The organism is Pseudomonas sp. BN607, assembly GCF_029871175.1.
Lineage (GTDB): Bacteria > Pseudomonadota > Gammaproteobacteria > Pseudomonadales > Pseudomonadaceae > Aquipseudomonas.
The window spans coordinates 1-56,850 of sequence record NZ_SSOE01000055.1 but is presented as its reverse complement, the minus strand read 5'-3'; the positions used below and the strand labels follow the sequence as shown (position 1 = coordinate 56,850).

Below are 56,850 nucleotides of genomic sequence, written 5' to 3'. Positions count from 1 at the left end.
CCGCAACCGGGCAACCCAAAACCGCGGCTGTTCCGCCTGCCGGAAGCCACGGCCATCATCAACCGCATGGGCTTCAACAACCTGGGCGTCGATCACCTGCTTGGCCGTGTACGCGCTTCGCGCTACAACGGGGTACTGGGTATCAACATCGGCAAGAATTTCGACACCCCGGTCGAGCGCGCCGTCGATGACTACCTGATCTGCCTGGACAAGGTATACACCGCGGCCAGCTACATCACCGTCAACGTCAGCTCGCCCAACACCCCTGGCCTGCGCAGCCTGCAGTTCGGCGACTCGCTCAAGCAACTGCTGGATGCCCTGGCCGAGCGCCGCGAGCAACTGGCCGCCACGCACGGCAAGCGCGTGCCGCTGGCAATCAAGATTGCACCGGACATGAGCGACGAAGAAACAGCCCTGGTGGCAGCCGCGCTGATGGCGTCGGGCATGGATGCAGTGATCGCCACCAACACCACGCTGGGCCGTGAGGGTGTCGAGGCATTGCCGCATGGTGGCGAGGCGGGCGGCCTGTCGGGCGCGCCGGTGCTGGAAAAGAGCACCCATATCGTCAAGGTGCTGGCCGGCGAACTGGGCGGCAAGTTGCCGATCATTGCCGCAGGTGGCATCACCGAAGGCAGCCATGCTGCGCAGAAGATCGCGGCGGGTGCGAGCCTGGTACAGATTTATTCGGGCTTCATTTATAAAGGGCCGGCGCTGATCCGCGAGGCGGTGGACGCCATCGCTGCGATGCCGCGGTGACCTGACACGGCCCTTTCGCGGGCAGCGCTGAGAAGGTTTGCCAAGGCATAAAAAAGGGCCCCTTGAAGGGGCCCCTGGGCCTTCGCCCGCCGCCCGGATAGGGCGTGCATGGTAAATCGAATTCAGTGTCCTCGATCAGCCAACGGCGTGATTTTCGTTGAGTCTATGGATGCCAGCGGTGCCAGTCATTCCGTCCCAGTTATCACCGCGACCTTCGCGCCAGCCGTTGATCCAGGCTTGGCGTACAGAAGGAAGATTGAAGGGGCAAAGTTCGCGGGATTTGCCGGTGACCCCGTATTGGTAGCCACGTGAATATGCTCTTTCCAACGGATCACGCTTAAGTCTTCTCATAGGGTGTTGCCCTCACTTGTTGACTGTAATGTCCCGTCGGCCTCTCCGAGGCCGGGCAGAGTCTTTCTGCCGGTTTGCGCTCGCTGCCGGCGTCGCGAGCTGAAGGTGCCGCCTCGTTGCGAAGCGGCCTGAGACCAGTTCTAACGAATGCGAGTCACGGTGTGAATGATCGATTTGTCATAAGGGCGTAACGTTTGTGAGGGTGACGGGATAAGTAAATAAATGCGACTCAACCTTGTTTGGCGTTGAGCCCGCTATGATCGGGGTTTGCCGATCTTTGACGTCATTTCGCCAGCGTGGCGTGTGGCTGACAGAATCAATTTGAAATGCGACGAAGGGTCACAGACACCCGGCTATCGCGAGAATTTTTAGTACTGCCCGATGATCTAAGCTGTCTTTGCTGCTTGGATCGATCAGGCGGCCCGGCCCTTGGCCGCACACATGTGCCGTGAAGGGCCACCCGCATGCCTGTTGGAAAGGGGTGCGGGCAAACATCGCGGGGCGATGCGTCGCCCCGTCAGTCAAATAGCCCAAGGCTCTGGAATATTCATGTCGGACCGTTTCGAACTTTATCTCACCTGTCCCAAAGGCCTTGAAGGCCTGCTTGCCGAAGAGGCCAAGGGCCTTGGCCTTGACGAAGTGCGTGAGCACACCTCGGCCATTCGCGGCGCCGCCGACATGGAAACCGCCTACCGCTTGTGCGTCTGGTCACGTTTGGCCAACCGCGTGCTGCTGGTGCTCAAGCGCTTCTCGATGAAGAACGCCGACGACCTGTACGATGGCGTGCACGCGGTCGACTGGGCCGACCACCTGGCAGCCGATGGCACCCTGGCCGTGGAATTCAGCGGCCATGGCTCGGGCATCGATAACACCCATTTCGGTGCATTGAAGGTCAAGGACGCGATCGTCGACAAGCTGCGCAATCGCGAAGGCCTGCGCCCATCGGTTGAAAAAATCGACCCTGACGTGCGTGTGCACCTGCGCCTGGACCGTGGCGAGGCCATCCTTTCCCTTGACCTGTCCGGTCACAGCCTGCACCAGCGAGGCTACCGCCTGCAGCAAGGCGCCGCGCCGCTGAAGGAAAACCTCGCGGCAGCCGTGCTGATCCGCGCTGGTTGGCCGCGCATTGCCGCCGAAGGTGGCGCGCTGGCTGACCCGATGTGCGGTGTCGGTACCTTCCTGGTCGAAGCAGCCATGATCGCTGCTGATATCGCGCCCAACCTCAAGCGTGAACGCTGGGGCTTCAGTGCCTGGCTCGGCCATGTGCCGGCGCTGTGGCGCAAGGTGCACGACGAGGCACAGGCCCGCGCGCAGGCCGGCCTGGCCAAGCCACCGCTGTGGATCCGTGGCTACGAGGCTGACCCGCGGCTGATCCAGCCCGGCCGCAACAACGTCGAGCGTGCCGGCCTGGGTGACTGGGTCAAGATCTACCAGGGTGAAGTCAGCACCTTTGAGCCGCGCCCGGACCAGAACCAGAAAGGCCTGGTCATCAGCAACCCGCCCTACGGCGAGCGACTGGGTGACGAAGCCAGCCTGCTGTACCTCTACCAGAACCTCGGCGAGCGCCTGCGCCAGGCCTGTATGGGCTGGGAGGCAGCGGTATTCACCGGCGCGCCGCAACTGGGCAAGCGCATGGGCATTCGCAGCCACAAGCAATATGCGTTCTGGAACGGTGCCTTGCCGTGCAAGCTGCTGCTGTTCAAGGTGCAACCTGACCAGTTCGTGACCGGTGAGCGTCGCGAAGCGCAGGCTGAAAACGCTGAAAACCGCCAGCAGACGCCAGTGGCCAGCGAGCCGGCGCGCCTGTCGGAAGGGGCACAGATGTTTGCCAACCGGCTGCAGAAGAACCTCAAGCAACTGGGCAAGTGGGCCCGGCGCGAGCAGGTTGATTGCTACCGCTTGTACGACGCCGATATGCCCGAATATGCCCTGGCGGTCGACCTGTATCAGGATTGGGTACATGTGCAGGAATACGCAGCTCCTCGTTCGATCGACCCGGACAAGGCCCAGGCGCGTCTGCTCGACGCCCTGGCGGCCATTCCACAGGCCCTGGGTATTTCCCCTCAGCGGGTCGTGCTCAAGCGTCGCGAGCGCCAGAGCGGCACCCGTCAGTACGAACGCCAGGCTACTGAAGGGCGCTTCCAGGAGGTGAACGAAGGCGGTGTCAAGCTGCTGGTCAATCTCACCGACTACCTTGATACCGGGCTGTTCCTGGATCATCGCCCGATGCGCATGCGCATCCAGCGCGAGGCTGCTGGCAAGCGCTTCCTCAACCTGTTCTGCTACACCGCCACGGCAACGGTGCATGCAGCCAAGGGCGGTGCCCGCAGCACCACCAGCGTCGACCTGTCGAAAACCTACCTGGACTGGGCGCGACGCAACCTGGCACTGAATGGCTTCTCCGAGCGTAACCGGTTGGAGCAGGGCGATGTGATGGCCTGGCTGGAAGCCTGTCGCGAAAGCTACGAGATGATCTTCATCGACCCGCCGACCTTCTCCAACTCCAAGCGCATGGAAGGCGTGTTCGATGTACAGCGTGACCACGTGCAACTGCTGGACCTGGCCATGGCTCGACTGGCACCGGGGGGCGTGTTGTATTTCTCCAACAACTTCCGCAAGTTCCAGCTGGACGAGCACCTGACGGCGCGTTACGCCGTGGAGGAAATCACTGCCCAGACCCTGGATCCGGACTTCGCCCGCAACAGTCGCATCCATCGCGCCTGGCGTTTGCAGCTGCGCTGAGGCGACGAGGTACATTGCGCGGCTGATGGCCAATAGCTATAACTGAACGCAGGGCAAGATAATCCGCAGGACGCTGACGTGACGAGATGGGTGTATGTCGAAGTGTGGCGTGCGTGCGCGGTTACTTGGCCTGTGCACAGAGGCGGTGTCCGCCTGGGCGGTGGCGCTGGTCGCAGTGGTCGCGGGCGGTATGCTCACAGCCGTCCTGGCGCTTGCTGCGCAGACCTTCTACAAGCAGCAGTTGCGCCAACGCTTCGAGCTGATGGCCAACGAGCGTTTCAGCCGTATTGCCGAACGCTTTGATGAGCAGCAGCAGCGCCTGGATGGGCTGCGGCAGTTCTTCAGCTTCTCCAATGACATCACCCTGCGTGAGTTCGACGGCTATGCCCGACCCTTGCTGCAGCGTACCCTGGCCTATGCCTGGGCGCCGCGCGTCGAGGCGGGGCAGCGTGCCGAGTTCGAACGCCAGGCCAGCGCCCCTTCCGGCCCAGGCTATGTGATCCGCGATCAGGACGAGCAAGGCCAGTGGCGACGCGCGCCGCTACGCGACCATTACTTTCCGGTGCTGTACAGCCAATCGGGCGAGCTGCCTGGGTTGCCGCATGGTATGGACCTGGCCGGCCAGGCCGTAGCTCAGGCGGCCCTTGCGCGGGCGCTGGGGCCGGGCAGCATGGCGTTATCCGAGCCGCTGGCCATGTTCGATACCCAGTCGGACGCGAGGGGCCTGCTGATGGTGGCACCGGTGTTTACCGATGCCAACCCGCAGGGCGCCCTGGCGGGGTATGTGATGGCGTTGCTGAGCATGCGTGAGCTGGTCAGCGATGGCAAACCGCTGTCGGCTGAAGACCAGCTGGTGGTGCGCATTGTTGACCCGTCCGGGCTGCATGGGCCGCAAGTCATGTTCGATTCGCAGAACCAGGTTGCCCCGTTGCCATTGTCCAGTCATCAGTTGTTGCACCTGGCCGACCGCCATTTTCAGCTGATTATCCGGCCAAGCAGGGCCTTCATGCAGGCCAACCCTTCCTCGGCGGTACTTGCGGTCGCGTTGCTGGGCGGGTTGTTGAGCCTGCTGCTCAGCGCGTTGCTCTACAGCCTGTTCAGCCAGCGTCAGCGTGCCCTGGCCCTGGTCGAACAGCGGACGGCCGAGCTGCGGGTCAGCGAGCAGTCGCTGCGTGGCACCCATAATCAGTTGCGCAGCGTGCTGGATGCCGCGACGCAGGTGGCGATCATCGCCACCAACCTCAAGGGTGAAGTCAGCACCTTCAACGCGGGTGCCGAACGCATGCTCGGTTACCCGGCCGGGGAGGCGATCGGCCGGTTGCGGCTTGAGCATCTGGTGCTACCTGAGGAACTGGATGCGCGCGCCCATGCGTTGAGCCTGCACTATGGTCGGCCGATTGCCGGTGGCCAGGCCATGTTCGCCGAAACGGTCCAGGAGCAAGGTGCCGAGCCGGGGGAGTGGACCTTGGTACGTGCCGACGGCAGCCAGCTGGTGGCGAATATGCTGGTCACTGCCATGCTCGACGAGCAAGGGTTGTGGGTTGGCTACCTGGCCATCTGCATCGACGTGACCGAGCGGCGGCGGGTGCATGAGGCGCTCGCGGCACGAGACCGCTTGCTGGAAAAACTCAGCGCCGAAGTACCGGGTGGCATCTATCAGTACCGTCTGGATGCCAATGGCCATTCGTGTTTCCCCTACGCCAGCATGGGCCTGTACGACATCTACGAAGTCGACCTGCAGCAGTTGCGCGAGGATGCCACGGTGGTGTTCGAGCGCATACACCCAGATGACCTGGACCGTGTACGCCGTTCGGTACGCTACTCGGCCGAGCACCTGTCGCCCTGGCGTGAGGAGTATCGGGTCTGTCTGCCACGGGCGGGTTTGCGCTGGGTACGCGGTGAGGCGACCCCGGAAGTGGGCGAGCAGGGCTGTACCCTGTGGCACGGCTACTTGACCGACATCTCCGACCTCAAGGGTGTGGAGGAAGATTTACGTACGCTGTCGGTAACCGACTCGCTGACCGGTATTCACAACCGCCGCTATTTCCAGGAGCGGCTGAAGATCGAGTTGGAGCGGGCACAGCGCGATGGCCTGGCGCTGGCGGTGATCATGCTCGACATCGATCACTTCAAGCGGATCAATGACCGCTTCGGCCATGCTGTCGGCGATCGGGTGCTGCGCAGCCTGTGTCAGCGTATTGGTCAGCGTCTACGGCGTACCGATGTGTTCTGCCGGTTGGGCGGGGAGGAGTTCATGGTGCTGTGCCCAGGCAGCGATGCCGAGCAGGCGCGGCTGTTGGCGGTGGAGTTGTGGCAAGGGGTGCGCAATGTGCCGGTAGAAGGCGTCGGCAAGGTCACGGCGAGTTTCGGTGTGGCTGGCTGGCGACCGGGTGAGGGCGCTGATGCCTTGCTGGTACGCGCCGATGCGGGGGTGTATGCAGCCAAGCAGGCCGGGCGAGACCGGGTGGAGGGCGAGTCGGCCTGAGAGCGGTCGGTTGCCAGTACCGGCCTTTTCACGGCTAGAGCCGCCCCCACAGGGCTTGCACGGTTTTGCAAGCGCTGCAATGCCTGTGGGGGCGGTTTTACCCGCGCACTGCAATCAATTGGCTGCAGTACTGCCAGCCAGTTTCGGCTGGCGATACAGGTCCAGCAGCACCTGGTCCAGCACCTGCGAGGCACCCCACGGTTTCGGGTCGTTGAGGATCGCCGCCACCGCCCAGGTATGGCCGTTGCTGTCCCGGCTGAAGCCGGCAATCGCCCGCACGGTGTTCAGTGTGCCGGTCTTGATGTGCCCTTCACCGGCCATGGCGGTGCGCTTGAGGCGCTTGCGCATGGTACCGTCCATGCCCACCAGTGGCATCGAGCTCATGAACTCGGCCGCGTAAGGGCTCTTCCAGGCAGCCCGCAGCATCTCGGCCATTTCCCGGGTGCTGACCCGCTCGGCGCGCGACAGGCCAGAACCGTTTTCCATCACCAGGTGCGGCGCGGTAATGCCTTTCTTCGCCAGCCACTGGCGCACCACGCGCTGGGCAGCGCGGGCGTCGTCGCCATCGGCATCGGTGCGGAACTGTGCGCCAAGGCTCAGGAACAGCTGCTGGGCCATGGTGTTGTTGCTGTACTTGTTGATGTCGCGGATCACTTCGACCAGGTCCGGCGAGAACGCGCGGGCCAACAGGCGGGCACTCTTCGGCACATTCTCGATGCGGTCAGCACCCTGGATGGTGCCGCCCAGTTCGTTCCAGATCGCTCGCACGGCACCGGCGGCGTAGGTCGGGTGGTCGAGCAGTGACAGGTAGGTCTGCGAATTGCAGCCGTCACCCAGTTGGCCGCTGACCGTTACGCTGATGCCATCGGCCTGGGGCACCGGGTTGTAGCGCACATCACCGCTGCACTGTTTCGACGCCACGGCTTTGACCTGGTTGTCGATGCGGATGCTGGCAATTGGCGGCTCGACCGCGACAGTGACTTTGCCGCCGTCGTTGCGGGCCACGAAGCGCAAGGCCTTGAGGTTGACCAGCAGCGAGTCGGGCTTGACCAGGAACGGCTTGTTGACGTCGCCGCCATCATCGTTGAACTGCGGCAGGTTGGGTTGCACGAAGTGGCTACGGTCCAGCACCAGGTCACCGGTAACCGTGCGCACCCCATTGGCGCGCAGGTCACGCATGAGCAGCCAGAGCTTTTCCATGTTCAGTTTCGGGTCACCGCCACCTTTCAGGTACAGGTTGCCGTTGAGCACGCCGTTGCTCAGGGTACCGTCGGTGTAGAACTCGGTTTTCCACTGGAAGGTTGGGCCAAGCAGCTCAAGGGCGGCATAGGTGGTGACCAGTTTCATGGTCGAGGCCGGGTTCACCGACACATCGGCATTGAACACGGTCGGGGTGCCAGGCCCGTCCAGCGGCAGCATCACCAGCGATAGCGCGGTGTCCTGCAACTTGTTGGCCTTGAGCGCCTGTTGAACCTTGGCAGGCAGGGTAGTGTTGACAGCGGCGGCATGGCTGGGCAAGGCGATTGGCAACAGCAGGCCGGCAAGAACGAAGGGACGAAGCGTTTTGATCATAATGGATAAATACCCTGCAGCGAGGGAAAAGGGCTTTGGGGCTGTAAGGAGATGATGGCCCCACGACGTAAAGAGTACGCATTATGCCCCAAGCGTGGCGACGATGCGCCACGTTCGACGGAAAAGCATCGCCAATAAAAAAGGCCACCTCAGTGAGGTGGCCTTTTGATCGATCAAGCCGGGCTGAGTATCACTCGGCCTTGTTGATCGGTTTTTCCGGGTACCAGGCGTCCAGCAGTGGGCTGACTTCGATTTTGGTCAGTTCGCTGCGGCCTTTGAGCCAGGCTTCAACGGCAGCGCGCTGTTCTTCGGTAACCGAGCCACGCTTGACCGAGCACACCAGGCCATAATCGTCACCGCCTACATAGTCCAGGCCGTTGGCATCCATGGCGTCTGCCAGGAACGCATCGAGGAAAGCATCGATTGCCTGGTCATCCAGATCTTCCTTGAATTCCAGGTTCAGCTCGAAGCCCAATTCCTGAAACTCGTCGACACACAGCTTTTTGCGCAGACGACGGGAGCGGTTTGTGGCCATGAAACAATCCTCTTAGGTAATAACGCCGCGCAGTCTACCAGTTAACACGTCTGGCTGCCTGCCTGAGTGCATGTGCTTGCATTCAGGTCCCTGGCCAGTGCCCGTTCGACCCGGCACATGTGCCGGGCCAGTGCCTGGCGCAGTTGGCGTTGCTGTGCGGTGGTCAAATCGCTGGCCTGCAGCGCTTCGCAGGCCGCCATCAGGTAGGGCGCGTCCAGCATGCGTGCGGCACTCAGCACCTTGTGCGCCTGCTCGGCAATGGCGCTGTCGCCTTGCTGCGGATGCAGTGCCATCAGGCTTTCCAGGTCGGCCCGCAGGCTTTGCTGCAAGGCTTGCAGGAAGCGCTGGCGGTCGCCAGGGTCTGGCCCGACCACTGCAGCCAAGCCGTCCAGCTGGTACAGCTTGCGCCGGAGGGGGTGCTGGTGGCGCGGGCGCACGCCAGCCAGACGCTGGCTCAGGGTGCTCAGGCTGATGGGCTTGAGCAGGCAGTCGTCCATGCCGGCGCTCAGGCACTTGCGGCGAACTTCTGGCTGGGCGTTGGCGGTGTAGCCAAGGATGGTGCAGCGCGGGCGCTTGCCATGGCGTTCTTCGGTACGGATGGCGGTCGCCAGCTGGTAACCGTTCATGTGCGGCATATTGCAGTCGAGCACCAGCACGTCGAAGTTGCCCGCCCGCCAGGTGGCCAAGCCCTCGCGGCCATCACGGGCGCTGGCGTGTTGCAGGCCCAGGTAGCCAAGCTGTTGCGCCATCAATTGCAGGTTGGCCGGGTGGTCATCGATCACCAGCACGTTCAGCCGTGGGTCGGGCACGTCGAGGTTTTCTAGCTGCGGGGCCGGCAGTGCCTCGGCGTCAACCCGTTGCAGAGGCATTTTCAGGCGCACTTGGGTGCCGACATCCTCCAGGCTCTTGATGCTCAGGCTGCCACCCATCATTTCGCACAGGTTGCGGCAGATCGCCAGGCCCAGCCCGGTGCCTGCGCGGGCGCCCTGGCTATGGGGGTTGGCCTGGATGAACGGGTTGAACAGACGCTGCAGGTCGTCGGCGTGGATGCCGATGCCACTGTCACGCACCTCCAGCTCCAGGATTGCCGGTGTGCTGGTGCCGTCATCCAGCAGCCTGGCATGGATACGCACCTGGCCGTGTTCGGTGAATTTGATGGCATTGCTCACCAGGTTCGACAGCACCTGCTTGAAGCGCAGGGGATCGAGCAGCGCGTGGCAGCGTGCGGCGGGCGCGATCATCACTTCCAGTGCCAGGCCTTTCTGCCGCGCCTGGCCGTCGAAGATACGCCCCACCGATTCGATCAGGGCAGCCAGGTCGACCGCCTCAGGAGCCAGCGACAAGTGCCCGGACTCGATGCGCACGATATCGAGAATGTCGCCGATCAGGCCCAGCAGGTCCTTGGCCGAATGGTGCGCCAGCTCCAGCGCATTGCGGTCAACCCGACCCTGGTCAGCCCGCTTGACCGCCAGTTCGAGCATGCCGATGACCGCGTTCATCGGCGTGCGTATTTCGTGGCTGATGGTGGCCAGGAAGGTGCTTTTGGCACGGTTGGCATCGTCGGCCTGCTGCTTGGCCTGACGCAGCTCCGTGACCAGCTGGCGACGGTCGCTGATATCGATCCAGCCACCGATGATGCCCTGCACCTCACCCAGCGAGTCGCGATACGGCAAAATCCAGTGGTAGATGGTCATGTCCCGGCCCCTGATGCGTAATGGCCGGTCCATGATCAGTGGCGAACCCTCAGCCATGACTTTCAGGTAGTCGGCCTGGATCTGCCGGCTTTGCGCGGGGGCGGCGAACAGGCTGGCGTCCAGCCGCTTGCCGATAACCTGATCGGAGCGGGCTTGCACGGCTTCCAAATAGCTGTAGTTGCAACTTTGCAGGCGGCACTCGCGGTCCCGAACGTAAATCGGGTGAGGGGTGCCGTTGAGCAGGGCGCGCATGAACGCCAACTGGTCGTTCAGCGCCCGTTCCGCTTGCTGGCGCTGGCGAATTTGCAGGCGCAGGCGCGCGTTCCAGAGCAAGGCCAGCAGCAACAGTACCGCCGTGCCCAGCACTACTTGCAGCGCAAGCCGCCGGTAACCCTGGCTTTTACTGTCCTCATGCAGGCTGAACCCGCGCCAGCGGTTGTTGATTACCCCCAGTTCTTCCGGCGAGATGCTCTGCAGAGCCTTGTCGAGGATCGATACCAGCGCCGGTGACGGGGCACTGGTGACCATGGCGTAGTTGGCAGGTTCGCTGCCTATCGCGGTGCGGATGACCAGTTCGGGGTTGCTGGACAAGGCATGGTTGGCATCGATCAAGGTGGTGATGACTGCATCGACAGCGCCGCTGTTGAGCAGCGCCATGGAGTAGAACGCGCTCTCGCTCTTGACCCAGCCGATTTGCGGATAATGCCGCGACAGCATGGTATCCATGGCGCTGTAGCGGGTAATGGCGATGCGATGCCCTTGTAACTGTTCGAGTGAACTCGAGGCCAGGTTGTCCTTGCGGCTGACCAGTACGTAGGTGCTTTCCAGGTAGGACCGGCTGATTTGCAGGTCCTCCTCGCCCTCGCCTGTGATGGCCAGTGCGGCGATGACATCGGCGCGGCCATCCTTCAGGCGGGCAATCATGTCGGCGATGCCAGTGGCACGCTGTACTTCGAAGCGCAAACCGGTGCGCAGGCGAATGAGTTCCAGCAGATCGGCGGTGATGCCGCGAAAATGCCCCGAGCCGTCGAAATAGGATAACGGGGCCGCGGTGTCGTCGATGGCCACGCGCATTACCGGGTGATCCTGAAGCCACTGCTCCTCGCTTTCGCTCAGTCGCAGCTTGCGGTCGGTGAGCAGCAAGTCGCTGCCGGCGCTCCAGCGCTTGAAGATGCTGGCACGCAGGGTGGCGGGCTGGCTATCGAGGATGGTGTTCACCAACGCCCTCAGCAGGGTGTCCTGTTGGCGCAGGGCAAAGCCGAAACCAATGGCCTCGTGCTTGCCGAAGTTGGCCATGCGCAGCCGCGGCAGATGGCCACGGTTGAGCAGGTAGTGGGTAGAGATGGTGTCGCCGATGAACACGTCAGCCTGGCCGAATGCGACGGCATTGAGTGCCTGGCTGGAGGAACTGAAGGCTAACAGTTCGGCCTTCGGGTAGGCGCCGAGGACCTCCTCCTTGGGCAAATAGTGGTAAAGCATGCCCAAGCGCATACCGTCCAGGCCCGTGTCCAGCGGTCGGCTTTCGTCTTCGCGCGTCACCATCACCGGTTGGTCGATGGCATAGGGGTGCGACAGCGCCAGGCCGTCGCTGCTGGCCTCGTAGCCATTGGCGCTGCCCAGCAGGTCGATATCGCCGTGCCTGAGTGCCTCCACCGCGGCCTGGCGGCTGGAGAACCGCAGTACCCGCACTGGCAATCGCAAGGCTTTGCCGATCAGGCTGGCGTACTCGGCGGTGAGTCCCTGGTAGTCACGGCCGCCACTGGTGATGTCGAAGGGGGGGTAATCGGGTGCCGAGGTACCCAGCACCAGCTCGTGCCGGTCTTCCAGCCATTGTTGTTGCTCGGCCGTGAGCACAGGCTGGACCGGCCGGGCGGAGGAGCGCGCCAGCAACGCATAAGATGAGACTTCGGGTTGTGCTGCACGTGCCAGGCCGCTGAACAGCAGCAGGGCGAGCATGAGGCAGACGGCAGGGCGGGCCATGATCACCCTCAGACCAGTGCGTTGCGCTTGGCCATCTCGATCAGGTCGACCAGCGTATTGACCTGCAACTTGTGCATGAGGCGTTTTTTGTAGGTACTCACCGTCTTGCTGCTGAGGAACATGCCCTTGGCAATTTCCTTGTTGCTGCGGCCTTGGGCGAAAAGTTGCAGGACCATCAGTTCACGATCATTTACCTGGCGGAAAAGTTGCAGGTCGGTGTTGGTCACCTGGTTGTGCTTTATTGCCTGGCTAGGGAAGTAGTTATAACCCGCGAGGACGGCCTTGATTGCACTGAGCAGTTCACTCAGGTCTTCCTGCTTGCACACGTAACCGGCAGCGCCTGAATGCATGCAGCGCACGGCAAACAATGCCGGGGACTGTGCAGTGAGTACCAGAACCTTCATGGGCAGGGCCATGGCCTGGAAACGGGCGAGTACCTCCAGGCCGTCTAGCTTGGGGATGCTGATGTCGAGGATGACCAGGTCGGGGTTGCTCTCACGGATCATCTGCATAGCGTCCACACCGTTGTCCGACTCGCCGACAATCTTGTAGTTCTGGTTTTCCAGCAGCATACGGACGGCCAGGCGGATGACCGGGTGGTCGTCGACAATAAATATGGAATGCATGTTCAAATTCCCTGCGGTCGATGAGGGTGACAGCGCGCACCTTATCGCAGTTGGAAGTCGCCGGGCATGCGAGGAAGGGCTATAAGCCCCATATGGGAAATGGCTTACAAGATAAAACAAAACGGGCTACGAAATAGGCGCGTTCAACTCAATGTCAAAGTGTGTTTGGTCACTTTTCATTGCATTTTATTCGTGCTGTTTAATCACCCATCAACAAATGTAGGAAGTTTCCTGCAACGCGCGGTGCAGCGCCGGGCTGGGCCCAGGCTGCACCAACGCGGTCAGGTGGGGCTGGAGCGCCCGGTCATTTCACGGGCCATTTCACTGGCGTAGCTGTCGGTCATGCCGGCGATGAAGTCGATCATGCGCAGGAACGCGCTGTGCAGCGAGGCGTGCGGGTCTGGAGCATTGTTGCCGATCAGGTCCAGTACCCGCCGGCTCTTGAACGATGGGGTGCGCCCACCATGCTGTTCAAGCGCTGCACCGCAGAAGGTATTCAGCAAGATCTCCAGTGTGGTGTAGGCGCCGATCTCGTGCAGGGTCTTGCGCTTGTCCTGGAAGATCTTGTTGCGCGCCATGTCCTTGGCCTGCAGCACGCAGCGCTTGGCCGGGCCGTGCATGTGCTCGACCAGGTCGCCCGCCAGTTGACCGGCCAGCAAGGCCTTTTGCTGTTCGACGAAGGCTTGGGCGGCGGCATTGGTCAGGTGTTCGATGGCCTTGCCGCGCAGGATTGCCAGCTTGCGCCGACGGGAGTCGCGGGGGCCGAGCTGGCGGTAGGTTTCCGGCAGGTCGTCGCCGACAAGATCGAGCAGCAGCGCTTCGACTTCGGCGTATTCCAGCAGCTCCATCTCCAGGCCGTCTTCCAGGTCGATCAGCGCGTAGCAGATGTCATCGGCCGCCTCCATCAGGTACACCAGCGGGTGACGTGCCCAGCGTTGGTGTTCCAGTTGCGGCAGGCCGAGCTTGCGGGCGATTTGTTCAAGCAGGGGCAGTTCGCTCTGGTAGCTGCCGAATTTGTGTTTCTTGTAGCCCAAGGCATCGGCGTGACGGGCGCTCCAGGGGTACTTGAGGTAGGTGCCGAGGGTGGCGTAGGTCAGCCGGGTACCACCGTCGAACTGGTGATACTCCAGTTGGGTGAGGACGCGAAAGCCCTGGGCGTTACCTTCGAAGTTGAGGAAGTCGGCTCGCTCGTCGTCGCTCATGTCATCGAGCCAGCCACGTCCGGCTGCCTGCTGGAACCAGTGGCGGATCGCATCTTCGCCGGAGTGGCCGAACGGCGGGTTGCCGATGTCGTGGGCCAGGCAGGCTGACTGCACGATCATCCCCAGGTCACTGGGCGCACACCAGTCCGGCAGGCTGTCGCGCAGGGTTTCGCCGACGCGCATGCCCAGCGAACGCCCGACGCAGCTGACTTCCAGCGAATGGGTCAGGCGCGTGTGGATGTGGTCGTTGCTGGTAACCGGGTGCACTTGGGTCTTGCGCCCGAGGCGGCGGAAGGCACCGGAGAAGATGATGCGGTCGTGGTCTTTGTGGAAGGGGCTGCGCCCGAGTTCATCGGCGCTGTACAGCGCTTTGCCCAGGCGCTCGCGGGTAAGCAGGGTATGCCAGTCCAAGGCGCAGTCTCCTGTGGTTCGAGAGCAGCAGCATATCCTGTAGCAGCAGCCTTGTGCGGCGCAGCAGCCCGTTTATCGATACCAAGGTATCGTCGCGACAGGCGCCTTCGCGGCGCAGGGCTGCTTCTACCGGAAGCGCGCAGTGCTTAGGGGCGGCGGTTGCCTTGCAGATACAGGCGCACCAACGGCAGCAGGCTGCTGCCAAGGCGTACCAGGCGCGCCAGATTGCCACTGCGCACCCCCTTGCCAGTGAGGAAACCCAGCGCCACCACTGCGCCGATCCCCCACAGGGGAGCATGCTTGATCCCTAGCCCATCCTGCAGCGAGTTGCCCATGCCACGCACACGGCGCAGCGGCTCCAGCATCTGTCCGGATTCGTGGCGGATTTCCTGGCGGTGCATCTCCATGCGCAAGCGCAGCAACGCCTTGCGCAGTTCGCGCGGGTTACGCGTGTTCGGCAGTTCTGGCAGGCTCATGGCAACAGGCGCTCCCGGTCCTTGGCAAGTTCTTCGAGGGTGGCGCCGAACGGCGACGATTCGTCGAACACCGCCGCCTTCAGGCGCAACCCGCAATACAGTGCGGCAATGCCATAAAACACGCACAGGCCGATGATGCCGGCGAGGCGATAGCTGTCCCACAGCAGTACCAGCAACAACCCGGACAGTGCGGTCAGCAGCAGCAGGGCGAACACCAGTGCCAGGCCTGCGAACAGCAACAGGCTCAGCGTACGGCCTTTCTGCTCCTGCAACTCGATGCCGAACAGTTCGATGTGGCTGTGCAGCAGCCCCAGCGCGGCAGCGCCCAGGCGCCTGCCCGAGGCGCTGGCGCCGTTGGCTTCATTCTCCATGGGAACCCCTTTAGCGCCGGTTGGCCAGCAGGCCGATCAACAGGCCGACGCCAGCGGCGATGCCAATGGCCTGCCATGGGTTTTCCTGGACGTACTGTTCGGCATTGCCCAGCGCCGCCTGGCCACGATCGCGCAGTGAGTCCTGGGTCAGTTGCAGGCTTTCGCGGGCCTGGGCCAGGCGCTCGTGAATCTGCCCGCGCAGTTCGTCGGCCTGGTCGCCGGCCAGGTTGGCGGTGTCGGCCAGTAGCTTCTCGGTGTCTCGCACCAAGGCTTGAAAGTCAGCCATCAATATCTCTTGCGCAGTCTTTGCCGATTTGCTGGCCATGGGCCTCTCCCTGTCAATGAGTGTTGGTGTTTCGAGTAACGGCATGCATGGAAGGTTCAAGTGGCGGCGCTGGTATGGGCCTTGCTAAGTCTTTGCCACGTTGCGGGGCGCCGGCGGCAGGTTTTGCGCCGATACAGGGCGCCAGCGCTGCGAATACCGATAAACCTTAACCCAATCCACGACAAACCCAAGAAAAAACCACGCAGGCCTCGCCCGGCTTATCGCAACAGGGCAGGGGGTTGGCACCGATTCGGTGCAGGGATGCAGGTTCTTGAACTGTCCTGGTGCCATTTTCAGCAGGTCTGCCTATTTCATGGAAAACATGCACAGCGCGATGGACTCCCTGGTCCACGGCTCCAATACCTTGTTCATTCTCATGGGCGCCATTCTGGTGCTGGCCATGCATGCCGGCTTCGCCTTTCTCGAAGTGGGCACGGTCCGCCACAAGAACCAGGTCAACGCCTTGTCGAAGATCCTCAGCGATTTTGCCATCTCGGCGCTGGTGTACTTCTTTATAGGCTACTGGATCGCCTACGGGGTCAACTTCTTCCAGCCGGCGGCGACGTTGGCTGCCGATCATGGTTATGCACTGGTCAAGTGCTTCTTCCTGCTGACCTTTGCCGCAGCGATCCCGGCGATCATCTCCGGTGGCATTGCCGAGCGCGCGCGGTTCGTGCCGCAACTGTGTGCCACGGCGTTGATCGTGGCGTTCATCTACCCGTTCTTCGAGGGCGTGGTGTGGAACGGCAACCTGGGCGTGCAGGCCTGGCTGCAGGCGCGCTTTGGCGCGCCGTTCCATGACTTTGCCGGGTCCGTGGTGGTGCATGCCATGGGCGGCTGGCTGGCGCTGGCAGCGGTGCTACTGCTCGGCGCGCGCCGCGGGCGCTACCGCGACGGCCGGCTGGTGGCGTTTGCGCCGTCCAGCATCCCCTTCCTGGCCCTGGGCTCCTGGATCCTGATCATCGGCTGGTTCGGCTTCAACGTCATGAGCGCCCAGACCTTGCAGGGCGTCAGCGGCCTGGTGGCGATCAACTCGCTGCTGGCCATGGTTGGCGGCACCTTGTCGGCCCTGCTGGCCGGGCGCAATGACCCAGGCTTCCTGCACAACGGGCCGCTGGCCGGGCTGGTGGCGATCTGCGCCGGCTCCGACCTGATGCACCCGATTGGGGCGCTGGCCACGGGCCTGGTGGCGGGCGCCCTGTTCGTCTGGACGTTCACCGCGGCGCAGAACCGCTGGAAGATCGACGACGTGCTGGGTGTGTGGCCATTGCATGGGCTGTGCGGCATATGGGGTGGAATTGCCTGCGGTATCTTCGGCCAGGTCGCACTCGGCGGCATGGGCGGTGTCAGCCTGGCCAGCCAGTTGCTGGGCAGCCTGATGGGCGTGGTGGTGGCACTGGCCGGCGGCTTTGCCGTGTATGGCAGCATCCGCGCGCTGCATGGCCTGCGCTTGAGTCATGAACAGGAATTTCAGGGCGCGGACCTGTCATTGCACCGTATCGGCGCCACCAGCCAGGATTGATCCAGGCCAGGTGCACGACGGCGGAGGTCGACCTAGAATAGGCTTCTCTGCATGCAAAACCGGACTTGCCCCATGCTGCCTGAATGCCAACTGTTCGGCACCCTCGGCTGCCACCTGTGCGAAGTGGCCGAGGCCGTGCTGATGCCTTTCGTCGATCATGGCCTGTTGGTAGAACTGGTCGATGTCGCCGAAGCCGACCACTTGTTCGACCGCTACGGCCTGATCATTCCAGTGTTGCGTCGCTGCGACACCGGTGCCGAACTGCATTGGCCGTTCGATGCCGAACAGGTGGTGACGTTCCTGGGGCAATGACAGTGGCAGGGGAGATGCAACCCTGCTCCATGGCGGTTGATGCGAGCTGATGATCAGGTGCCGGCGCACAGTTGCCGGTGTCCTTAGCCATCATCGGAACAGTCTGCCATGTTGATCACTCCACATTTCACGCTCGATGAAATGACCGTTTCCCAGCTTGCCGCCAGGGACGGGTTCGATAACACCCCCCCGCCTGAAGCCAGGGCCAACCTGCAACTGCTGTGTTGTGCGCTGGAGCAGGTACGCGCATTGTTCGACGCGCCCATCATCGTCAGCAGCGGATACCGCAGCGATAAGGTCAACCGGCTGATCGGCGGTGCTTCGAACAGCCAGCATGTACATGGGCTGGCGGCGGACTTCACGGTGATCGAGGTCAGCCCGCGGGAAACCGTGCGGCGCATCAGCGAAAGCAGCGTGCCGTTCGATCAACTCATTCTCGAATTCGACAAGTGGGTGCACCTTTCCGTGGCGCGCGGCACGCCGCGGCGGCAGGTGCTGACCGTTCGCAAGGGCAGCGGCTACCTGGCGGGGCTGCAATGAAGCGCATTGACGGCAACAAGGGGATGTTCGTATGCTGTATATAAATACAGTATCGAGGTAAAGCCATGCTCAACGTCGAGCAACTTAAGTACAGCGTCAACCGCATGCCCGCAGAACGGGTGGCCGACGCCGTTCTGGAACTGCGCCTCGAAGGCCTGGTAACCGATGACCGCACACCGTTCGGCAAGGTCCACTTCAATACCTGCTTCGCCGAGATTGAAGCCCTGTTCCAGCGGGCTGGTTATCACCGTGGGCTGGATGTGGTCGGTTACCAGGGGTTGCTCTACGCCTTGTACGACCCCGGCCGCTGGGAGCCGGTGCAGGTGCTGCGCTGGCTGAAGGAGCGCAGCGAGGCGCTGGCTCAGGCTGGTTGAGGCCGCGCGCTTGGGCGATAATGCGCGGCCGTGAACGTTTCGAGCCTTGCCATGACCACGCCTTTCGACCCCGCCCGCCAGCAAGCCAGCACGGTGTGCCTGCCACCCGGTAACTGGGCGACGGTGCTCGATTGCCTGTGTGATCATTTCAAGGCCATCGACCGCGCCCAATGGCTTGACCGCTTTGCCCGTGGCCGGGTGCTGGATGCAGAGGGGCGGGCGATTGTGGCCGAGTTGCCCTACAAGCGGGGCATGCGCTTGCACTACTTCCGAGAGGTCCCGAACGAGCGGCCGATCCCGGTGCAGGAGGTGGTTCTGCATGTGGACGAGCACCTGGTGGTAGCCGACAAGCCGCATTTCCTGCCGGTGACGCCGACAGGTGAATATGTCGAGCAGACCTTGCTGCGTCGCCTGATCCGCAGGCTGGATAACCCGCACCTGGTGCCGTTGCATCGCATTGACCGGCATACCGCCGGGCTTGTGCTGTTCTCCGCCAACCCACTCACGCGCAGCGCTTATCAGCGGCTGTTCCCCGAGCGACGCATCGACAAGCGCTACCAGGCCATCGCTGCAGCCATGCCGCAGCATGCGTTTCCGCTGGTGCACAGAAGCCGCCTGGTACATGGCGAGCCGTTTTTCCGCATGCATGAGGTTGAGGGCGAGGCCAACAGTGAAACCCAGGCCGAGGTGCTGGAAAAGAACGGTGAGTTGTGGCGGTATGGGTTGTCGCCGGTGACCGGCAAGACCCATCAGTTGCGCGTGCACATGGCGGCGTTGGGGGCAGGGATCAGCAATGACCCGTTTTACCCGCAGTTGCTCCAGGAAGAGGATGACTACCAGCGGCCGTTGAAACTGCTGGCGCAAAGTCTGCGGTTCACCGATCCGTTGAATGGCGAAGAGCGCTATTTCGAGAGCCGTCTGAGCCTCGACTGGTAACCCGGGCAGGGTGGCTTGCGCGGTCGCTGCAGAAGCGGCCGCGCAACCCTGTGGTCAGCGGTTGAACCGCTCCACCAGTGAATACTGAGTGCCTGCCGTGCTGGTCAGCTCTTCGCTCAGCAGTGCCGAATGCTGCGCCTGTTCGGCGGTCTGGTCGGCCAGTTCGGCGATGGTGCTGATGTTGCGGCTGATCTCGTCAGCCACTGCGGTCTGTTCTTCGGTCGCGGCGGCAATCTGGGTGGCCATGTCGGTGATGTTGGCTACCGCTTCGCTGATCCCTACCAGTGCCTCGTCAGCCTGCATCACCCGCTCGACACCTTCCTGCGCCTGACGGTGGCCGGTTTCCATGGTCAGTACGGCATTGCTGGCGGTTTGCTGAAGCTTGGCGATCAGGCCGTGGATCTGCCCGGTGGATTCGGCCGTACGCTGGGCCAACTGGCGTACTTCATCGGCCACCACGGCAAAGCCACGGCCCATTTCCCCAGCACGCGCCGCTTCGATGGCCGCGTTCAGTGCCAGCAGGTTGGTCTGGTCGGCGATGCCCTTGATCACGTCGACCACACCACCAATTTCGTCGCTGTCCTTGGCCAGTTGCGTGACCGTCTGGCCGGTTTCGCCTACTGCTGCCGACAGGCGCTCGATGGCCTCGCGGGTTTCCCCGGCAATCTGCCGGCCCTGGCTGGTCAAGCGGTTTGCTTCCTGGGTGGCGTCGGCAGTGCGCTGCACGTGGTTGGCGACTTCCTGGGTGGTGGCGGCCATCTGGTTGACGGCGGCTGCGACCTGCTCGGTCTCCACGCGCTGGCGCTCCAGCCCGGAGGAGCTCTTGTGTGCCAGTGCATCGGACTGGCGCGCTTGGTCGCTGAGGTGTTCGGCGCTGTCCTGCAGGCGGGTCAGGCAGGTCTTCATGCGTGCGTCCTGGCTAAGCATGGCCATTTCCAGGCGCGCCTGCACGCCACGGCTGTCGGTGTACATCTGCGCGATCAGCGGGTCGGAGGTGGTTTGTTCGGCCAGGCGCAACAGGCGCTTGAGGCCGCGCTGCTGCCAGCCCAGGCCGAGCAGCCCCAGCGGTACCGAAAGCCCGGCAGCCAAGACAAAGCCCCAGGAATGGCCCAGCCAGTTGCCAATCAGGAAGCCTACCTGGCTGATGAGGATGAACGGCAGCCAGTCCTGCAGCACCGGCAGCCACTTGTCACGGCGCGGCACAGGCGGCTTGTTCTGGTTGATGCGCTGGTACAGGGCTTCGGCGCGGCGGATCTGTTCGGCGGTCGGCTTGACCCGCACCGACTCGAAGCCGACCACTTGGTTGTTATCGAAGATTGGCGTGACGTAGGCGTTGACCCAATAATGGTCGCCGGACTTGCAGCGGTTCTTGACGATCCCCATCCACGGCTGGCCCTGCTTGAGGGTCTGCCACATGTGGGCGAACACCGCAGGCGGGACGTCGGGGTGGCGTACCAGGTTGTGGGCCGCGCCGATCAGTTCCTCGCGGGTGAAGCCACTGATATCGACGAAGTCATCGTTGCAGTAGGTGATCACGCCCTTGGCGTTGGTGGTGGAGATCAACCGCTGCTGAGCAGGGAAAGTCCGTTCTCGCTGGGTAATCGGCTGGTTGTTACGCATGGGGTGATAGTCCGCAGGGCTTTCGACAGGTATCGGCAAGCCACTGGTTTTATTGAATGAATATTTAACGTGGCTGCGTTTGGTTCGGCGCTGGAGCTCTGGCGCCTGTGAAATCGAGCGCCGCCCGCGCGGCGCTCGGTCTCGAGAGCGCCGCAAATCTCCAGCCGTACCTCCCAGCCTCAGCCGGCGATCATCTGTCGCAGCACGTAATGCAGAATCCCCCCTGCCTTGAAGTACGCCACCTCATTCAAGGTATCAATCCGGCACAGCACCTCGATCTGTTCCTGTTGGCCATCCTCGCGGGTGATGCGTAACGTCAGGCTCATCCCTGGGCGCACCTGCGCACCGTCCAGGCCCAGCACATCGATTTGCTCCTTGCCGGTCAGCCCCAGTTGCTTGCGGTCGTGCCCGGCGGTGAACTGCAGCGGCAATACGCCCATGCCCACCAGGTTGGAGCGGTGAATACGCTCGAAGCTTTCCGCCAGCACCGCCTTGACCCCCAGCAGGTTGGTGCCTTTGGCTGCCCAGTCGCGGCTGGAGCCGGTGCCATATTCCTGCCCGGCGATCACAACCAGCGGGGTACCTTCCTGCTGGTAACGCATGGCCGCGTCATAGATCGACAGTTTTTCCCCTGTGGGCACGTGCAAGGTGTTGCCGCCTTCCTCGCCTGCCAGCATTTCGTTGCGGATACGGATGTTGGCAAAGGTGCCGCGCATCATCACTTCATGGTTGCCGCGCCGCGACCCATAGGAGTTGAAGTCGCGTGGTTCTACACCCTGTTCGCGCAAGTAGCGCCCCGCCGGGCTGTCGGCCTTGATGTTGCCGGCCGGGGAGATGTGGTCGGTGGTCACCGAGTCGCCCAAGAGCGCCAGCACGCGCGCGCCGTGGATGTCGGCGATGGCGGGTGGCGGCCCACCAATGCCTTCGAAGAACGGTGGGTGCTGGATGTAGGTGGAATCAGCCTGCCACACGTAGGTGGCGGCCTGTGGCACTTCGATAGCCTGCCACTGCGCATCCCCGGCGAACACTTCGGCGTATTCCTTGTGGAACATTGCCGTGTCGACCTTGGCCACGGCCGCAGCAATTTCCTGCTGGCTTGGCCAGATATCGCGCAGGTACACCGCTTTGCCGTCCTTGCCGGTACCCAACGGGTCGCGGGTCAGGTCCACGCGCACGCTACCGGCCAGCGCGTAAGCCACTACCAGCGGTGGCGAGGCCAGCCAGTTGGTCTTCACCAGCGGGTGCACGCGGCCTTCGAAGTTGCGGTTGCCGGACAGCACCGAGGCCACGGTGAGGTCGGCGCTGCCGATGGCCTTCTCGATGGCCTCGTCCAGTGGCCCGGAATTGCCGATGCACGTGGTGCAACCATAGCCGACCAGGTCAAAACCCAGTTGATCAAGGTAGGGGGTGAGCCCGGCGGCATTGAAGTACTCGGTAACCACCTTGGAACCCGGCGCCAGCGAGCTCTTGACCCAGGGTTTGCGTTGCAGGCCCTTCTCCAGGGCTTTTTTCGCCACCAGGCCGGCAGCCATCATCACACTGGGGTTGGAGGTGTTGGTGCACGAGGTGATCGCGGCGATCACCACGGCGCCATCGCGCAGGGTGTGGGTCTGGCCTTGATGGCTGTAGTCGATCTCGCCGGCCTGGTCGGCGTTGCCGACTGCCACACCGCCACCCCCTTCGCTTTCCAGGCGACCCACCTCCTTGGCCAGCGGTTTGGGTTGCAGTTCGATGAAGTGGTCGAAGGCCTGGCTGACCTGGCCCAGTGCCACACGGTCCTGAGGCCGCTTGGGCCCGGCCAGGCTCGCTTCGACCTCGTGCATGTCCAGCGCCAGCGTGTCGCTGAACAGCGGCTCCTGGCCGGGCAGGCGCCACATGCCCTGGGCCTTGCAGTACTGCTCGACCAGTTGCACGGTCGTTTCGGGGCGGCCCGAGAGGCGCAGGTAGTCGAGGGTGACATCATCGACCGGAAAGAAACCGCAGGTAGCGCCGTATTCCGGTGCCATGTTGGCGATGGTCGCGCGGTCGGCGAGCGGCAGTTCGGCCAGGCCGTCGCCGTAGAACTCGACGAACTTGCCCACCACACCCTTTTTGCGCAGCATCTGCGTTACCGTCAGCACCAGGTCGGTGGCGGTGATGCCTTCACGCAGCTTGCCGGTCAGCTTGAAGCCGATCACTTCGGGGATCAGCATCGACACTGGCTGGCCGAGCATGGCCGCTTCTGCCTCGATGCCGCCAACCCCCCAGCCGAGCACGCCAAGGCCGTTGATCATGGTGGTGTGCGAGTCGGTGCCCACCAGGGTATCGGGGAAGGCGTAGGTGCAGCCGTCGGCCTCTCGGGTCCAGACGGTGCGGCCGAGGTATTCCAGGTTGACCTGGTGGCAGATACCGGTACCCGGTGGTACTACGCGGAAATTGTCGAAGGCGCTCTGGCCCCAGCGCAGGAACGCGTAGCGCTCGCCGTTGCGCTGCATTTCGATGTCGACGTTTTCGCCGAAGGCCTGCGGCGTGCCGTAGTGGTCGACCATCACCGAGTGGTCGATCACCAGGTCAACGGGCGACAACGGGTTGATACGTTGTGGGTCGCCACCGGCCTTGGCCATGGCGGCACGCATGGCTGCCAGGTCGACCACCGCCGGTACGCCGGTGAAGTCCTGCATCAGCACCCGAGCCGGGCGGTACTGGATTTCGCGGTCTGAGCGGCGCTCTTTCAGCCACTGGGCGAGGGCACCCAGGTCATCGCGGGTTACAGTCTGGCCGTCTTCCCAGCGCAGCAGGTTTTCCAGCAGCACCTTCAGCGACATGGGCAGGTGTTGCAGGTCACCCAGCTGGCGGGCGGCTTCGGTGAGGCTGAAGTAATGGTAGGTCTTGTCGCCGACCTTGAGCGGCTTGAGGGTGTTCAGGCTATCGAGCGAGGGCATTGCCAACTCCTTCTGCGCCGGTGCCCGGCAACTCGTATGGTTTGCCAGTGGCACCGTTTAGTTTCGGTCCGCACGGCACGGACCTAGGCTGAATGGTCAGGTTAGACCGGTTTAGGCCACCTGACCCTTTTCTGGACCGGCGGGGCGTGTCGCTGGTTCCGAACTTCCTTTATCATCGCCGCCCTGCCGGCGCCTGTTGCGCGCCAGCCGTAGTGGAGTGAGAGATGAATACCCTGTTCATGCATTGCCGGCCCGGTTTCGAGGGTGAGGTTTGCGCTGAAATCAGCGAACACGCCGCCCGCCTGGGTGTTGCTGGCTATGCCAAAGGCAAGCCGCAAAGTGCCAGTGCCGAGTTTGTCTGCAGCGAGGAGGTCGGTGCCGAGCGCTTGATGGGGGAGCTGCGTTTCAACCAGCTGATTTTCCCGCGGCAGTGGGCCCGTGGTGGATTTGTCGAGCTGCCGGAAACCGACCGTATCAGTGTCCTGCTGGCACACCTGGCCGACTTGCCGGTGTTCGGCAGCCTGTGGCTGGAGGTGCTGGACAGCAACGAGGGCAAGGAGTTGTCCACCTTCTGCCGCAAGTTCGAAGTGCCGCTGCGCAAGGCCCTGGAAAAGGCCGGCCGCCTGGTTGACGACACCAGCCGCCCCCGCCTGCTGCTCACCTTCATCAGCGGCCGGCGGGTATTTGCCGGTATTGCCCCTGTCAACAACAGCGCGCTGTGGCCGATGGGCATCCCGCGGCTGAAATTCCCTCGAGAAGCACCCAGCCGTTCGACCCTCAAGCTGGAAGAGGCCTGGCACCAGTTCATTCCGCGTGAACAGTGGGATCAGCGGCTGGGGGATGACATGACTGGCGTCGACCTCGGGGCTTCGCCGGGTGGCTGGACCTACCAGCTGGTGCGGCGCGGCATGCTGGTGACGGCCATCGACAACGGGCCGATGGCCGAGAGCCTGATGGATACCGGGCTGGTGCAGCACCTGATGGCCGATGGCTTTACATGGCAGCCGAAGCAGCCGGTGGACTGGATGGTGTGCGATATCGTTGAAAAGCCGGCGCGTACCACCTCGCTGATTGAAACCTGGCTGGGTGAGGGGCTGTGCCGCGAGGCGGTGGTCAACCTGAAGTTGCCGATGAAGCAGCGTTATGCCGAGGTGCGGCGGTTGCTCGATCGTATGGAGGCGACGTTCAAGGCGCGCAAGATTCGGGTTTCGATTGCTTGCAAGCAGCTGTATCACGACCGTGAAGAAGTGACGTGCCACCTACGGCGGCTCGATTTGAAGGCACGTTGAGCGTTTCGGGTACGGGTAGATGGCTTGCATGTGTGGTTTGGATTGAGAACCAGCGCCGCCCGCGCGGCGCTCGGTCTCAACGTTCACACACAACTGAGCGCATGCCTCTGACCCCCCTTGGACCGCGTGGCGCTATGCGCGACAATAGCGATCATTTTCGGAGCTCCCCATGACCGATTTCACCCCCGACGCCATCCTCGATGCCACCGGCCTGAACTGCCCGGAACCCGTCATGATGCTGCACCAGCACGTACGCAATCTGGCCGCCGGCGGCCTGCTCAAGGTCATCGCCACCGACCCGTCGACCCGTCGCGATATCCCCAAATTCTGCAACTTCCTCGGTCACGAACTGCTGCAACAGCAAGAGGACGCCGGCACCTTCCTTTACTGGATCCGCAAGAAAGCCGACTGAAGCGCTCTGGAACACGCCCGACGTTGCGCCTACACTGCGTTCCCCAGACAGGAGAGCGCCATGCTGATAGTTGCCGACGAGAACATCCCGCTGCTCGATGCCTTCTTCCAGGGTTTCGGTGAAATACGCCGCTACCCCGGCCGAAGTCTCGATGCCGACAGCGTCAAGGACGCCGATATCCTGCTGGTGCGCTCGGTAACCAAGGTCGACCGGCAATTGCTCGAAGGTAGCCGCGTACGCTTCGTCGGCACTTGCACCATCGGTACCGATCACCTCGACCTGGACTACTTTGCCGAAGCCGGCATCCGCTGGAGCAGCGCACCAGGCTGCAACGCCCGTGGCGTGGTCGACTATGTGCTGGGCAGTCTGCTGACCCTGGCCGAGCTGGACGGCGTGGCGCTGCCCCAGCGTGTTTACGGTGTGGTCGGGGCAGGTGAGGTAGGGGGCCGCCTGGTGCGGGTGCTGCACGGCCTGGGCTGGAAAGTGCTGGTGTGCGACCCGCTGCGTCAGGCCGCCGAGGGCGGTGACTATGTCAGCCTCGAAACCATCCTCCAGCAGTGCGATGTGATCAGTCTGCATACCCCATTGCAACGTGGCGGCGAGCACCCGACCTGGCACCTGCTGGGCCAGGCGCAACTGAAGCAGTTGCGCCCGGGTGCCTGGCTGGTCAATGCCAGCCGTGGCCCGGTGGTGGACAACGCCGCCCTGCGCGAGCTGCTGCTGGACCGTGAAGACGTACATGCGGTGCTGGATGTGTGGGAAGGCGAGCCGCAAGTCGACCTGCAACTGGCCGACCTGTGCACACTGGCTTCGCCGCACATCGCCGGCTATAGCCTCGATGGCCGCCAGCGCGGTACGGCGCAGATCTACCAGGCGCTGTGCCGCTTCCTGGAGGTGGACGAGCAGGTACAACTGGCCGACCTTCTCCCGCGACCGCCGCTGGCGCAAATTGAGCTGGATGCTGCTGCCGACCCGGCCTGGGCCTTGGCTACGCTATGCCGCGCCGTCTACGACCCGCGTCGCGATGATGCCGACTTCCGCCGCAGCCTGAGCGATGACCCGCAGCAACAGCGCGCGGCGTTCGACCAGTTGCGCAAGCAATACCCGCCGCGGCGCGAGATCGAGGGCTTGGCAGTGCGCCTGCGTGGCGAGTCGCCGCAGCTGGCGCAACTGGTCAGTGCCCTGGGTGGGGTAGTGGTCTGATAGCACCGTATCCAGGCAAATAAAAACCCGGCGCAAGCGCCGGGTTACAAGGAATTCGCCGATCAACCTTTGCGTACACGCTCGGCCCGGCTTTGTTCCAGGGCTTTGCACGCCTGCTGGATCATCTGCTCAGTGATCGGTACCTCGCGCCCCTGGGCGTCGATGATCGAACCGCACACCTGTGGTTGCGGGGTCGGCCGGGGCTGCTGGTTGTCGCTGCTATGCTGCAAGCTCATGCATGGTCTCCTCATCAGGTGGAAGCTCAGGGTAGCCTTGCACCGTGACTGGCCTGTGACGATGCCCGTATCACGGCAGTACCAGTCCAACAGAAACGCGGTGAAAGCTCCAGAGCCTGGTTAGATCAATAGGCTATAGCAGCCAGCGAGCGTTCCCCGGGCGCTGATGAGTGGTAGTCTGCGGCTTCTCCACCACTGTGGTCGTCGTCATGCCCGAATCGGTTTCCCCGCGTCAACGCCGCGCCTTGCGCCTGGCCTGGCAGTTCGTTCGCCCATACCGCAGGCAGGTGCTGCTGGCCTTGCTGGCGCTGGTGGTGACTGCTGCCATCACCCTGTCGATGGGCCAGGGCATCCGCCTGTTGGTAGACCAAGGCTTCATGACCCGCTCCGCACACCAGCTCAACCAGACTATCGGGCTGTTCCTGCTGCTGGTGCTGGCCCTGGCGGTGGGCACCTTCAGCCGCTTCTACCTGGTGTCGTGGATTGGCGAGCGCTGCGTGGCGGACATCCGGCGTGCCGTGTTCGACCACCTGATCGGCCTGCATCCGGGCTTTTTCGAAGACAACCGCAGCTCGGAGATCCAGTCGCGGCTGACGGCAGACACCACCCTGCTGCAATCGGTCATTGGTTCGTCGCTGTCGATGTTCTTGCGCAATGCGTTGATGGTCATCGGCGGTGTGGTGCTGCTGTTCATCACCAATCCCAAGCTCACCAGCATTGTGGTCGTGGCATTGCCACTGGTGCTGGCGCCGATTTTGCTGTTCGGGCGCCGGGTCCGCAGCCTGTCGCGGCAGAGCCAGGACCGGGTTGCCGATGTGGGCAGCTATGTGGCTGAGACCCTTGGGCAGATCAAGACCGTGCAGGCCTACAACCACCAGGCGCACGACCGCCAACTGTTTGCCGGTACGGTCGAAGCGGCATTTGATGTGGCGCGCAAGCGGATCGCCCAGCGTGCCTGGCTGATCACCCTGGTGATCGTGTTGGTGCTGGGCGCCGTGGGGGTGATGCTGTGGGTCGGTGGCATGGATGTGATCGCTGGGCGGATTTCCGCAGGCGAGCTGGCGGCATTCGTGTTTTACAGCCTGATTGTCGGCAGCGCCTTCGGCACCCTCAGCGAGGTGATCGGCGAGCTGCAGCGTGCCGCGGGCGCCGCCGAGCGCATTGCCGAACTGCTGGCGGCGCGCAGTGCCATCTTGCCTCCCGCCGCTGCACAGGTGCTGCCCCAGCAGCGGGCCCGCGGGCGTATCGAACTTGAGGAGGTGGTGTTCGCCTATCCGTCACGGCCCACGGTGGCGGCGGTCGACGGTCTGAGCCTGGCCATCGAACCCGGGCAGACCGTTGCCTTGGTAGGCCCTTCTGGGGCCGGCAAGTCGACCTTCTTCGACCTGTTGCTGCGCTTTTACGACCCTCAGCAAGGGCGCATCCTGCTCGATGGCCAGCCGCTGACCGAACTGCACCCGGACCAGCTGCGCCAACAGTTCGCCCTCGTTGCCCAGAACCCCGCGCTGTTTCGTGGCACCGTCGAGGCCAACATCCGCTATGGCCGGCCCGCCGCGACATTGGCCGAAGTCGAAGCTGCGGCCCGCGGTGCCCATGCCGACGAATTCATCCGGCAATTACCGCAGGGCTACCAGACACCGCTGGGGGAGGGCGGCATAGGCCTGTCCGGTGGCCAGCGTCAGCGCCTTGCGATTGCCCGGGCCTTGCTGGTCGATGCGCCGATCCTGTTGCTGGACGAAGCCACCAGCGCACTCGACGCGCAAAGCGAATACCTGATCCAGCAAGCATTACCCAGCCTGATGGCCGGGCGTACCACGCTGGTCATCGCCCATCGCCTGGCCACCGTACAGCATGCCGAACGCATCGCGGTCATCGACCAGGGCCGGCTGGTGGCAGTGGGTACCCACCGTCAGTTGATCGAAGACAGCCCGCTGTATGCACGGCTGGCGGCTTTGCAGTTCACCAGTGGCTAGGATGTCGTGGCTTTGTAATATTTCTGTAGCAATTGCTTGAGAGTATCTGCCCCAACTGTTGCGTAAGTGCTCGACCTGGCTGCCATTGCTTGATGGCAGCTTTTTTTTGGCCTGCCAGTCATGGGGGCCGCCCAGCGGCCTCAGCCTTCCCCTCTGGTTCCGAGACCCTCGATGTTGCGTAAATCCCTCAGAGTGCAAATTCTCTCGCTGCTCGGTGGCAGCCTGGTGGCGATGCTGCTGATCGCCCTGGTGTGTTTCCAGTTCCTGTCGTCCAGCGTGCGCGGTTATGCCGAGCTGGTCGACGGGCCTCTGCGGGCTTCGCAATTGATCGACGAAGCCAACCTGCAGTTCAAGATCCAGGTCCAGGAATGGAAGAACGTGCTGCTGCGCGGGCGCCAGCCGGCCGAGCTGGACAAGTACTGGCAGCAGTTCCAGGCGCGTGAGCAACAGGTGCAACAGCTGCTGGGGCAGTTGATCGACAGCAGCGACGCCAGCCTCAAGGCGCCGCTGCAGCAATTGCGTGACAGCCACCAGCAGTTGGGCCGTGCCTATGAGCAGGGCCGCCAGGCGTTTATCGCTGCGGGGGGCGACCCGGTAGCCGGCGACCAGGCAGTGAAGGGGGTGGACCGCGCCGCCAGTGAGCAGATGAGCGAACTGGTCGAGCAATTGCGTGGCGATGCCCGCCAGCGTGCAGCCAGCATCAGTGCCAGTGCCGAGCGCACGGTCTGGCTGGGCGTGCTGGTGATGCTGGCGTCGGCGCTACTGGTGGGACTGCTCAGCCTGTGGCTGCTCAACCGTAACCTGATCGAGCCGATTCGCCAGTTGATCGAGTACGTTGCGCAGCTCAGCCAGGGCCGTTTTGCCGCGCGGGTCGACAGCCGTCGCGAGGACGAGCTGGGGCGCCTGGCGCGGGCAGCCAATACCTTGCGTGACTTCCTGGCCGACACCGTTGGCCGGCTGCAGGACAACGCCCAGGAACTGGAAGGCGCCAGTGGGCAGTTGCGCAGCATTGCCGGTGACATGGCCCGTGGCACCCACGACCAGTTCCAGCGTACCGACCAGGTGGCCACGGCCATGCACGAAATGTCCGCCACCGCCCAGGAAGTCGCCCGTCACGCCGCCGAAGCTGCGCGCGCGGCGGACGACGCCGACCACAGCGCCCAGGCTGGCGAGCAGGTGATGCAGCAAACCATCGACATCATTGGCCTGGTCAACCGCGAGATTGCCGGCACGGCGGCGGTGATCCGCGACCTGGAGCATGACAGCACGCGCATTGGCAAAGTACTGGAGGTGATCCGCGGCATTGCCGAGCAGACCAACCTGCTGGCGCTCAACGCAGCCATCGAAGCGGCCCGTGCCGGCGAAGCCGGGCGCGGGTTCGCGGTGGTCGCAGATGAAGTGCGTAGCCTGGCCCAACGTACGGCAGCCTCGATTGCCGAGATTCACCAGATCATCGAAGCAGTGCAGTCGGGAGCGGTGGAAGCGGTCAAGGCCATCGAAAGTGGCCAGCAGCGCAGCCAGGAAGGGGCTGAACAGGTCGAGCAGGCCGGGCAGATGCTGCAGCGCATTACCCTGGCCGTGGAAGCAATCCGCGACATGAACCGGCAGATCGCCACGGCGGCCGAAGAGCAGACCAGCGTGGCCGAAGACATTTCCCGCAACCTGATCGAAATTACCCGTATCGCCACGGCCAACCAGGCAGCGGTACAGCATACCGAACAGGCCGGCCAGCGTTTGCATGGCTTGTCGGGGCAACTGGGCGAAGTGACCTCGCGCCTGACCGCTTAAGCGATTGCAGGCCCATCACGGACCCCGGCAGAGCCTGGTGTCGAGGTGGGCCGCAAAGCGCCTGAGGCAAGGCCCGCACCTCGGCTGATGCATTTCCCGGAGACAACAAAAAGCCCGCACAAGGCGGGCTGATTGAGCAGGATCTGGTCGGAGAGACAGGATTCGAACCTGCGGCCTTCTCGTCCCGAACGAGACGCGCTACCTGGCTGCGCTACACTCCGATGAAGAAAATCCTACTGCATCCCGTTTTGGCCGGCAAGCCCTTGTTGTTTAAAGGGTGATTGCCAAACGGGGCGCGGGTCAGAGCTCCTTGACGGTGCGGATCTGGTCCTTGTTCAAGCGCGTGCGCTTGCCATCCAGTTGCTCGAATTCATAGAAGCCGGAGTCTTCGTCGTAGGACGGTTTATCCGTTGCCTGGATCTCGCGGCCATCGTTGAGGGTGATGACGGTTGGGGTCGAGCAGCCGGCAAGAGCGCCCAGGCCCAAAGCGAGCAAAAAGGCAGGAAGGGTCCGTTTGATCATCGTGTTTCTCCAAGTGCGATGGTGCTGGATGACATTTATGACGCGAGACGTTAGTGCAAGTTCATTCCAAGTGCAGCATAGCGACAAATCCATGCTCTTGACCCAGCGCAACCCCGACGGCCGCAACGCGGTAAAAGGTGCGCTGTGATATAACTGCGGCCATCCATCTTCTGGTGACCGACACCCATGAAAGCCAAGGCAGATACCCCCTTCGTGCCGCTGAACATCGCCGTGCTCACGGTCAGCGACACCCGCACTTTCGACACCGACACTTCCGGCCAGATGTTCGTCGACCGCTTGAGCGCAGCCGGCCACCGTTTGGCCGAACGCGTGCTGCTCAAGGACGACTTGTACAAGATTCGCGCTCAGGTCGCTACCTGGATCGCCGACGACACCGTGCAGGTGGTGCTGATTACGGGGGGTACTGGTTTTACCGGCCGCGACAGCACCCCCGAGGCCGTGGCCTGCCTGCTGGACAAGCAGGTGGACGGCTTTGGTGAGCTGTTCCGGCAGATTTCGGTACCCGACATCGGTACCTCCACGGTGCAGTCGCGAGCCCTCGCCGGGCTGGCCAACGGCACCCTGGTGTGCTGCCTGCCGGGCTCGACCAATGCAGTACGTACCGGTTGGGACGGTATCCTCGCCGAGCAGCTCGACGCCCGCCATCGCCCGTGCAACTTCGTGGCGCACCTGAAGCAGGCAGCGGCCTGCGACAGCCGTGGCTGAGGTCCGCCAGGCCCGGCCACTGATGCCGGTGGAGCAGGCCCTGGAGCAACTGCTGGCGTTGGCCGAGGCCGCACCGATCCGGGAGACCGAGAACGTGCCACTGGCGGCGGCCGAAGGCCGCGTGTTGGCCTGCGACCTGATGGCCTCGCTCGACCTGCCGCCCTGGCCGAACAGCGCCATGGACGGTTATGCGTTGCGCCTGGCCGACTGGCACGGCGAGCCGCTGCAGGTCAGCCAGCGGGTTTTCGCCGGCCATGCGCCGCAGCCGCTGCAGCCGGGCACTTGTGCGCGGATCTTTACCGGTGCACCCGTGCCGGAAGGTGCCGACTGCGTCGAGATGCAGGAAAACACCGAAGTACTCGAGGATGGCCGGGTGCGCTTCCTTGAAGCGCTGCAGGCTGAACAGAACATTCGCCCACAAGGCCAGGAAACCCGCAAGGGTGAACAGGTGATGAACGCGGGCACCCGCCTTGGCCCGATCGAACTGGGCCTGGCTGCGACCCTGGGGCATGGCAGCCTGGACGTGGTGCGCAAGGTGAAGGTAGCGGTGCTGTCCACAGGTGACGAACTGGTCGAGCCTGGCCTGCCGCTGGGCCCCGGGCAAATCTACAACAGCAACCGCCGGTTGCTGGTCAGCTGGTTGCAGCGGCTGGGTTGCGACGTGGTTGACGCAGGGATCCTGCCCGATGACCTGGCGCGCACCCGCGCGTGCCTGGCCGGGTTGGGCGATGTCGACCTGATCCTCTCCACCGGCGGGGTTTCGGTGGGCGAGGCCGACTACCTTGGGGCTGCCCTGCGCGAAGCCGGTGAGCTGGCGTTGTGGAAGCTGGCGATCAAGCCGGGCAAGCCGCTGACCTTTGGCCACTTCCAGGGTGTGCCGGTGATCGGCCTGCCGGGTAACCCAGCGTCGACCCTGGTTACCTTCGGCCTGCTGACCCGTCCGTACCTGTTGCGGCGCCAGGGGGTGGCCGATGTGACCCCCCTGCGTTTCGACATGCCGGCGGGTTTTGACTGGCCCAAGCCTGGTACGCGCCGCGAATACTTGCGTGCGCGCATCGAGCAGGGCCAGGTGCGCATCTACAAGAACCAGAGCTCGGGTGTGTTGCGTAGCGCAGCCTGGGCCGAAGGGCTGGTGGAAGTGCGCGAAGGCAGTACGCCGAAACCGGGCGACAGCGTCCCCTTCATCCCTTTCAGCGAGCTACTTGGCTGAGCGGCCTAGCCAGGAACCACCCAGCGGTGCGGCTTCGGCCGGCGCTGTCTGGGTCAGGCGCATGTGCACGTTTTCCAGCTGCTGGGCGGCTACGCTCCAGTCGTGACGCTGGCGGGCGAACTGGCGACCGGCATCGCTCAACTGGCTCATGCGCCAAGGCTGGTTAAGCAGTTGGGTGATCAGCAACGCCAGTTGGTCACCATCATCACTGCCCAGGTAGTGCTCGCCATTGTTCGCAGCCAGGCCTGAAACGCCTTTGCCGGTGGTGATCACCGGCAAGCCGGCAGCCATCGCTTCGAGAATCTTCACCTTAGAGCCACCGGCGTAGCGCAGTGGGGCGAAGAACAGTGCCGAGCGCCGTTGCAGCTCTCGCAGGTCCGGGCGGTAACCAAACCATTCGATGCGCGGGTCGTTCCAGTGCAGTTTCCAGCTGGCCGGCATGGCATGCCCGGCAATGGCCAGGCGAACCGCAGGGTTGCTCATCCACACTTGCGGCATGATATCTTCCAGCGCCCATTCTATGGCCTCCAGGTTGGCGCCATACTCAAAATTGCCGACAAACAACAGGCGCTGGCTGTGCAGTGCAGGTTGTACGTGCTGATAGAAATCACAGTCCACGCCATTGACCACCACGTTGACCGGGCGCCCGCTGATCTGCGCAATCAGCTCGGCATCGTGGGCACTCACTGCCACCAGCTCGGTGGGCTGGCGCAGCACGCGGTGCTCCCAGCGCCGGTAGCGCCAGCGGTCGAATGCGTTGAGCGGTCGTAGCCACAGCGGCAGGCGGTCGTGGCAGGCGCCACCCATGACCGACTCCAGGGTGTGCTCGCTGAGCATGTAGGGCACACTGCGGGCCTGCAGGGCCTTTTCGAAAGGTTGGAAACTGTAGCTGTGCTCGATCTGGATCACGTCCCAAGGTTCGTCCAGCAGTTGTTCGAAGCGGTGCCGCAGGCAAGGCGACAAGCCGTTGATGATTGCCCGCATGGGGTAGTCGATGATCGGAGACGCGAGCAGGTTGAGCGGGCTGTGCAGCGGCCGCCGCGGCACAACGATCAAGCGCTCGAGCAACGGTTCCAAGGCATCGCGCGCACTGTCGTTGAGGGGGATTTTCGACTGCACCAGCAAGGTAATCCGGTGGCCGCGCTGGGCCAGTGCACGCATCAGGTGGTATTGCCGGGTCTTGCTGCCGCTGGTGGTTGGCCAGGGCAGGTAAGGCAGTGTCCAGAGAATGCGCATGACCCGGAATCCTCATTGACGGCAGCAGATGGCAAGACGCGCCCGCGGCAGTGTTCAGGCAACACTGCCGGGAGGCGCGTCCATGGCTAAGATCGAGGCAGGCCTGGGCATCGGAAAGTCAAAAGGCTGACTCGCCTGAGTTGATTCCCTGCTCAGGTCAAAAACTTGTCAAAGGTTCATTAGCAGAGCATAGCCGCGCATTGCCGGCCGTGTGAAAAATGCCAGCATTTTCCTGAGCCCGGAGACCCTGTTTTTTGGGGCGCATGCAACGATCCCTGTATGCCTGTGGTCGAGATAGGGGTTGGCCAACTTCACGGAGACGCGCACATGCAAGAGCGCAAGGCAATGCTGGTCCTGCATGGCAAGCAGGCAATGAACGAAGAGTTGCGCAGTGCCGTGAGCGACCTGCGCGACAGCGGCTGGGTGCTCGATGTGCGGGTTACCTGGGAGGCGGGTGACGCCCAGCGCCTGGTGGCCGAGGCGCTGGCGGCGGGCTACACGCATATCGTCGCCGGTGGTGGCGATGGCACGTTGCGTGATGTGGCCGAGGCCATGGGCCAGGCGGGTACCGATGCCAGCCTGGTCTTGCTGCCGCTGGGCACGGCCAACGATTTCGCCAAGGCTGCCGGCATCCCCCTGGAGCCAGCTTCGGCGCTGGCCCTGCTGAATGTCGACCCGCAGCCGATAGACCTGGGGCAGGCCGGCGACCAACTGTTCCTGAACATGGCCACGGGCGGCTTTGGCAGCCAGGTCACGGCCAATACCTCCGAAGACCTGAAGAAAGTGCTGGGTGCTGCTGCCTACCTGTTCACCGGCTTGTCGCGCTTCAGTGAACTGCAGGCCGCGTCGGTAGAGCTGCAAGGGCCGGAATTTCACTGGCAGGGGCCACTGCTGGCGCTGGGTATCGGTAATGGCCGCCAGGCTGGCGGAGGGCAAGTGCTGTGCCCCGAGGCGGTGGTCAACGACGGCTTGCTGGATATCGCCATCCTCCCTGCACCGCAAGAGGTGGTCGGGGCGTTACGCGACCTGTTGGCTGGCGATGGCCTTTTCGTCCGGGCGAGGTTGCCTTGGGTCGAGATCAAGAGCTCTCAGGGGCTGGATATCAACCTCGATGGCGAACCCTTGCAGGCTGACAACCTGCGCTTTCAGGCCCGGCCCGCAGCGTTGCGCCTGCACTTGCCGGCCGGGTCGCCGTTGCTCAGTCGTCCAGGCTGATGATCTTTTCGCGCACGGCGAACAGCACCAGGCCTGCCACGTCATGAATCTGCAGGCGCTTCATGATCTGCGAGCGGTGGGTTTCCACGGTCTTGATTGAAAGGCTCAGGCCCGCAGCGATTTCCCGGGTCGATTTACCCCGCACGATGAGGCGCAGGATTTCCAGCTGCCGCGCAGTCAGTGTGTGCCGTTCGCCGGCCACTGGCTTGCCCTGCCTGGAGTGCCGCAGTGCCTGGTTGATGACCGTGTGGGCGATGGCCGGGCTTAGGTAGCGCTCGCCGTTGCGCACTGCCACCAGTGCTTGCTCCAGTTCGGTGGCGCTGGTGTCCTTGAGCAAATAGCCGTGGGCACCGCTTTCCAGAGCGCGCATGATCAGGTCCGGGTCGGTATGCATCGAAAGGATCAGCACCTTGCAGGTGTTGCCGCTGGCCCGCAGGTGAGTGAGGGCATCCAGGCCGCTGGTCGAACGCATCGAGATGTCCAGCAAGACAATGTCAGGCGCCAGCGTGCGAACCTGGTCCAGCAGCTGGCTGCCATCGTCGGCTTCACCGATCACTTCATAGCCCGGGATGTCGCAGACCAGCGCGCGCACCCCGGCGCGGATCAGCGAGTGATCGTCTACCAGCAGCAGTCTATAGGTCATGGGCGGCACTACTCCGGGCGCGTTGCTGGGTGCGCGGCGGCCATGGAAACACCGCCTCGATCTGCGTGCCGAGGCCAGGCTGGCTGGTGATGTCGAGGCTACCCTGCAGCGCGGTTACCCGCTCCTGCATGCCGGCCAGGCCGCGCTGGCCAGCCTCGGCCGGGTGGCGAGCGGGCACAAAGCCGACGCCATCGTCGTGGATCGCCAACGCCAGCCCCTCGGGCGTGCGCTGCAGGCGGATGACCAGGTTGTGTGCCTTGGCGTGACGCAGCATGTTGGTAACCGCCTCCTGGGTGATACGGAACACGGCCATGGCCACAGCCTCGTCAATGCCGCCCAGGCGCTGGTTGCAAGCCAGGCTCCAATGCACGCTGGAGCTGGCCAGGGTACGTACCAGATGGGCGCGCAGGCTGGGTTCCAGGCCAAGGCTGGCCAGCTGCCGGGGGTTGAGCAGGGCGGATACGTCGCGCACGTTGCCCAGGGTGTCATCCAGGGTGTTGCGCAGGGCGTCGCAGTGGCCTTGCAGTTCGTCAGGCATGCGCCGTTGCAGCCATTGCAATTGCAGCTTGGCGGCGGTGAGCGACTGGCCGATGTCGTCGTGCAGCTCCCGGCTCAGGTGCTGGCGTTCATCTTCCTGCACCTTGAGCATGCGCTCGGCCAGCTCTGCCGGGCGCAGGCTGATCGACCTGGCGCCCAGGCCCAGCTGCACGGCGGCGCCCACCGTGGCGGCCAGTTGCAGCAGCAGCAAGCTGGCCGGGATCGCCTGGCTGGCCAGGTACAGCGCCACATTGGCCCCCAGCGAGGCCACCCACAGCCCGGCCGTTGCCCAGCGCAGCAGGGCAGTGCGGGAGACGCAACGCAAAGTAGTCTTCAAGCGTGGGAACATAGTTAGGGAAGCCACTGAAGTATTGCTGATGGTGGGCCTTGCACAATGCTGGTCAGAGGCTTTGGCGCAGTACTTTCGATGTTTTTCTGAGCGCGTGATCTTGCAACTTTTGTGCGGCTCGCAAGCGTTTGTGGGGGCGCATGTTACCACTTCGGATTGCATCGGTCGCGGCTGGGAAACCCTTTGAAACGCCTACTGGCCGGGCATTTTGGGGTAGCAAAGTGCCACCCTTGAATCGAGTGCTGCGCACCGTACGGCAACTAGCGTGGCAACGGTGCAACTTCGCCCATGAAGAACTTGCAGAACTTTCCAAGTTCGACCGGTGCCGGGCTGCAATACACGTACTTAGTTGCACTTGGCTGCAGGTTGATGCGACGGGTGCGGGCGCCCGGCACGCGTGCCGGCTGCCACGTCAGCATGCGGGTGAATGCAAGGGCTACCGTGCTCATCGCAAGCGGCACAGGCTGGCGCGAAGGGTTGCTGTACAGCTTTGGCCAACTCGCCCAGCAAGACCAGTTGCTCGCCAATATCCAGGTTCAGCCGCCCGGTCCGGGGGTCGACCAGCTCCAGCTGCCACGCCAGCAGGGTAAGGCAGGCCTGTACCGCAGGCAGGGCTTCACGTTGCAGGCAGCCGCCGTGGCAGGCCGGGGCCAGCAACTGCTGCAGGGCGCTTGAGTAATGGGCTACTTCACGCAGGCCCAGGCGTGTGGCCTGGCGAGCGAGGCCGTCGAGGGTATTTTCCAGGCAGCGGCAGGCATCCGGATCGTTATCGATCAGTTCCAGATGCCGCAGGCATTCATGCGCCTGGGTCAGCAGCACCTGGGCATCAAGCAGAAAACCCCGCAAGGCTTCATCGAACGATAAGGCAGAGTCCACCATCAGCGCCCCGCGCGTGGCATGGGCGCAGGGGATGAGCACGCCGAAACGATAGCTAGCAAAAGCCTGACTCCATTCATGCAGTGAGAATGGCGTCACATTAATGGCTAAAGGATATCGCGAATATCAGGTTGCACCTGATTACTGGTAAGGGTTTCCCTGATAAGCGGCACGGGTGCGGAACTTTTATCAGGTGCTTGATTGGCCTGCAGTGCCTTGAGTTAAGCATGATGGTAAAGTGATATCAATTGGTTGCGCGGCATTTTCCCGCAAGGGTCAAGGTGTGCGTGAAGCCGCCGATACAGGGTGGATGACTTTACATTTCTCGACTCAAGCCTGGGGGCTTTTCAATGGCAGGCATTCTCGACACGGTAGACCAACGCACGCAACTGGTGGGTGAGAACCGCCTGGAAATCCTGATGTTTCGCCTGGCCGGTCGGCAGTTGTTCGCGATCAACGTGTTCAAGGTGCAGGAAGTCCTGCAACTGCCCAAGCTGACCCTGATGCCTCAGCGCCATGCCTTCGTCTGCGGGGTGGTAAACCTGCGTGGGCAGACGCTGCCGGTGATCGACCTGTCCCAGGCGATCGGCATGCGCCCGCTGCAGCCAGGGCCAGACAGCACCATCATTGTCACCGAATACAACCGGTCGGTGCAGGCCTTCCTGGTGGGCGGTGTCGACCGCATCGTCAATATGAACTGGGAGTCGATCATGCCGCCGCCGACCAGTGCCGGACGCCAGCATTACCTGACCGCTATCACCAAGGTCGACGACAAGTTGGTGGAAGTGATCGATGTGGAGAAGGTGCTCGCCGAGATCGTGCCGTACAACGCACGGGTGTCCGGCGAGAAACTGGCCGACCCGGTGCTGGCCCGGGCGCGTGGCCGCGAAGTGTTGCTGGTGGACGACTCCAGTGTGGCCTTGGCGCAATTGCGTGACACCCTGTCCCAGCTTGGCGTGAAACTGCATGTGGCCAGTGATGGCCTGAAGGCGTTACGCATGCTCAAGGGCTGGGCCGATGCCGGCGAGGACGTGTGCGAGAAGCTGCTGATGGTGTTTACCGACGCCGAAATGCCGGAAATGGACGGCTACCGGTTGACCACCGAGATTCGTAGCGATGCGCGCCTGCGTCAGCTCTATGTGGTGCTGCATACTTCGTTGTCGGGCAGTTTCAACGAATCGATGGTGAAGAAGGTGGGCTGCGACAACTTCCTGTCCAAGTTCCAGCCCGATCGCCTGGTCGACGTGGTCAAGCAGCGGCTGCTGATGGACATCGCCTCTGCGTGATCCGCGGGCCGGCCAGGTATAAGCTTGGCTTTTGGCATGACGCGAGGCGGCAGGGATGTTTCTCAGTGAGTTGTATCGGTACCCGGTGAAGTCGGGGCGGGCGCAAGGTCTGCAGGCTTCAGCGGTTGGCTGTTTGGGGCTGCAGGGTGACCGGCGCTGGATGGTAGTGGAGGAAGAAAACGGACGCTTCCTGACCCAGCGCGCCTGGCCACAGCTTGGCCGCATCGAAGCGCATGACGACGACAATGGCCAGTTATTGCTGCAGGCCCCGGGGCAGGCGCCCTTGCGCGTGGCGGTGCCGCCTGCCGACGAAGCCCTGCGTGGCGTGACCATCTGGCGCGATACCCTACGCGTTCCGGACGCTGGCGATGCGGCGGCAGGTTGGTTGAGCGCGTTGCTGGGCAAGGCCGTTCGCCTGGTACATTGCCCGGAGCAGCGTGCGCGTTACCTGCCCAATGGTTATGGTCTCAACAGTGATCGGGCGGCGTTTCCCGACGGGTTCCCGTTGCTGCTGATTGGCCAGGGCTCGCTGGACGAGCTGAGCCGGCGTATCGGCCGGCCCATGGAAATGCTGCGCTTCCGGCCTAATTTGGTGGTGCAGGGGGCTGAACCATTTGCCGAGGATGGCTGGAAACGCATCCGCATTGGCAGCCTGGAATTCCGGGTGCTCAAGCCCAGTGTGCGGTGCATCTTCACGACCATCGATCCGGCCACCGGTGAGCGCAGCGCTGACCGTGAGCCTATGGCTACGCTGAAGACGTTCCGCGAAAAGGAAGGCGACGTGCTGTTCGGCCAAAACCTGGCGGTTGATGGCAGCGGGCGGTTGGACGTTGGGATGCAGGTAGAAGTCCTGGAGTAGCGATGTTGCCGTTACCGGCCCTATCGCCGTCAAGCCAGCGATAGGGTCGGTACAGGCTCAGCAACAATCACATGTCATCGAAATACCGCTCATGCCAGTCCACCAGCGGCTGCGGTGAGTTCAGCTTTTGCCCGTAGATGACCGAATACGACAGTACGTTTTGCACGTACTGGCGGGTCTCGTCGAACGGAATCGACTCCACCCATACATCGAAGCTCAGATGCTTGGCCCCTTTGAGCCATTGGCGAACGCGCCCCGGCCCGGCGTTGTAAGCCGCCGAGGCCAGCACCCGGTTGCCGTTGAACTGGCTGTGCACCTGGCTCAGGTAGGCTGCACCCAGCTGGATGTTCTTGTCCGGGTTGAGCACCTGCGCCGGTGATGCCAGCGGAATGCTGAACTTGCGCGCGGTTTCCTTGGCGGTGGCCGGCATGAGCTGCATCAGGCCGCTGGCGCCCACTGGCGAGCGGGCATCCTCCATGAAGGCACTTTCCTGGCGGGTGATGGCGAACACCCAGCTCGAATGCAGGCCGCGTACCTTGGCTTCACGCACGAGGGTGTCGCGGTGGGCCATCGGGAAGCGGATGTCCAGGTCGTCCCAATACTGCGCCTGGCTGATGGTGCGGATGGCCGGGAAGTACCAGCGCAATTCATAACCCAGACGGGCCTGGGCGACCATCTCGTCGCGGGTGAAGTGGCGGCTGACGTGGTACCACTCGCGGCGCCCTTCGACGATCTGGCCGCGGGCGTGGAATTCCAGTGCGCGCTGAATGCCCGGTGTGTTACGCACCTTCTTGACCAGTTGCGGGCTCAGCAGCAGCGGCTTGTTGTTCAACTGATACGGGGTCTGGGCCCGGTCGGCAGCGAGGAAACCATAGAAATCACGCTCACGCGCCACGGTTTTGTACAGCAACGGGATCTGCGGGTTGTTCGGCTGTGCCAGTTCCAGGCTGCGTGCCTGCCAGTACTTCCAGCGGCTACTGCTGGCCAGGTCCTGGGGCAGGCGCTTGGTCAACGTGTAGGCGTCTTCCCAGCGGCCCAGGCGCAGCAGCAAGCGCAGGCGCCATTCGCTGACGGTGTTGTCACGCAGCTCGGGGTCGTAGCGGGTCATCAGGTCGAGCGCGCGCGGGTCGTAGCGGCGGGCGAGGGTCAGGCCGATTTCGCGGGCGATGGCCACCTTCTCGTCGCGAGAAAAGTGCATGCGCTGGGCGTAATCGTCAAGCAGCGCCATGGCCTGCTCCGGATTTTGCCGCGCCAGGCGGCGCAGGCCGAGGCTGACTACGTCGGCCATCGCTTCGTTGGCCGGGGTGAAGCGCGATGGCTGGTTGAGCAGCTCGGGCTTCTGCGCCACGTCAACCAGCAGACGCCCTTGCGGAGCAAGGGTGGTCAGGGTCTTGACCAGGTTGTTGGCCAGGCCGTAGTTGCGTGCCTGGGCGGCCAGCTTGGTACGATGCCAGCGCTTGCTCTCGGTCAGCTGGCCTTCGGCTGCCCACATGCCGAACAGCGTATCGCACGCGGCAGGTTGTGACTTGCCCACGTTCCACAGCTTGTCAGCGGTGGCGTTGCCTTCGGCGCGCAGGCCATGGCTGAGCTGGTACTGGCCGTTGAGGCAGTCCAGTTCGGTGAAGTTGAGCTTGGGGTCGTAATACTTGACGAAGGTGTCCCATTCGCCGCGTTCGGCCAGCCAGCGCAACCAGCGCAGTTTCATCCAGTTGGCCTGGGGCAGGTCGCCATGCTTGGCGAGGAAGGCTTCGATTTCCTGGTTGCTTGCGCTTTTCAGGCGTGCGGTGAGTTCGTCATAGGCCAGGTATGGGGTGAGCGGGTAGTCGCTAAGGGCCTGGGCGTAGCGCAGGTACGGGCCTTTGTCGCCCTTGGCCAGCGCACGCTTGGCCTCGTCATAATACTGGCGTTGCAGGGTCAGGTCGGTGGCCTGCGCCGCGCAGGTGGCAGCGGTAAGCAGCAGGCAGGATGCAATATGTAACAGGCGGCTGCGCATGATACGTCCGGGCAGTTGAACCATGGGGAAGTGACGGCGGAGCCAGCACTGTTGGAAGCTATTGCCTTAGCTTAGCTGTTTGCCGGCGGCGGGTGAAAGCACTGTGCTTGTATCGGGATATTAAGTACGACCAGCTGTCACTGACTGCTCGGCGGTTGGCCTGGCGGATGCCGTCGGGGGCCAAGTCAGGTAGAATGCGCCCCCGATTTATGGAGACCAACATGACCCTGCTCAAATTCAGCGATGTGTCCCTCGCATTCGGCGCGATGCCGCTGCTGGACAAAGTGTCCTGGCAGATCGCTCGTGGCGAGCGGGTGTGCATCATCGGCCGCAACGGCACCGGTAAGTCGAGCATGCTGCGCCTGGTCAAGGGCGAGCAGAAGGGCGACGACGGCGAAATCTGGCGTGCCCCGGGCCTGAAGATCGGCGAGCTGCCCCAGGAGCTACCGGTGGCCGACGAGCGTACGGTGTTCGACGTGGTGGCTGCTGGCCTGGATGGCGTGGGTGAGCTGCTGGCGCAGTTTCATCACCTGAGCATGAATATCCAGGGTGACGAAGACCTGGAAAAGCTCATGCACGTCCAGCACGAGCTGGAAGCCCGCGACGGCTGGCGCCTGCAGCAAGTGGTGGAAAGCACGCTCAGCCGCCTGCAACTGCCGGCCGACAAGACCCTGGCCGAACTGTCCGGTGGCTGGCGCCGCCGCGTGCTGCTGGCCCAGGCGCTGGTGTCGGAGCCCGACCTGCTGCTGCTGGACGAGCCAACCAACCACCTGGACATTGGCGCTATCGCCTGGCTCGAAGAGGCCCTGCGTGGCTTCAACGGCGCGGTGCTGTTCATCACCCACGACCGTTCCTTCCTGCAGAACCTCGCTACACGCATCCTTGAGCTGGACCGTGGTGGCCTGATCGACTGGAACGGCGACTACGCCAGCTTCCTGGTGCACAAGGAGGCCGCGCTGGCCGCCGAAGAAACCGCCAACGCGTTGTTCGACAAGCGCCTGGCCCAGGAAGAAGTATGGATCCGCCAAGGCATCAAGGCTCGCCGGACCCGTAACGAAGGCCGCGTGCGTGCGCTCAAGGCCCTGCGTGTAGAGCGTGGCGAGCGCCGCGAGCGTCAGGGCAAGGCCAATATCCAGATCGAAGCGGCCGACAAGTCCGGCAAGCAGGTGATGGTGCTGGAGAACGTCAGCTTCCATCACGCCGACGGCCCGCTGCTGGTAAAGGACTTTTCCATGGTCCTGCAGCGCCAGGACCGTATCGGCCTGCTGGGCGCCAACGGTACCGGCAAGACCACCTTGCTCAAGATGATGCTGGGCGACCTTGAGCCTACAGCGGGCAAGGTGGAGCGTGGTACCAAGCTGGAAGTGGCCTATTTCGACCAGATGCGCCACCAGCTCGACCTTGAAAAGACGGTAATCGACAACCTCGCCGAAGGCCGCGACTTCATTGAGATCGATGGCCAGAATCGCCACGTGCTGAGCTACCTGGGCGACTTCCTGTTCAGCCCTCAGCGTGCGCGCACGCCGGTCAAGGCGCTGTCGGGCGGTGAGCGTGCGCGGCTGCTGCTGGCCAAGCTGTTCAGCAAGCCCGCCAACCTGCTGGTGCTTGACGAACCGACCAACGACCTGGATGTGGAAACCCTCGAGCTGCTGGAAGAAGTGCTGTCCAACTACAAGGGCACCGTGCTGATGGTCAGCCACGACCGGGCCTTCCTCGACAACGTCGTCACCAGCACCCTGGTGTTCGAAGGCGAAGGCAAGGTGCGTGAGTACGTCGGTGGCTACGAGGACTGGATTCGTCAGGGTGGCTCGCCGAAACTGCTGGGCGTAACCGAGAGCAAGGGCGGTAAGTCGGCGCTCAACAGCGCGGTGGTGGAGAAGGTCGAGGTCAAGCCTGAGCCTGTCGCGGCGCCGGTGGTGGAAGAAGCTTCGAAGAAGAAGCTGAGCTACAAGCTGCAGCGTGAGCTGGAGATGCTGCCGGGGCAGATCGATGAGCTGGAGCAGCGCATGGCTGAAGCCCAGGAAGAAGTGAATGCGACTGGCTTCTACCAGCGGCCGATCACAGAAACCTCGGCGGTGCTGGCGAAGATCGAGAAGCTACAGGGCGAGCTGGATGCGCTGGTAGAGCGCTGGGCCGAGCTGGAAGGCTGAGCAGATTTCAACCTGTACCGGCCTCTTCGCGGGGCAAGCCCACTCCCACAGATACATCACACGCCTCAAGGCCAGTGATTTACCTGTGGGAGCGGGCTTGCCCCGCGAAGAGGTCGGTACAGGTTGAATCAATCCTTCTTCAGCAAGCGGACCGCCAGCACGTCGCACGGCGCACCGTGTAGCACATCATTGGCCGTGGACCCCAGCAGCAACGCCAGGCCATGACGGCCATGGCTGCCCACCACGATCAGGTCGCACTTTTGCTCCTTGGCCAGCTGGTGGATTTCCTGGCGCGGTTGGCCGTAGGTCAGGTGCGAATCGCCACGCTGGATGTCCGTGTACTTGTTGAACAGGCGTTCCATGCGCTCCTTGGCTTGGTCGAACTGCTGCTGTTGCAGCTGCGACAGGTCCATCGGCACATCACCGCCGAATGCCATGGCCATAGGCTCGACGATATGCACCAGCGATACCTTGGCGTTCGAAGGTTTGGCGAGCGCCATGGCGCGCTTGATCACCGGGTCGCATTCTTCGGTCAGGTCGACGGCGACCAACAAATGTTCGTATTCCATGAGCGGTACTCCTGGCAATCGCGATAGAAGAAGTATGGTCGCTTTCGGGCGGGTCTTCCGTGAAAAATGGCTAACCAGCTCATTTGCAACGCTTTATGGGATCTACAGATATGACGATATTGCTGGTGGTGTCAATCCTTGCGCTGATTCTCAGCCCGCTCTCCTGGCTGCGCAGTTCGCGCAAGCAGAGCGAGCAGATGCAGTTGCGCCTGGAGGCTCGGCGCATGGGCCTGGCCATGCAGTTGGCGCCACAGCAGTGGCCGCACTGGATGGAAAAGGAGCCACCAAGCCCCTGCCCGCAGTACCACCGGGCCCGGCGCCGGGGGCATGAAGACAGCTTCAGTTTCTGGCAGGTCAGCCCAGGGGTGTGGTGGAACCAGTGGCGCGAACCCTGCCAGGACCCACGTTTCATGGAGGCCCTGGGGCGCTTGCCGGCCACTGTGTACAAGGTCGAGGCCGATGCGCGAATGATTGCCCTGTACTGGACCGAGCGCGGTGATACGGCTGTGTTGCGGGATGTTGCCTACGTCCTCGAAACCTTGGCCTGAGTTCTGCTTTTGCATGGCCCTCCTGCTTCGCGGGTAGGCCCGCCCCCGCAGTGTCGGCGTTCAGCCCGGTAAAACTGCTCTTCAACGACAAAGCGGCGGCTTGGCATACCCCTGAAGGGGTGGGGTGCCAAGTCGCCGCTTTGCGTTCTGCTGTCGCAGAAAAGGCCAGGCAGGCCGGGTATTCATTCAAGCAAGTGCCAGTGTAGCCGTCCACGGTTGCCGCGCAAGGGCAAAGTTGCAACGATTTTCAAGTCGTTGCGGTCAATCGCTGACATGAATGGTCGGCGATCACTGTCATCATGTTTTGTACCGGGACGATAGAAAATGACCGGAAAGTCGCGTTTTCCTCGTGCTTGCGAGCATTTGACAACGTCGGTCTTTTCGGAGAATGTGTGCACACCCAAATCAAACGGGCGTATGAATTGAGCGTTTGTATGTCATGACGCCAAGCCATACTTCCGACTAGCGCGCTGACGGGTGTGCCTGGGGCGGGGCAGTTAGGCCTGCTTTTGCTGCAGCGATCGGCGTGTACAGTTCAGCTTCCATATCGTGGAGATCAGTTGATGATTTACGAAGGTAAAGCCATCACGGTTAAGGCTCTTGAAAGTGGCATCGTCGAGCTCAAGTTCGACCTCAAGGGTGAGTCCGTCAACAAGTTCAACCGCCTTACCCTGAACGAGCTGCGCCAGGCCGTCGACGCCATCCAGGCCGACGCCTCGGTCAAGGGCGTGATCGTCAGCAGTGGCAAGGACGTGTTCATCGTCGGCGCCGATATCACCGAGTTCGTCGACAACTTCAAGCTGCCCGAGGCCGAACTGGTCGCCGGCAACCTGGAAGCCAACCGCATCTTCAACGCCTTCGAAGACCTCGAAGTGCCGACCGTTGCGGCCATCAACGGCATCGCCCTGGGCGGTGGCCTGGAGATGTGCCTGGCGGCCGACTACCGCGTCATGTCCAATACCGCCAAGATCGGCCTGCCGGAAGTCAAGCTGGGTATCTACCCGGGCTTTGGCGGTACGGTGCGCCTGCCGCGCCTGATCGGCTCGGACAATGCCATCGAGTGGATCGCCTCCGGTAAGGAAAACCGCGCCGATGACGCCCTGAAAGTCGGTGCCGTCGATGCCGTGGTTGCCCCTGAGCTGCTGCAGGCCGGCGCCCTGGACTTGATCAAGCGCGCCATCAGCGGCGAGCTGGACTACAAAGCCAAGCGCCAGCCGAAGCTGGAAAAGCTCAAGCTCAACGCCATCGAGCAGATGATGGCCTTCGAGACTGCCAAGGGCTTTGTCGCCGGCCAGGCCGGGCCGAACTACCCGGCCCCGGTCGAAGCCATCAAAACCATCCAGAAGGCCGCCAACTTCGGCCGCGACAAAGCCCTGGAAGTAGAAGCCGCGGGCTTTGCCAAGCTGGCCAAGACGTCGGTTGCCGAGAGCCTGATCGGCCTGTTCCTGAACGACCAGGAGCTCAAGCGCAAGGCCAAGGCGCATGACGAAATCGCCCATGACGTGAAGCAGGCCGCCGTGCTCGGTGCCGGCATCATGGGGGGTGGCATCGCCTACCAGTCGGCGGTCAAGGGCACTCCGATCCTGATGAAGGACATTCGCGAGGAAGCTATCCAGCTGGGCTTGAACGAGGCTTCCAAGCTGCTCGGCAACCGCGTCGAGAAGGGCCGTCTGACCCCGGCCAAAATGGCCGAGGCACTCAACGCCATTCGCCCGACCCTGTCCTATGGTGATTTCGCCAATGTCGACATCGTCGTCGAAGCCGTGGTCGAGAACCCTAAGGTCAAGCAGGCCGTGCTGGCTGAAGTGGAAGGGCAGGTGAAGGACGATGCGATCCTTGCCTCCAACACGTCGACCATCTCCATCAACCTGCTGGCCAAGGCGCTTAAGCGCCCGGAAAACTTCGTCGGCATGCACTTCTTCAATCCGGTGCACATGATGCCGCTGGTGGAAGTGATCCGTGGCGAAAAGTCCAGTGAAGTGGCGGTCGCCACCACCGTGGCCTACGCCAAGAAAATGGGCAAGAACCCGATCGTGGTCAACGACTGCCCGGGCTTTTTGGTCAACCGCGTGCTGTTCCCTTACTTCGGCGGTTTCGCCAAGCTGGTCAGCGCCGGTGTCGACTTCGTGCGCATCGACAAGGTCATGGAAAAGTTCGGCTGGCCGATGGGCCCGGCCTATTTGATGGACGTGGTCGGCATCGACACCGGCCACCACGGCCGAGACGTCATGGCCGAAGGCTTCCCGGACCGCATGAAGGACGAGCGCCGCTCGGCGGTCGATGCGCTGTACGAGGCCAACCGCCTGGGCCAGAAGAACGGTAAGGGCTTCTACGCCTACGAAACCGACAAGCGCGGCAAACCGAAGAAGGTCTTCGATGCCACCGTGCTCGACGTGCTCAAACCGATCGTGTTCGAGCAGCGTGAAGTCACTGACGAAGACATCATCAACTGGATGATGGTCCCGCTGTGCCTGGAGACCGTGCGTTGCCTGGAAGACGGCATCGTCGAGACCGCTGCCGAAGCCGACATGGGTCTGGTCTACGGCATTGGTTTCCCTCCCTTCCGCGGTGGTGCGCTGCGTTACATCGACTCGATCGGTGTGGCCGAATTCGTCGCCTTGGCCGATCAGTATGCCGACCTGGGGCCGCTGTACCACCCGACCGCCAAGCTGCGTGAAATGGCCAAGAACGGCCAGCGCTTCTTCAACTGAGCGGTCAACGAGCTAGAGCGAGAGATTTGATATGAGCCTGAATCCAAGAGACGTGGTGATTGTCGACTTCGGTCGCACGCCAATGGGCCGCTCCAAGGGTGGCATGCACCGCAATACCCGCGCCGAAGACATGTCGGCGCACCTGATCAGCAAACTGTTGGAGCGCAACGGCAAGGTTGACCCGAAAGAAGTCGAGGATGTGATCTGGGGTTGCGTCAACCAGACCCTGGAGCAGGGCTGGAACATCGCCCGCATGGCTTCGCTGATGACCCCGATCCCGCACACCTCTGCGGCGCAGACGGTCAGCCGCCTGTGCGGCTCGTCCATGAGCGCGCTGCACACCGCCGCCCAGGCGATCATGACCGGTAACGGCGATGTGTTCGTGGTCGGTGGCGTGGAACACATGGGCCACGTCAGCATGATGCACGGCGTAGACCCCAACCCGCACCTGTCCTTGCATGCCGCCAAGGCTTCCGGGATGATGGGCCTGACTGCAGAAATGCTCGGCAAGATGCACGGCATCACCCGTGAGCAGCAAGACCTGTTCGGCTTGCGTTCGCACCAGCTGGCCCACAAAGCCACGGTCGAAGGCAAGTTCAAGGACGAGATCATCCCGATGCAGGGCTACGACGAGAACGGCTTCTTGAAGGTGTTCGATTTCGACGAGACCATTCGCCCGGAAACCACCCTCGAAGGCCTGGCATCGCTGAAGCCTGCGTTCAACCCCAAGGGCGGTACGGTCACGGCCGGTACTTCGTCGCAGATTACCGACGGCGCCTCGTGCATGATCGTCATGTCCGGTCAGCGTGCCATGGACCTCGGTATCCAGCCATTGGCGGTGATCCGTTCGATGGCAGTGGCCGGTGTCGACCCGGCAATCATGGGCTATGGTCCGGTGCCATCGACCCAGAAAGCCCTCAAGCGTGCCGGCCTGACCATGGCCGATATCGACTTCATCGAGCTCAACGAAGCCTTTGCTGCACAGGCCCTGCCAGTGTTGAAAGACTTGAAAGTGCTCGACAAGATGGATGAGAAGGTTAACCTGCACGGCGGCGCCATTGCCTTGGGCCACCCGTTCGGTTGCTCCGGGGCGCGCATTTCCGGCACCCTGCTCAACGTCATGAAGCAGAATGGCGGTACCCTGGGGGTGGCGACCATGTGCGTCGGCCTTGGTCAAGGTATCACCACTGTCTTCGAACGCGTCTGATCGCGTAGCGGGACAGCAGCCGGGGCCATGTGCCCCGGTTTTGTTTTTTTCAGGTTTTTTTCAAGAGGGTGGGCAACATGCAGATACAGCCAGGCATCTACCGGCATTACAAAGGGCCTGAGTACCGTGTCTTCAGTGTTGCGCGGCACTCGGAGAGCGAAGAGTGGATGGTGTTCTACCAATGCCTGTATGGTGACTACAGCTTCTGGGTACGGCCACTTTCGATGTTCCAGGAGTCCGTCGAGGTTGACGGCGAGCAGGTGCCACGCTTTGCTTTGGTCAACGCCGAAGAAGGGCTGCCTGGCTTGCTGGGCAAGTCGCACGAGTGATCGTTCGAACTTGACCTCACACTTTTGCCACTATATATAGCGGTGCCGCGTCTAGGCACCTGACGCGTTTTTCATCTTCAGATTCAGGAATACTCCGATCCATGGGCAAATCGCTGGTCATTGTGGAATCCCCGGCCAAGGCCAAGACCATCAACAAGTACCTGGGCAACCAGTACGTGGTGAAGTCGAGTATCGGCCATATCCGAGACCTCCCCACCAGCGGTTCGGCCAGCGCAAGCAAAGAGCCGGCCGCCAAGCGTGGCAAGGCCGCGGGTGAGGCTCCGGCCCTGTCGCCGAAAGAAAAGGCCCGTCGCCAGCTGGTCGCACGCATGGGCGTCGACCCTGACCACGGCTGGAAGGCCAAGTACGAGATCCTGCCTGGCAAGGAAAAGGTGATCGAAGAGCTGCGCCGCCTGGCCAAGGATGCTGACACCATCTATCTCGCAACCGACTTGGACCGCGAAGGGGAAGCCATCGCCTGGCACCTGCGCGAGGCCATCGGTGGCGACGACACCCGCTACAAGCGCGTGGTGTTCAACGAAATCACCAAGAAGGCCATTCAGGAAGCGTTCTCGCAGCCAGGCCAACTGGACATCGATCGGGTCAACGCCCAGCAGGCGCGGCGCTTCCTCGACCGCGTGGTCGGCTACATGGTCTCGCCGCTGCTGTGGGCCAAGATTGCCCGTGGCCTGTCTGCCGGCCGTGTACAGTCGGTGGCGGTGAAGCTGGTGGTTGAGCGTGAGCGTGAAATCCGCGCGTTCATCCCTGAAGAGTACTGGGAGATCCACGCCGACCTTGGCACCGCCAAGAACGCCAAGGTGCGTTTCGAGGTGGCGCGCGAGAAGGGCGAGGCCTTCAAGCCGCTCAACGAAGCACAGGCCATGGCGGCGCTGGAGAAGCTCAAGGCTTCCAGCTACAGCGTGGTCAAGCGCGAAGATCGCCCGACCAGCAGCAAGCCATCGGCCCCGTTCATCACGTCCACCCTGCAGCAGGCGGCCAGTAATCGCCTGGGCTTCGGCGTGAAGAAAACCATGATGATGGCCCAGCGCTTGTACGAAGCCGGCTACATCACCTACATGCGTACCGACTCGACCAACCTGTCGGCTGATGCCCTGGATATGGCCCGCAGCTACATCGAGCGCGAGTTCGGCAAGCAGTACCTGCCGGAAGCGCCGCTGGTCTACGGTAGCAAGGAAGGCGCTCAGGAGGCCCACGAAGCGATTCGTCCTTCCGATGTGAACACTCATCCGACCAAGCTCAGTGGCATGGAGCGCGACGCCGAGCGCCTGTACGAGCTGATCTGGCGCCAGTTCCTGGCCTGCCAGATGCCGCCAGCGCAGTACCTGTCCACCAGCGTTACCGTCGCCGCCGGCGATTTCGAGCTGCGTGCCAAGGGCCGTATCCTCAAGTTCGACGGTTACACCCGCGTGCTGCCGCAGCAGAGCAAGCCGGGCGAAGACGACGTGCTGCCAGAGATGGTGCAGGGTGAAGCACTCAAGCTGATCCAGATCGACCCGAGCCAGCACTTCACCAAGCCACCCGCACGCTTCACCGAAGCCAGCCTGGTCAAGGAGATGGAAAAGCGCGGTATCGGTCGCCCGTCGACCTACGCGGCGATCATTTCCACCATCCAGGATCGCGGTTACGTGACCCTGCACAACCGCCGCTTCTACTCCGAGAAGATGGGCGATATCGTCACCGAGCGCCTGTCGGAGAGCTTCTCCAACCTCATGGACTATGGCTTTACCGCCGACATGGAAGAGAACCTCGACGACGTGGCCCAGGGCGAGCGTGACTGGAAAAACGTGCTTGACGAGTTCTACGGCGACTTCAGCAAGAAGCTGCAGACCGCCGAGTCCAGCGAAAATGGCATGCGCGCCAACCAGCCGACCATGACCAACATTTCGTGCAAGGAATGTGGTCGGCCGATGATGATCCGCACCGCTTCAACGGGCGTGTTCCTCGGTTGCTCGGGCTACAGCCTGCCGCCGAAAGAGCGCTGCAAGGCTACCGTCAACCTGGTGCCGGGCGACGAGATTGCCGCTGACGATGAGGGCGAGTCAGAATCACGCGTGCTGCTGGGCAAGCACCGCTGCCCGATCTGCGCCACGGCGATGGATGCCTACCTGCTGGACGAGAAGCACAAGCTGCACATCTGTGGTAACAACCCGGATTGCGCTGGCTACGAGATCGAGGAAGGCAACTACCGCATCAAGGGCTACGAAGGGCCGAGTCTGGAGTGCGACAAGTGTGGTAGCGAGATGCAATTGAAGACCGGCCGTTTCGGCAAGTTCTTTGGTTGCACCAACCCGGCATGCAAGAACACTCGCAAGTTGCTCAAGAGCGGCGAAGCGGCCCCACCGAAGATGGACAAGGTGGACATGCCCGAGCTCAAGTGCGAGAAGGTGGACGACACCTACGTGCTGCGTGACGGTGCTTCGGGGTTGTTCCTGGCCGCCAGCCAGTTCCCGAAAAACCGCGAAACTCGCGCGCCGCTGGTGCTGGAGATCGTGCCGCACAAGCATGAAATCGACCCGAAGTACCACTTCTTGTGCGACGCGCCGCAGAAAGACCCGGACGGCCGCCCAGCGGTGATCCGCTACAGCCGCAAGACCAAGGAGCAGTACGTGCAGTCCGAGGTTGATGGTAAGCCGACAGGGTGGAAGGCTTTCTACGACGGCAATGCCTGGAAGGTTGAAGACAAGCGCTGATCTATCGGTGCTGTAATCTGGGGCCGGTTCGCGCCCCTTCGCGGGCAAGCCTGCGAAGGGGCGCAAACCGGCCCTGATCATTTATGATGCTGGTATCCGCCTTGTAGCCTTATTGGAGGGCACTGAAATGGCCCAGGAAACCTACACCCGTACCAACCAGAAATTGTTCTTCGCCGGCCTCGCCCTGGAGTCCATGGCCAAGGCCGAGCAGAGCCAGGCCATGAATGCCCAGGGCTTGGTCCAGGCCGAGCGCGAGTCGGCGCTGTTTCATCTGTACGGTGCGCTGCTAGGCATGTGCCATGAAATCGGTGCTTTCTACCGCCTGCCGGTTGTGGCAAGCGTCGAGCAGGCTTTGGCGGACGACAGCCTGAACGGTATCGCCATCCCCGAAGTCGCCGAGCTGCTGGAGCTAGCCCGCCAGCGTGAAACCTGGCTGGCGCAAATGCTCGCTGCTTATGCCGATTTGTTCCGACCACCTGTCGCCAGGAAAGCGCCGAAAACTGACGTCACTCAGCCGCTGATCCAGGCTGTGAATCTCGATGAGCCTGAGCATCCAGCGCTTTCGCGTAGCGAGCTGGAGAGCTGGCGCAACAACCTCAAAGGCCTGGTGAGACGTTTCCGCGACGCGTTGAGTGAGTGCTGATAGCCGCAACGGCTGGTACAATACTGGCCTTTCGCGGAGAACTGCCATTTATGTCTACGTCGTTTCTGGAAATTGTCGAGTTGCCTGATGGCCGCATCGAACTGCGTCGCGCCGAGGATGAGGGCTCTCTGGTAACCTTGGATTTCTCGGAAGACGCCAAGGTATTCTTGCAGGGTCAGCATGTGGAAGTGGCCAAGGCCATGCTCAGTGTGGGCGTGCAGATGGCTGGTCGCCTGATGGATGGCGAGCTGGAGCGTGATGAAGGGCCGCGCGTGCTGCACTAGGCTTTACGCCCTCACGGTGCAGCAGCTAATCAGGCTTTTTGAAGTGACAGGCAAAGCCTGAACATCAGCCGAGGCGGATGTTCAGGCTTTGTGCGTTTCCGGTACTGGCAGCGCGCAGCAGTTGCTGGCGTGCAGTGGCATTGACGCTGCCCAGCCAGCTGACCACTGTGTGGCTGAGGCCCAGGCGCAAGGCTTCGCAAGCCAGTTGCAGCGGGCTTTGGTTGCTGCGAGGTTGCAGCAGCAGGATGCGTTCACGGTTGAGGCCGGCATCGCGCAGCCAGGCCTGGGTCAGGCTCGATGGCGGGGCGATCAGGGTCAGCCAGCGGGTCTCGTCTTCTTCGCTCAGCTCGCGCAGTACGGGTGCCAGCAGGCTTTGGCAGTGCACGGGCGTGCCGCGCAGCGACAGTTCACTGAACAGCTCGGGCTGGCTGCTCTTGCGCGCCGCGTCGCTGGCTTTGAGGCCAGGTAGCACGGGTTGGGCGAGGAATGCTTCGAACAATGGCAACTGGGCTTGCTCGGGTGCGTGAAAGAACTGCTGCATGACGCCTCCTGGATCAGCGGCGAATGACGCCGACGCTCAAGCCCTCTATCACCAGTTCCTGTTCTTTCAGGTCGACTTCGATGGGGGCGAATTCGGGGTTTTCGGCCAGCAGCCAGACCTTGCTGCCTTCGCGCTTGAAGCGCTTGACGGTAACTTCGTCGCCGATGCGGGCCACGACGATCTGGCCGTTGCGGGCCTCGCGGCAGGTGTGCACTGCCAGCAGGTCACCGTCGAAGATGCCGACGTCCTTCATGCTCATGCCGTGTACGCGCAGCAAATAGTCGGCCTGGGGGTGGAAGAAGGCAGGGTTGATGTTGCAGGATTGCTCGATGTGCTGTTCGGCGAGAATCGGCGCACCGGCAGCCACACGGCCGATGATCGGCAGGCCGCTTTCTTCGGCCTTGGCTTCGAAACCAGGGATGCGGATGCCGCGGGAGGCGCCCGGGGTCATTTCGATCGCACCTTTGCGGGCAAGGGCCTTGAGGTGTTCCTCGGCTGCATTGGGCGACTTGAAGCCCAGCTCCTGAGCGATCTCGGCGCGCGTCGGCGGGAAGCCGTTGTCTTCCAGGCAACGCTTGATGAACGCGAGAATTTCGGCTTGGCGTGGCGTCAGTTTCAACATGTTGTGCGCTCTGTCTTTTTGTACAGTGACTGGGATTATATACAGTACTGGATGCGCTGCAAGCCAAAAGGCGCAATAAACAGCAGGGGTTGGCACTTGCAGCTGGCCGTCTGGCGCTTTTAAATGGCGACCGCCTGGTCACGGAGCCTTGACAGATGCAGGGCTGAAACGTATGTTTCAAACACCTGTTTGTCTGGCGGAGTAGTCGGAGTAGTCATGGCCCAATCGGAAACCGTTGAACGCATTCTCGATGCTGCCGAGCAGCTGTTCGCGGAAAGGGGGTTCGCCGAGACCTCGTTGCGGCTGATTACCAGCAAGGCCGGGGTCAACCTGGCGGCTGTCAACTATCATTTCGGCTCCAAGAAGGCCTTGATTCAGGCAGTGTTCTCGCGTTTCCTCGGTCCGTTCTGCGCCAGCCTCGAGCGTGAACTGGAGCGGCGCCAGGCCAGGCCGGAGCACAAGCCCAGCCTCGAAGAGCTGCTGGAAATGCTGGTGGAACAGGCGCTGGCCGTGCAGCCGCGCAGCAACAACGACCTGTCGATTTTCATGCGCCTGCTGGGGCTGGCCTTCAGCCAAAGCCAGGGCCACCTGCGGCGCTACCTGGAAGACATGTACGGCAAGGTATTCCGCCGCTACATGCTCCTCGTCAACGAAGCCGCCCCCCGTATTCCCCCGCTGGAGCTGTTCTGGCGTGTCCACTTCATGCTGGGGGCCGCCGCTTTCAGCATGTCGGGTATCAAGGCCTTGAGGGCCATTGCCGAGACCGATTTCGGCATCAACACCTCTATCGAGCAGGTGATGCGCCTGATGGTGCCGTTCCTGGCGGCGGGCATGCGCGCCGACAGCGGTGTCACCGACGACGCCATGGCCACTGCGCAGCTCCGCCCGCGCAGCAAGGCCGGTACTGCCACGGCCAAGGCCTGAAGGCTGGGCGCAGCGGGGCTGCTTGGGCTAAGCTAGCGCCGCTTTTGTTCAGTCTTCAAAGAAGGATTACCCATGACCGTCAGCCTGCAAGGCTCCTTGATGGTGGATATTGCCGGTAAATGGCTGACCGCCGAAGACCGCCACCTGCTGCGCCAGCCTGAAGTCGCTGGCCTGATCATCTTTGCCCGCAACATCGACAGCCCGCGCCAGGTGCGTGAGCTGTGTGCTTCCATCCGCGCCATCCGCCCTGAACTGATTCTTGCCGTCGACCAGGAGGGCGGCCGCGTGCAGCGTCTGCGTCAAGGCTTTGTACGCCTGCCGGCCATGCGCGCACTGGCTGACAACGACAACGCTGAGTACCTGGCCGAGCAGTGTGGCTGGCTGATGGCGACCGAAGTGCTGGCGGTCGGTCTGGACCTGAGCTTTGCGCCAGTGCTCGACCTCGATCACCAGCGCAGCGCCGTGGTGGGTAGCCGGGCCTTCGAGGGTGACCCGCTGCGTGCCACGCAGTTGGCCGGGGCGTTCATCCGTGGCATGAATGCGGCAGGCATGGCGGCCTGCGGTAAGCATTTCCCCGGGCATGGCTGGGCCGAGGCTGACTCGCATGTGGCCATTCCTACCGACGAGCGCAGCCTGGAGCAACTGCGCCAGGCCGATCTGGTGCCGTTCAGCCGCCTGAGCGGGCAGCTGGCCGCCGTGATGCCGGCGCATGTCATCTACCCGCAAGTCGACAACCAGCCAGCCGGCTTCTCGCGGCGCTGGTTGCAGGACATCCTGCGTGGCGAGTTGGGCTTTGACGGGGTGATCTTCAGTGACGACCTGTCGATGGCCGGTGCGCACGTGGTGGGTGATGCCGCCAGCCGTATCGAAGCAGCGTTGAGTGCCGGCTGTGACATGGGCCTGGTGTGCAATGACCGGGCAGCAGCGGAGCTGGCACTGAGTGCGGCGCAGCGGATGAAGGTCAAGCCGTCGCCGCGGATTGCGCGGATGCGTGGTCAGGGCTATGCCCGCACCGACTATCGCCAGCAGCCGCGGTGGCTGGAGGCGTTGGGGGCGTTGAAGGAAGCCCAGCTGGTCGATTGACTGCCTCGGCCTCTTCGCCGGCTAAAGCCGCTTCTACAGGGATTGCGCTAGATTCTAGAAATTGAGCGAGCCAGTTGTTTCCCCAGGTACTGCATCAGCCTCAAGGCTGCGGGGGTGCCTGTGGGAGCGGGCTTGCCCCGCGAAGCATCCAACACACGGTGCATGGCACGGGCTTCGCCCGTGTTCGCGGGACAAGCCCGCTCCCACAGGGATTGCGCTAGCTTCTGGAAATTGAGCAAGCCAGTTGATTCCCCAGGTACCGCATCAGCCTCAAGCCCGCTCCCACAGGGGATTGCGCTAGATTCTAGAAATTGAGCAAAACAGTTGTTTCCCCAGGTACTGCATCAGCCTCAAGGCTGCGGGGGTGCCTGTGGGAGTGGGCTTGCCCCGCGAAGCATCCAACACGGTGGATGGCACGGGCTTC

General features: G+C 62.8%; 49 protein-coding genes and 1 tRNA gene (1 of these 50 only partly in view). 28 read left to right on the top strand and 22 right to left on the bottom strand.

The window, feature by feature from the left end; genetic code table 11:
* A protein-coding gene (locus E8E68_RS13740) for a quinone-dependent dihydroorotate dehydrogenase (protein ID WP_280342189.1) crosses the window boundary here: on the top strand, window positions 1-756 show its 3' portion. 267 nt of this gene lie to the left of the window's left edge; only the last 756 of its 1,023 coding nucleotides appear in the window; its start codon lies off the left edge, out of view; it ends in the stop codon at window positions 754-756.
* A gap of 135 nt (window positions 757-891) precedes the next feature.
* On the opposite strand, the gene E8E68_RS13735 is transcribed toward E8E68_RS13740, so the two are convergent.
* Window positions 892-1,107, bottom strand: coding sequence for a ribosome modulation factor (locus E8E68_RS13735; RefSeq protein WP_003248687.1), 216 nt, complete (start codon window positions 1,105-1,107; stop codon window positions 892-894).
* Between the two features lie 549 nt (window positions 1,108-1,656).
* Between E8E68_RS13735 and rlmKL the strand changes: the two genes are divergently transcribed.
* Both rlmKL and E8E68_RS13725 read left to right on the top strand, forming a co-directional pair.
* Window positions 1,657-3,849: a bifunctional 23S rRNA (guanine(2069)-N(7))-methyltransferase RlmK/23S rRNA (guanine(2445)-N(2))-methyltransferase RlmL gene (rlmKL, locus tag E8E68_RS13730; protein ID WP_280342187.1), complete on the top strand. Its 2,193-nt coding sequence runs from the start codon at window positions 1,657-1,659 to the stop codon at window positions 3,847-3,849.
* Between the two features lie 94 nt (window positions 3,850-3,943).
* The gene (locus tag E8E68_RS13725) at window positions 3,944-6,334 is read left to right on the top strand and encodes a diguanylate cyclase (protein WP_280342184.1); all 2,391 of its coding nucleotides are present in this window, start codon (window positions 3,944-3,946) and stop codon (window positions 6,332-6,334) included.
* A 114-nt stretch (window positions 6,335-6,448) separates the two neighbouring features.
* Here E8E68_RS13725 and dacB read toward each other — a convergent pair whose 3' ends face one another.
* The 8 genes from dacB to E8E68_RS13685 form a co-directional block, all read right to left on the bottom strand.
* On the bottom strand, window positions 6,449-7,906 hold the full coding sequence (gene dacB / locus E8E68_RS13720; protein WP_110745826.1) for a D-alanyl-D-alanine carboxypeptidase/D-alanyl-D-alanine-endopeptidase: 1,458 nt from the start codon (window positions 7,904-7,906) through the stop codon (window positions 6,449-6,451).
* Window positions 7,907-8,096: 190 nt separating this feature from the next.
* Complete coding sequence (locus E8E68_RS13715; protein WP_110745825.1) at window positions 8,097-8,441, bottom strand: YggL family protein; 345 nt, start codon at window positions 8,439-8,441, stop codon at window positions 8,097-8,099.
* A gap of 41 nt (window positions 8,442-8,482) precedes the next feature.
* Entirely contained in the window at window positions 8,483-12,115 is a 3,633-nt protein-coding gene (locus tag E8E68_RS13710; protein WP_266030908.1) for a transporter substrate-binding domain-containing protein, read from the bottom strand.
* A gap of 8 nt (window positions 12,116-12,123) precedes the next feature.
* Window positions 12,124-12,741: a response regulator transcription factor gene (locus tag E8E68_RS13705; RefSeq protein WP_110745824.1), complete on the bottom strand. Its 618-nt coding sequence runs from the start codon at window positions 12,739-12,741 to the stop codon at window positions 12,124-12,126.
* A 281-nt stretch (window positions 12,742-13,022) separates the two neighbouring features.
* Window positions 13,023-14,354, bottom strand: coding sequence for a deoxyguanosinetriphosphate triphosphohydrolase (locus tag E8E68_RS13700; protein WP_266030906.1), 1,332 nt, complete (start codon window positions 14,352-14,354; stop codon window positions 13,023-13,025).
* A gap of 146 nt (window positions 14,355-14,500) precedes the next feature.
* Entirely contained in the window at window positions 14,501-14,830 is a 330-nt protein-coding gene (locus E8E68_RS13695; RefSeq protein ID WP_110745822.1) for a hypothetical protein, read from the bottom strand.
* Window positions 14,827-15,201, bottom strand: coding sequence for a phage holin family protein (locus E8E68_RS13690; RefSeq protein WP_110745821.1), 375 nt, complete (start codon window positions 15,199-15,201; stop codon window positions 14,827-14,829). The genes E8E68_RS13695 and E8E68_RS13690 overlap by 4 nt, the downstream gene beginning before the upstream one ends.
* A gap of 10 nt (window positions 15,202-15,211) precedes the next feature.
* On the bottom strand, window positions 15,212-15,526 hold the full coding sequence (locus tag E8E68_RS13685) for a DUF883 family protein (RefSeq protein WP_110745820.1): 315 nt from the start codon (window positions 15,524-15,526) through the stop codon (window positions 15,212-15,214).
* Window positions 15,527-15,839: 313 nt separating this feature from the next.
* Between E8E68_RS13685 and E8E68_RS13680 the strand changes: the two genes are divergently transcribed.
* The 5 genes from E8E68_RS13680 to E8E68_RS13660 all read left to right on the top strand — a co-directional run bounded on the left by E8E68_RS13680 (window position 15,840) and on the right by E8E68_RS13660 (window position 19,210).
* Entirely contained in the window at window positions 15,840-17,048 is a 1,209-nt protein-coding gene (locus tag E8E68_RS13680; RefSeq protein ID WP_280342176.1) for an ammonium transporter, read from the top strand.
* 72 nt (window positions 17,049-17,120) lie between these two features.
* Window positions 17,121-17,360: a glutaredoxin family protein gene (locus E8E68_RS13675; protein WP_110745818.1), complete on the top strand. Its 240-nt coding sequence runs from the start codon at window positions 17,121-17,123 to the stop codon at window positions 17,358-17,360.
* 108 nt (window positions 17,361-17,468) lie between these two features.
* Window positions 17,469-17,900, top strand: coding sequence for a D-Ala-D-Ala carboxypeptidase family metallohydrolase (locus E8E68_RS13670; protein ID WP_266030899.1), 432 nt, complete (start codon window positions 17,469-17,471; stop codon window positions 17,898-17,900).
* A 65-nt stretch (window positions 17,901-17,965) separates the two neighbouring features.
* Window positions 17,966-18,274, top strand: a complete 309-nt coding sequence (locus tag E8E68_RS13665) for a transcriptional regulator (protein ID WP_266030897.1) — start codon at window positions 17,966-17,968, stop codon at window positions 18,272-18,274.
* Between the two features lie 51 nt (window positions 18,275-18,325).
* Window positions 18,326-19,210: a pseudouridine synthase gene (locus E8E68_RS13660; RefSeq protein WP_280342171.1), complete on the top strand. Its 885-nt coding sequence runs from the start codon at window positions 18,326-18,328 to the stop codon at window positions 19,208-19,210.
* A 54-nt stretch (window positions 19,211-19,264) separates the two neighbouring features.
* Here the strand turns inward: E8E68_RS13660 and E8E68_RS13655 are convergent, their stop codons facing one another.
* Both E8E68_RS13655 and acnA read right to left on the bottom strand, forming a co-directional pair.
* The gene (locus E8E68_RS13655; protein ID WP_266030895.1) at window positions 19,265-20,830 is read right to left on the bottom strand and encodes a PAS domain-containing methyl-accepting chemotaxis protein; all 1,566 of its coding nucleotides are present in this window, start codon (window positions 20,828-20,830) and stop codon (window positions 19,265-19,267) included.
* 179 nt (window positions 20,831-21,009) lie between these two features.
* Window positions 21,010-23,751: an aconitate hydratase AcnA gene (acnA, locus tag E8E68_RS13650; protein WP_280342167.1), complete on the bottom strand. Its 2,742-nt coding sequence runs from the start codon at window positions 23,749-23,751 to the stop codon at window positions 21,010-21,012.
* A 224-nt stretch (window positions 23,752-23,975) separates the two neighbouring features.
* Here acnA and rlmM point away from each other — a divergent pair, with 224 nt between their 5' ends.
* From rlmM to pdxB, 3 genes are all read left to right on the top strand, one after another.
* On the top strand, window positions 23,976-25,040 hold the full coding sequence (rlmM, locus tag E8E68_RS13645) for a 23S rRNA (cytidine(2498)-2'-O)-methyltransferase RlmM (RefSeq protein WP_280342164.1): 1,065 nt from the start codon (window positions 23,976-23,978) through the stop codon (window positions 25,038-25,040).
* 169 nt (window positions 25,041-25,209) lie between these two features.
* Window positions 25,210-25,452, top strand: a complete 243-nt coding sequence (gene tusA, locus E8E68_RS13640) for a sulfurtransferase TusA (RefSeq protein ID WP_003248727.1) — start codon at window positions 25,210-25,212, stop codon at window positions 25,450-25,452.
* 60 nt (window positions 25,453-25,512) lie between these two features.
* Window positions 25,513-26,655, top strand: coding sequence for a 4-phosphoerythronate dehydrogenase PdxB (gene pdxB, locus E8E68_RS13635; protein WP_266030891.1), 1,143 nt, complete (start codon window positions 25,513-25,515; stop codon window positions 26,653-26,655).
* Between the two features lie 62 nt (window positions 26,656-26,717).
* Here pdxB and E8E68_RS13630 read toward each other — a convergent pair whose 3' ends face one another.
* Entirely contained in the window at window positions 26,718-26,891 is a 174-nt protein-coding gene (locus E8E68_RS13630; protein WP_177410763.1) for a PA1571 family protein, read from the bottom strand.
* A gap of 209 nt (window positions 26,892-27,100) precedes the next feature.
* Here E8E68_RS13630 and E8E68_RS13625 point away from each other — a divergent pair, with 209 nt between their 5' ends.
* Window positions 27,101-28,864 carry an ABC transporter transmembrane domain-containing protein gene (locus E8E68_RS13625; protein ID WP_280342157.1) on the top strand — a complete coding sequence of 588 codons (1,764 nt, stop codon included), beginning with the start codon at window positions 27,101-27,103 and terminating at the stop codon, window positions 28,862-28,864.
* Window positions 28,865-29,035: 171 nt separating this feature from the next.
* Complete coding sequence (locus E8E68_RS13620; protein ID WP_280342155.1) at window positions 29,036-30,652, top strand: methyl-accepting chemotaxis protein; 1,617 nt, start codon at window positions 29,036-29,038, stop codon at window positions 30,650-30,652.
* A 144-nt stretch (window positions 30,653-30,796) separates the two neighbouring features.
* Here E8E68_RS13620 and E8E68_RS13615 read toward each other — a convergent pair.
* Together E8E68_RS13615 and E8E68_RS13610 are read right to left on the bottom strand one after the other, a co-directional pair.
* Window positions 30,797-30,873: transfer RNA gene (locus tag E8E68_RS13615), tRNA-Pro, on the bottom strand.
* Window positions 30,874-30,952: 79 nt separating this feature from the next.
* Complete coding sequence (locus tag E8E68_RS13610; protein WP_003248738.1) at window positions 30,953-31,174, bottom strand: YgdI/YgdR family lipoprotein; 222 nt, start codon at window positions 31,172-31,174, stop codon at window positions 30,953-30,955.
* A gap of 186 nt (window positions 31,175-31,360) precedes the next feature.
* Here E8E68_RS13610 and moaB point away from each other — a divergent pair, with 186 nt between their 5' ends.
* Both moaB and glp read left to right on the top strand, forming a co-directional pair.
* The gene (moaB, locus tag E8E68_RS13605) at window positions 31,361-31,900 is read left to right on the top strand and encodes a molybdenum cofactor biosynthesis protein B (RefSeq protein WP_110745809.1); all 540 of its coding nucleotides are present in this window, start codon (window positions 31,361-31,363) and stop codon (window positions 31,898-31,900) included.
* A 22-nt stretch (window positions 31,901-31,922) separates the two neighbouring features.
* Entirely contained in the window at window positions 31,923-33,110 is a 1,188-nt protein-coding gene (gene glp, locus E8E68_RS13600; protein ID WP_266030995.1) for a gephyrin-like molybdotransferase Glp, read from the top strand.
* On the opposite strand, the gene E8E68_RS13595 is transcribed toward glp, so the two are convergent.
* Complete coding sequence (locus E8E68_RS13595; protein WP_266030882.1) at window positions 33,099-34,346, bottom strand: glycosyltransferase family 4 protein; 1,248 nt, start codon at window positions 34,344-34,346, stop codon at window positions 33,099-33,101. The two genes, glp and E8E68_RS13595, sit on opposite strands and share 12 nt — an antisense overlap.
* A 327-nt stretch (window positions 34,347-34,673) precedes the next feature.
* Here E8E68_RS13595 and yegS point away from each other — a divergent pair, with 327 nt between their 5' ends.
* A complete protein-coding gene (gene yegS, locus E8E68_RS13590) occupies window positions 34,674-35,561 on the top strand; it encodes a lipid kinase YegS (RefSeq protein WP_266030879.1) in 888 nt (295 codons plus the stop codon).
* Here the strand turns inward: yegS and E8E68_RS13585 are convergent.
* The 3 genes from E8E68_RS13585 to E8E68_RS13575 form a co-directional block, all read right to left on the bottom strand.
* On the bottom strand, window positions 35,545-36,204 hold the full coding sequence (locus E8E68_RS13585; RefSeq protein WP_266030877.1) for a response regulator transcription factor: 660 nt from the start codon (window positions 36,202-36,204) through the stop codon (window positions 35,545-35,547). The genes yegS and E8E68_RS13585 overlap by 17 nt on opposite strands.
* Window positions 36,194-37,090 (bottom strand): sensor histidine kinase, encoded by an 897-nt coding sequence (locus E8E68_RS13580; protein ID WP_266030993.1) that lies wholly within the window; start codon window positions 37,088-37,090, stop codon window positions 36,194-36,196. The genes E8E68_RS13585 and E8E68_RS13580 overlap by 11 nt, the downstream gene beginning before the upstream one ends.
* A 345-nt stretch (window positions 37,091-37,435) precedes the next feature.
* Window positions 37,436-37,966: a histidine kinase gene (locus E8E68_RS13575; protein WP_266030875.1), complete on the bottom strand. Its 531-nt coding sequence runs from the start codon at window positions 37,964-37,966 to the stop codon at window positions 37,436-37,438.
* A gap of 350 nt (window positions 37,967-38,316) precedes the next feature.
* Here E8E68_RS13575 and E8E68_RS13570 point away from each other — a divergent pair, with 350 nt between their 5' ends.
* Together E8E68_RS13570 and E8E68_RS13565 are read left to right on the top strand one after the other, a co-directional pair.
* Window positions 38,317-39,252 (top strand): chemotaxis protein CheV, encoded by a 936-nt coding sequence (locus E8E68_RS13570; protein ID WP_266030873.1) that lies wholly within the window; start codon window positions 38,317-38,319, stop codon window positions 39,250-39,252.
* 55 nt (window positions 39,253-39,307) lie between these two features.
* Window positions 39,308-40,111 (top strand): MOSC domain-containing protein, encoded by an 804-nt coding sequence (locus E8E68_RS13565; RefSeq protein ID WP_280342145.1) that lies wholly within the window; start codon window positions 39,308-39,310, stop codon window positions 40,109-40,111.
* A gap of 67 nt (window positions 40,112-40,178) precedes the next feature.
* Here the strand turns inward: E8E68_RS13565 and E8E68_RS13560 are convergent, their stop codons facing one another.
* A complete protein-coding gene (locus E8E68_RS13560; RefSeq protein ID WP_110745801.1) occupies window positions 40,179-42,104 on the bottom strand; it encodes a transglycosylase SLT domain-containing protein in 1,926 nt (641 codons plus the stop codon).
* 221 nt (window positions 42,105-42,325) lie between these two features.
* On the opposite strand from E8E68_RS13560, the gene E8E68_RS13555 reads away from it, so the two are divergent.
* Window positions 42,326-44,254: an ATP-binding cassette domain-containing protein gene (locus E8E68_RS13555; protein ID WP_110745800.1), complete on the top strand. Its 1,929-nt coding sequence runs from the start codon at window positions 42,326-42,328 to the stop codon at window positions 44,252-44,254.
* Between the two features lie 128 nt (window positions 44,255-44,382).
* On the opposite strand, the gene E8E68_RS13550 is transcribed toward E8E68_RS13555, so the two are convergent.
* Complete coding sequence (locus tag E8E68_RS13550) at window positions 44,383-44,823, bottom strand: universal stress protein (protein WP_266030868.1); 441 nt, start codon at window positions 44,821-44,823, stop codon at window positions 44,383-44,385.
* Between the two features lie 110 nt (window positions 44,824-44,933).
* Between E8E68_RS13550 and E8E68_RS13545 the strand changes: the two genes are divergently transcribed.
* The 7 genes from E8E68_RS13545 (at window position 44,934) to E8E68_RS13515 (ending at window position 53,256) form a co-directional block, all read left to right on the top strand.
* Window positions 44,934-45,371: a hypothetical protein gene (locus E8E68_RS13545; RefSeq protein WP_266030866.1), complete on the top strand. Its 438-nt coding sequence runs from the start codon at window positions 44,934-44,936 to the stop codon at window positions 45,369-45,371.
* A 563-nt stretch (window positions 45,372-45,934) separates the two neighbouring features.
* On the top strand, window positions 45,935-48,082 hold the full coding sequence (fadB, locus tag E8E68_RS13540) for a fatty acid oxidation complex subunit alpha FadB (RefSeq protein ID WP_266030864.1): 2,148 nt from the start codon (window positions 45,935-45,937) through the stop codon (window positions 48,080-48,082).
* Between the two features lie 31 nt (window positions 48,083-48,113).
* A complete protein-coding gene (fadA, locus tag E8E68_RS13535; protein WP_010953128.1) occupies window positions 48,114-49,289 on the top strand; it encodes an acetyl-CoA C-acyltransferase FadA in 1,176 nt (391 codons plus the stop codon).
* 77 nt (window positions 49,290-49,366) lie between these two features.
* On the top strand, window positions 49,367-49,618 hold the full coding sequence (locus E8E68_RS13530) for a DUF1653 domain-containing protein (RefSeq protein ID WP_110745797.1): 252 nt from the start codon (window positions 49,367-49,369) through the stop codon (window positions 49,616-49,618).
* A gap of 101 nt (window positions 49,619-49,719) precedes the next feature.
* Window positions 49,720-52,329, top strand: a complete 2,610-nt coding sequence (gene topA / locus E8E68_RS13525; RefSeq protein ID WP_266030862.1) for a type I DNA topoisomerase — start codon at window positions 49,720-49,722, stop codon at window positions 52,327-52,329.
* A 127-nt stretch (window positions 52,330-52,456) separates the two neighbouring features.
* Window positions 52,457-52,972 (top strand): DUF6586 family protein, encoded by a 516-nt coding sequence (locus E8E68_RS13520; protein WP_266030859.1) that lies wholly within the window; start codon window positions 52,457-52,459, stop codon window positions 52,970-52,972.
* Window positions 52,973-53,022: 50 nt separating this feature from the next.
* On the top strand, window positions 53,023-53,256 hold the full coding sequence (locus tag E8E68_RS13515; RefSeq protein ID WP_003248777.1) for a hypothetical protein: 234 nt from the start codon (window positions 53,023-53,025) through the stop codon (window positions 53,254-53,256).
* Window positions 53,257-53,320: 64 nt separating this feature from the next.
* Here the strand turns inward: E8E68_RS13515 and sulA are convergent, their stop codons facing one another.
* Together sulA and lexA are read right to left on the bottom strand one after the other, a co-directional pair.
* Complete coding sequence (gene sulA / locus E8E68_RS13510; protein ID WP_266030857.1) at window positions 53,321-53,797, bottom strand: SOS-induced cell division inhibitor SulA; 477 nt, start codon at window positions 53,795-53,797, stop codon at window positions 53,321-53,323.
* 13 nt (window positions 53,798-53,810) lie between these two features.
* Window positions 53,811-54,419: a transcriptional repressor LexA gene (lexA, locus tag E8E68_RS13505; RefSeq protein WP_110745794.1), complete on the bottom strand. Its 609-nt coding sequence runs from the start codon at window positions 54,417-54,419 to the stop codon at window positions 53,811-53,813.
* 216 nt (window positions 54,420-54,635) lie between these two features.
* Between lexA and E8E68_RS13500 the strand changes: the two genes are divergently transcribed.
* Both E8E68_RS13500 and nagZ read left to right on the top strand, forming a co-directional pair.
* Window positions 54,636-55,343, top strand: a complete 708-nt coding sequence (locus tag E8E68_RS13500) for a TetR/AcrR family transcriptional regulator (RefSeq protein ID WP_266030855.1) — start codon at window positions 54,636-54,638, stop codon at window positions 55,341-55,343.
* A gap of 84 nt (window positions 55,344-55,427) precedes the next feature.
* Window positions 55,428-56,426 carry a beta-N-acetylhexosaminidase gene (gene nagZ / locus E8E68_RS13495; RefSeq protein ID WP_266030991.1) on the top strand — a complete coding sequence of 333 codons (999 nt, stop codon included), beginning with the start codon at window positions 55,428-55,430 and terminating at the stop codon, window positions 56,424-56,426.
* Window positions 56,427-56,850 lie beyond the last annotated feature (424 nt).

Coding starts and splice junctions, on each gene's coding strand:
- E8E68_RS13735 (WP_003248687.1), bottom strand. CDS start 1,107: ATGAGAAGACTTAAGCGTGATCCGTTGGAAAGAGCATATTCACGTGGC.
- rlmKL (WP_280342187.1), top strand. CDS start 1,657: ATGTCGGACCGTTTCGAACTTTATCTCACCTGTCCCAAAGGCCTTGAA.
- E8E68_RS13725 (WP_280342184.1), top strand. CDS start 3,944: ATGTCGAAGTGTGGCGTGCGTGCGCGGTTACTTGGCCTGTGCACAGAG.
- dacB (WP_110745826.1), bottom strand. CDS start 7,906: ATGATCAAAACGCTTCGTCCCTTCGTTCTTGCCGGCCTGCTGTTGCCA.
- E8E68_RS13715 (WP_110745825.1), bottom strand. CDS start 8,441: ATGGCCACAAACCGCTCCCGTCGTCTGCGCAAAAAGCTGTGTGTCGAC.
- E8E68_RS13710 (WP_266030908.1), bottom strand. CDS start 12,115: ATGGCCCGCCCTGCCGTCTGCCTCATGCTCGCCCTGCTGCTGTTCAGC.
- E8E68_RS13705 (WP_110745824.1), bottom strand. CDS start 12,741: ATGCATTCCATATTTATTGTCGACGACCACCCGGTCATCCGCCTGGCC.
- E8E68_RS13695 (WP_110745822.1), bottom strand. CDS start 14,830: ATGAGCCTGCCAGAACTGCCGAACACGCGTAACCCGCGCGAACTGCGC.
- E8E68_RS13690 (WP_110745821.1), bottom strand. CDS start 15,201: ATGGAGAATGAAGCCAACGGCGCCAGCGCCTCGGGCAGGCGCCTGGGC.
- E8E68_RS13685 (WP_110745820.1), bottom strand. CDS start 15,526: ATGGCCAGCAAATCGGCAAAGACTGCGCAAGAGATATTGATGGCTGAC.
- E8E68_RS13680 (WP_280342176.1), top strand. CDS start 15,840: ATGGAAAACATGCACAGCGCGATGGACTCCCTGGTCCACGGCTCCAAT.
- E8E68_RS13675 (WP_110745818.1), top strand. CDS start 17,121: ATGCTGCCTGAATGCCAACTGTTCGGCACCCTCGGCTGCCACCTGTGC.
- E8E68_RS13670 (WP_266030899.1), top strand. CDS start 17,469: ATGTTGATCACTCCACATTTCACGCTCGATGAAATGACCGTTTCCCAG.
- E8E68_RS13665 (WP_266030897.1), top strand. CDS start 17,966: ATGCTCAACGTCGAGCAACTTAAGTACAGCGTCAACCGCATGCCCGCA.
- E8E68_RS13660 (WP_280342171.1), top strand. CDS start 18,326: ATGACCACGCCTTTCGACCCCGCCCGCCAGCAAGCCAGCACGGTGTGC.
- E8E68_RS13655 (WP_266030895.1), bottom strand. CDS start 20,830: ATGCGTAACAACCAGCCGATTACCCAGCGAGAACGGACTTTCCCTGCT.
- acnA (WP_280342167.1), bottom strand. CDS start 23,751: ATGCCCTCGCTCGATAGCCTGAACACCCTCAAGCCGCTCAAGGTCGGC.
- rlmM (WP_280342164.1), top strand. CDS start 23,976: ATGAATACCCTGTTCATGCATTGCCGGCCCGGTTTCGAGGGTGAGGTT.
- tusA (WP_003248727.1), top strand. CDS start 25,210: ATGACCGATTTCACCCCCGACGCCATCCTCGATGCCACCGGCCTGAAC.
- pdxB (WP_266030891.1), top strand. CDS start 25,513: ATGCTGATAGTTGCCGACGAGAACATCCCGCTGCTCGATGCCTTCTTC.
- E8E68_RS13630 (WP_177410763.1), bottom strand. CDS start 26,891: ATGAGCTTGCAGCATAGCAGCGACAACCAGCAGCCCCGGCCGACCCCG.
- E8E68_RS13625 (WP_280342157.1), top strand. CDS start 27,101: ATGCCCGAATCGGTTTCCCCGCGTCAACGCCGCGCCTTGCGCCTGGCC.
- E8E68_RS13620 (WP_280342155.1), top strand. CDS start 29,036: ATGTTGCGTAAATCCCTCAGAGTGCAAATTCTCTCGCTGCTCGGTGGC.
- E8E68_RS13610 (WP_003248738.1), bottom strand. CDS start 31,174: ATGATCAAACGGACCCTTCCTGCCTTTTTGCTCGCTTTGGGCCTGGGC.
- moaB (WP_110745809.1), top strand. CDS start 31,361: ATGAAAGCCAAGGCAGATACCCCCTTCGTGCCGCTGAACATCGCCGTG.
- glp (WP_266030995.1), top strand. CDS start 31,923: ATGCCGGTGGAGCAGGCCCTGGAGCAACTGCTGGCGTTGGCCGAGGCC.
- E8E68_RS13595 (WP_266030882.1), bottom strand. CDS start 34,346: ATGCGCATTCTCTGGACACTGCCTTACCTGCCCTGGCCAACCACCAGC.
- yegS (WP_266030879.1), top strand. CDS start 34,674: ATGCAAGAGCGCAAGGCAATGCTGGTCCTGCATGGCAAGCAGGCAATG.
- E8E68_RS13585 (WP_266030877.1), bottom strand. CDS start 36,204: ATGACCTATAGACTGCTGCTGGTAGACGATCACTCGCTGATCCGCGCC.
- E8E68_RS13580 (WP_266030993.1), bottom strand. CDS start 37,090: ATGTTCCCACGCTTGAAGACTACTTTGCGTTGCGTCTCCCGCACTGCC.
- E8E68_RS13570 (WP_266030873.1), top strand. CDS start 38,317: ATGGCAGGCATTCTCGACACGGTAGACCAACGCACGCAACTGGTGGGT.
- E8E68_RS13565 (WP_280342145.1), top strand. CDS start 39,308: ATGTTTCTCAGTGAGTTGTATCGGTACCCGGTGAAGTCGGGGCGGGCG.
- E8E68_RS13560 (WP_110745801.1), bottom strand. CDS start 42,104: ATGCGCAGCCGCCTGTTACATATTGCATCCTGCCTGCTGCTTACCGCT.
- E8E68_RS13555 (WP_110745800.1), top strand. CDS start 42,326: ATGACCCTGCTCAAATTCAGCGATGTGTCCCTCGCATTCGGCGCGATG.
- E8E68_RS13550 (WP_266030868.1), bottom strand. CDS start 44,823: ATGGAATACGAACATTTGTTGGTCGCCGTCGACCTGACCGAAGAATGC.
- E8E68_RS13545 (WP_266030866.1), top strand. CDS start 44,934: ATGACGATATTGCTGGTGGTGTCAATCCTTGCGCTGATTCTCAGCCCG.
- fadB (WP_266030864.1), top strand. CDS start 45,935: ATGATTTACGAAGGTAAAGCCATCACGGTTAAGGCTCTTGAAAGTGGC.
- fadA (WP_010953128.1), top strand. CDS start 48,114: ATGAGCCTGAATCCAAGAGACGTGGTGATTGTCGACTTCGGTCGCACG.
- E8E68_RS13530 (WP_110745797.1), top strand. CDS start 49,367: ATGCAGATACAGCCAGGCATCTACCGGCATTACAAAGGGCCTGAGTAC.
- topA (WP_266030862.1), top strand. CDS start 49,720: ATGGGCAAATCGCTGGTCATTGTGGAATCCCCGGCCAAGGCCAAGACC.
- E8E68_RS13520 (WP_266030859.1), top strand. CDS start 52,457: ATGGCCCAGGAAACCTACACCCGTACCAACCAGAAATTGTTCTTCGCC.
- E8E68_RS13515 (WP_003248777.1), top strand. CDS start 53,023: ATGTCTACGTCGTTTCTGGAAATTGTCGAGTTGCCTGATGGCCGCATC.
- sulA (WP_266030857.1), bottom strand. CDS start 53,797: ATGCAGCAGTTCTTTCACGCACCCGAGCAAGCCCAGTTGCCATTGTTC.
- lexA (WP_110745794.1), bottom strand. CDS start 54,419: ATGTTGAAACTGACGCCACGCCAAGCCGAAATTCTCGCGTTCATCAAG.
- E8E68_RS13500 (WP_266030855.1), top strand. CDS start 54,636: ATGGCCCAATCGGAAACCGTTGAACGCATTCTCGATGCTGCCGAGCAG.